Origin of the sequence: Buttiauxella noackiae ATCC 51607, from assembly GCF_001654865.1 — a bacterium.
GTDB lineage: Bacteria > Pseudomonadota > Gammaproteobacteria > Enterobacterales > Enterobacteriaceae > Buttiauxella > Buttiauxella noackiae.
The window spans coordinates 1-57,671 of the sequence record NZ_LXEO01000028.1; the positions used below are offsets into that span (position 1 = coordinate 1).

Here is a 57,671-nt window from a genome sequence, read left to right on the forward strand (position 1 = left end):
GTATATCAGGACTAGTCAGTTTTTTCCTACCCACACAGCGAGTGAAATTCTCATCATTATGTTTTAGCGGGCGCAGATTTACAAAAAATTACATATTCACACTATTTATCCACTTTTATAATATGGATATTGTGAGGGCACTTCTTGCATAAGCAATAATGATTGGGCCTTTAAAAGGGCTATTTCACTATCGTTCACAAAATACAATAATCTCTCCGCTACTATTGATTAAAAATGGATATGACAACAATGAGAAACAGGATCGTCAATAATTATATATTGGCATACCTAACCTATATGATTACACAATTAACATTTTCAGGTTGGTATTCCTTCAAACCGGGCATCGAGAATCCAGAGCTAACATTTATCGCTTTATTTTTTATAATTGGTATTTTTTTGACACTCAAAAACATCCAAAAATTTGCTATCTGGATGTTCACCGACTAATTAAATCAGGAATATACTTTGATGATAATCAAAAGAGAAATAACAAAGATTTGTGTGGTTTGTTCGCCCAGTTTTTCGAGATGTTTTAATCCAATCATGATGCAGAGCAATGCGCTATCGCATGTCATCGTTGATGAAGATGAGTACATCGCTTTATTGCGAACTCGTGTTGAAAGCCTTGGACTACCATGGTTAATCGAAAAAGATACAACCTATTCCGATGCTAAAGAAATCCAGGAGCAAGGATTCGATATCATCCTTGCCATTCCGGGTTTGAAGCTAATGTTCGCCTCTCGGAAGTTTGATAAAAATAAAATCATTCATCTGGATTATTTTAGCTATGCGACAAAAGACGTGAACGTTGCCGTCCACAAATTAAAGAGTGTGATTAATGCAAATAAAATATTTTAGTTTATTGAAGAGTCACATATCGTATTAATCATAATAACTATTTTGATGATTAACTTAATGTCCATTTTTCTACATTTGCATTCACCCCGGAATTTATCTCCGGGGGAATTGCAGAATAAAATCAGAAATAAATCACTCAGCAATTACATGCTGGGATTCATTTTTAGCGTTGCGGGTCATCCACAGCGCCAGTGCTTTTAGAGAGTCCGGCGTAAAGTCGTCACAGCGGGCTGTAATCTCTTCTGGCGACATCCAGCACACTTCGCTGACTTCTTCTTCCTGCAACGCAAACGGGCCATGAGAAACGCAGCTAAACAGGCTTCCCCATACGCGACAGTTAGTATCCTCAAAATAGAACTGACCGTGCTCGGCAAAAGGTACACCGGCAATACCCAACTCCTCTTCTGCCTCGCGACGTGCTGAGTCCAGCAACTGTTCATCTGCCTGAACTACACCGCCTGCAGTGGCATCCAGCATGCCTGGCATAAAATCTTTGGTTTCAGTACGACGCTGCACCAAAATCTTACCCATACCGTCATGCACAACGATATAAGTCGCGCGATGGCGCAAACGCTGAGCGCGCATTTGCTCGCGGCTTGCTTGTGCGATTACTTCATTGTCTTCATTGACAATATCAACCCATTCCATGCCAACAAAATGACTCTGTTCCGCCATTGGGGAAACCTTATATAGGGCGCTCTTTGGCGCGTGATTCGTCTAACAAGCGGTAAGTTACGGGGTAATTCTCACCTGTGCAATAACCCCATCGTTATTCAGTGCGTGAACGCTCAGAACACCATCATTTAGCATGCCGTAACTCGGCTCAAACCCGCCTTTAGGTATGCTTACCGAGCCTGGATTAAAGAGATAGACCGTGTCTTGCTTTTCAGCCAGTGGCAAATGCGTATGACCAAAAACCAGCACGTCATTTTCTAGCAGTGGCGGCAATTTTTCAGGGTTATACAGATGACCATGCGTCACAAATAAACGTTGGTCCGCCATCAGTATTTGTTGCCACGGTGCAGTAATGGGGAAATGGAGCAGCATCTGGTCGACTTCGCTGTCACAATTGCCACGTACCGCAATAATTCTCTCTGCAATACTGTTAAAGCGCTCAGCAACAGCACCTGGATTGTAGCCCACCGGCAGCGCATTTCGCGGCCCGTGATTCAGCACATCACCCAGTAATATCAACCACTTAGCACCACTGCGCTCAAAATGCGCCAGCACCTGCTCAGTTGCGGGTAACGAACCGTGAATATCCGAGGCAAACATCAGCTTCATAAAGTCCTGATCCTGTTAATGGTAAGCAGAATTATCATAGCGAATTATGGGGCTAATCAGCCAGAATGCTTTGCGGAAAGTGCCAGAAAACGCTGCACTGATGCCCTCTGCCACTGGAAGGCGGCATACTCTTCGAGTCGCTCAGGAACTTCATCACCATTGAGAATTAAACGATTAAGCATCAGCGCCAGATCGGTATCGGCAATGGACCATTCGCCGAAAAGATTTTGCTGGCCGACAGGCAGCAAGTTTTCTACCGTCGTTATAAGTTTTTGAGCCGCATATTGCCCTTTGTCTGTCAGCGGTGCTTTCTTCACGCCAGCGAAAACCACATCGGTTGAGCGCTCTTCACGAATCGGCATTAAATCGCTGCGAATCCAGGCCTGGATTTGTCTTGCCCGGGCACGTTTTTCCAGGTCATGCGGATAAATCCGTTCCCAGGTTGGTGGAGCAAAACGCTCTTCAAGATATTCAGTAATGGCAGAGGATTCACTCAGTAGAAAATCATCGACTTCTATAGCGGGAACGCGGCGCGTCAGATCATAGCCTTTCCAGCCAGGTTGCAGGTTTTGCCCACTATTCAGATCAATTGTTTGCAGGTTAAAGTTCAGGCCTTTCTCTTTTAGTGCAACGTAAACAGACATCACGTACGGGCTAAAAAAATTCGCATCGGACCAAAGTGTTATTGTTGGTTGGCTCATAATATCCCCCTTGATTTCGTTTCCAGGCTATTGAACATATAGCGGAACATGGCAACTGTCACCTGAGCAAACCTCATCTACGAAGCACTTTTTTCAAAAAGTCTATACTCCATAGGTTTAAGAAAAATACTGACATCAGGATGGGAATACCATGATTGACCTCTACTACGCACCGACACCAAACGGCCACAAAATCACGCTATTTCTGGAAGAGACGGGCCTGGACTACGCCATTCATCGTATTGATATTGGCAAAGGAGATCAGTTTCAGCCTGCCTTTTTAGCGATTTCCCCGAATAATAAAATCCCAGCGATTATCGACAACCATCCCATTGATGGCGGCGGTCCGCTGAGCTTGTTTGAATCCGGTGAGATCCTGCTGTATTTAGCAGAAAAGACCAACGAACTATTAAGCAAAGATCTGCGCGAACGCGCTCACACATTGCAATGGCTGTTTTGGCAAGTGGGCGGCTTTGGCCCAATGCTCGGACAGAATCATCATTTTAACCACTTCGCACCACAGCCCGTACCCTATGCCATTGAGCGTTACCAGGTTGAGACCCAACGCTTGTACGGCGTTCTGAATAAGCAGCTTGAGAAAACTCCATGGCTGGGCGGTAACGAATACAGCATTGCAGATATTGCGACTTATCCATGGACGGTTTCCCATGAGCGCCAACGTATAAACCTGGCGCACTTCCCTGCCGTTCAAAATTGGTTTGAGCGAATCCGATCTCGCCCGGCAACTGAACGTGCCTATGAGAAAGCGCAGCAAAACTAAACCCTGCGCGCCCGATAAGGCGCGCAATTTTTTTCCTCATCTAATTTGGGTATAGTCTGAGAAGGAAAATAACTAAATGGAGCACACCTGCAATGACCCAACAACCAGACGCAATCATTCGAATCAAAAACTTACGTCTTCGCACCTTCATTGGTATCAAGGAAGAAGAAATTGCCAATCGCCAGGACATTGTCATTAACGTCGTTATTCATTACCCGGCGGACAAAGCCCGCGCCAGCGAAGATATCAACGATGCGCTGAATTACCGCACTATCACTAAACAAATCATTCAGTTGGTAGAGAACCATCGCTTCTCATTATTGGAAAAATTAACTCAGGATGTGCTCGACATCGCATGCGATCATCCGTGGGTATCTTATGCTGAAGTAGAGATCGATAAACTTCACGCGCTTCGCTATGCCGACTCGGTATCAATGACCATGAGTTGGCGCAAGTAAGCGCAAACAACTGGAGACGAGCATGCAGATACTGATCACCGGCGGAACCGGCCTGATTGGCAGCCATCTGGTACCACGCTTGCTGGAATTAGGGCACGATGTCACGGTCGTCACCAGAAACCCCGACAAAGCACGTACGCTTTTTGACCCCAAAGTCGAATTCTGGAAAGGGCTGAACGACCATCGAAATCTTGATGGGTTTGGTGCGGTAATTAATCTTGCGGGTGAACCCATTGCCGATAAACGCTGGAGCGAGTCGCAAAAGCAGCGCTTATGCCAAAGCCGCTGGCAAATCACCGAACGCCTGGTTGAGATGTTTAAAGCAAGCCAGCAACCGCCTGCAGTGTTTATCTCTGGCTCAGCCGCCGGATATTACGGCGACCTCGGAGAAGTGGTCGTCAACGAAGATGAACCGCCACACAATGAATTTACCCATAAGCTATGCGCCCGTTGGGAGCAAATTGCCTGTGGAGCACAGAGCGAGCATACCCGCGTCTGCCTGCTGCGTACCGGTGTGGTGCTGGCACCTAAAGGCGGGATTCTGGCAAAACTGTTGCCGATATTCCGACTAGGCTTGGGCGGGCCGATGGGTGATGGTCGGCAATATCTGGCATGGATTCATATCGACGATATGGTGAATGGCATTCTCTGGCTGCTGGATAACGATCTGCGCGGGCCGTTTAACATGGTTTCGCCCTACCCGGTCCGCAATGAACAGTTCTCCCACGCCCTTGGCCATGTGCTAAATCGCCCGGCGTTTATGCGCGCCCCGGCAATGGTGGTCAGGACGATGATGGGTGAATCTTCGGTGCTGGTGTTAGGGGGGCAACGTGCTTTGCCAAAGCGGCTTGAAGAATCCGGGTTTGGCTTCCGTTGGTATGATCTGGAAGAAGCGCTGGGGGATGTGGTGCGTTAACATTCAAGTCCCGCCGCAATGGCGGGACTTCCAGTATTACTTCAACGAGCCTGACAAGAACTGCTGCAAACGGGCGCTTTTCGGATTACCAAACAACTCTTCCGGCGTCCCTTCTTCTTCGATTAAACCTTGATGCAGGAAAATCACATGGTTTGAAACGTGGCGCGCAAAATCCATCTCATGCGTTACCACTACCATCGTTTTCCCCTCTTCGGCCAGTTTCTGCATGATACGCAGTACTTCGCCTACCAGTTCAGGGTCAAGCGCGGAAGTCGGTTCATCGAACAGTAACACTTCAGGTTCCATCGCCAGTGCACGGGCGATAGAGACACGCTGCTGCTGACCACCAGAAAGATGTACCGGGTATTTAATCTGCTGACGCTCGTCAATGCCGACTTTCGCCAGATACTTAATTGCACGCTCTTTCGCTTCTTGCTTGCTCAAACCAAGCACTTGAATCGGCGCTTCCATAACGTTTTCCAGCACCGTCATGTGGCTCCACAAGTTGAAATGCTGGAACACCATTGTCAGGCGAGTACGTAGCAAGCGAAGCTGATTTTTATCGGCAACTTTCAACTGCCCGTCGGTGTCGCGCACCAGATTAATGTTCTGGTTATTAACGACAATCGTCCCTTCACTCGGTTTTTCGAGGAAGTTAATACAGCGCAAAAAGGTACTTTTGCCTGAGCCCGATGAACCAATGATGCTTATCACATCACCAGCATTAGCCTGTAAAGAGACACCTTTGAGCACTTCATGTTGGCCGTAGCGCTTGTGCAGGTCGGTAACGCTTAATTTTTTATCAGTCATCGTTGAACACTCAATGTGTTGAGCTTGGTTTAATATGCTGCAACCAGCGTTGCTCAGCCTTGCGGAACAATCTAATCAGCACATAAGAAATACACAGGTACAGCACCGCAGCAATCCCAAAAGCAGTAAACGGCTGGTAGGTTGCGGAGTTAATGTCACGGGCGATTTTCAGCAGATCCGGCACCGTGGCGGTAAATGCCAGCGCGGTCGAGTGCAGCATCAAAATCACTTCATTGCTATACGCAGGCAATGCGATGCGCAATGCCGATGGCAAAATAATGCAGCGATACATTTTGAATGGTGAGAAGCCATAAGCGCGCCCGGCTTCAATTTCACCATGCGGCACAGCACGGATCGCACCGGCAAAGATCTCAGTCGTGTATGCGCACGTATTCAACGTTAGCGCCAGCACCGTACAGTTCAGGCCACTGCGGAAAAACTCATTAAGCAGTACCGTACCCTTCACTACTTCCAGCGTGTACATGCCTGAGTAGAACACCAGCAACTGCACATACAGCGGTGTGCCACGGAAAATGTAGGTAAACAGCCAGATTGGGAATGCGATAAATTTGTTGCTCGATACGCGGCCAATGGCCAAAAACAGCGCCAGAATCCCGCCCATCACCACGGATGAAATCAGCAACCACATCGTAATGGCAACGCCGGTAAACCGATAGCCATCGGTCCACAGCAATGCTTTCCAGTATTCCTGAATAATTTCGATCATAGCTCGGCCCTCTTCACGCCAACCGAGTAACGGCGTTCAAGCCAGAGCAGCACTCCATTCGATACCGTAGTAAAGAAGAGGTAAATGATCCCGGCGACAATCGCAAAGTAGAATGGCTGCCAGGTACTTTTCCCAGCAAGTTGCGTTGCCTTCACTACATCTTCCAGACCTAACAAAGACACAAGTGCGGTCGCTTTTAAAATAACCTGCCAGTTATTACCAATCCCAGGTAGCGCATAGCGCATCATGGCTGGGAAGAGAATTCGACGGAACGTTTGTGAGCCGGTGAAACCAAAGGCAGTTGCAGCTTCAATGTGCCCTCTCGGAACAGCCATAAAAGCACCGCGGAAAGTTTCGGTAAAATAGGCACCGTAGATAAAACCAAGCGTAATAATACCGGCAACCATGGGGTCGATATCAAACTGAGCAACCCCAAGCGAGTCGGTTAACGCATTGAGCGCCATTTGCAGGCCATAGAAAATCAGCAGCATCAGCACCAGGTCAGGCACGCCACGAATTAACGTGGTGTAGCCTTCAAACAACATAGCTAACGGGCGATTTTTGGATAACTTAGCACCAGCTCCCGCCAGGCCAATAATAACGGCGAGGATAACGGAGCTTAGCGCCAGTTCCAGCGTGACGACAGCCCCTTTAAAAATGACTTCTGAAAAACCGTACAACATGGTGCGTATCCTGTCGTCAGTGTCTGCACAAACTTAACCTGCCCACATAGGGCAGGTTTAACCACTGGTGACTGTTAACCACCGTAAACATCGAAGTCGAAGTATTTCTTCGCTAACTTCTCATAAGTTCCGTCTTTGCGCATTTCCGCAAATGCTTTGTTCAGTGCTTCACGCAGCTCAGTATCATCTTTGCGCAGCCCCATACCGGTGCCAACGCCAAATAGTTTGTCGTCTTTAACAGACGGGCCACCGAACTGGTAATTAGCGCCAACCGGTTGTTTCAGGAAGCCTTCGCTCGCAGCCACTTCATCCTGGAATGCGGCGTCAATTCGGCCTGCCGTCAGGTCAGCGTAAATAGAATCCTGGCCTTGATAAGAGACAATTTCGATGCCTTTTGGCGCCCAGTGCTCATTACCGTAGGTTTCTTGCGTGGTGCCTTGCAGAACACCGACACGCTTACCTTTCAGAGACTGAAGGGTTGGTTGAATAGGGGAACCTTTCGCGACCACTAAGCGTGAGTCTGCGGCGTACAGTTTGTCAGTGAAGGCGATTTCTTGCTGGCGTTTTTCTGTAATGGAAAGTGACGACATAATCGCGTCAATTTTTTTCGCTTTCAACGAGGGGATCAGCGCATCCAGTGGGTTTTCCACGAAGGTACAGTTAGTTTCGATGCGTTTGCAGAGTTCTTTTGCCAAATCAATATCAAAACCGACTAATTCCCCTTGAGCGTTTTTCGACTCAAACGGCGCATAAGTTGGATCAGTACCAATACGTACATTCTTAGGAATTGCGGCGAAAGCTGTGGAAACACTGGAAAATGCCAGTACCAAAGAAAGAGCGATGATCTGCTTGTTCATAATTATCCTCGAGTAGACCGTATATTTTGCGCGATTGCTTTTTAACCGGATAAAATTGCATGTTTCATGCCAATTTATGCACACCAATATAGTGTTTTTTCAAGCGGATGGCGCGCCCTGTTTCAGGACCACTTTCACTTGAAAAGCACGTCGCACCAATAGGATGCAAGTAAAACATCATTTTGGTGCATCGGCAATAATTTGCACTAATGGAGTGCAAACAACTTCGGGTTAGATTGCAATTCTATTCAGCCCGGCCGTGAAGCCACAACCGGGCTACAGACTACGGGATAAGGTTATTCACCGTAAACATTAAAATCGAAGTACTTCTTAGCAAATTTGTCGTAAGTTCCATCTTTACGCATTTCTGCCAGCGCTTTATCAAAGGCCGCTTTCAGCTCCACGTCATCTTTACGCAAGCCAATACCGGTGCCATCACCAAAGTATTGTTTGTTTTTCACCGATGGGCCAGCAAACTGATAGCCTTTACCCGCAGGCAGTTTCAGGAAGCCTTCGCTGGCAGCGGTTTCATCCTGGAATGCTGCATCAAGGCGACCAGCAGCCAGGTCGGAATAGATCAGATCCTGGTTAGCGTAAGGCACCACATCGATACCTTTACTACGCCATTCAGCATTGGCATATGCTTCTTGGGTAGAGCCTTGCAACACACCAATGTGCTTGCCTTTGAGCGAATCAAGAGTCGGCTGAATTGGGGACCCTTTAACAGCAATCAGGCGTGAATCCGCAGCATAAAGCTTGTCAGAGAAGGCAATCTCTTTCTGGCGCTTTTCGGTGATGGAAAGCGAAGAGATGATGCCGTCGATTTTCTTCGCTTTAAGTGATGGAATTAACGCATCAAAGTCGCTTCCTACCCATGTACATTTAGTATTGATGCGTTTACACAACTCATTGCCGAGATCGATATCGAAACCAACAAAATCCCCTTTCGCGTCTTTAGATGAGAACGGTGCATATGTAGTGTCCGTACCAAGACGAATGCTCTGCGGAATAGCTGCGAAAACACTTGCGGTGGCACTCAGGCCAAGCAGTAATGACAGAGCGAGAACTTGCTTTTTCATACATAACCCTCAAGGTGGCGGATCTTATTATGTGTAACGTCGTGTTGTGTTTTTTTGTGTTGCAGACCAGAGTTGCAGTTCCCATGCCACTTTTTCTTGCGTGAAAGAAAGTGCGCGGTTTTGTGTTAAATAAAAGTTACAACTCTGTCACAAGAATGAAAGATAGCAGGTCTGGTATGAGGGAAAAGCATTAACGGTGGAAAATAGCGGATAAATGTTCTGGAAGTGATCGAGGTTACAAAATCGCCCCATTTTGAGGCGAAGGGTTTTGTGATGCACCACACTGGCGCAATATTTATGCGCCGTTCCAGCGGGTGAACAAGTCCTGTGGCAGCTCAATATCAAACTGGTCGAGTACCCGGTTGACCGTCTGGTCGATGATGTCCTGCACGCTTTGCGGACGATGATAAAAGGCCGGCATTGGCGGCATGATCACCGCACCCAATTCGGCGGCCTGGGTCATTAAACGTAAATGGCCAAGATGCAGCGGTGTTTCGCGCACACAAAGCACCAACGGGCGACGCTCTTTTAGCACCACATCTGCCGCACGCGTCAGCAGGCCATCGGTATAGCTGTGGACAATTCCTGAAAGGGTTTTAATTGAACAAGGCAATATCACCATGCCGTGCGTCTTAAAAGAGCCTGAGGAGAGGCTGGCGGCGATATCACGGGCGTCGTGAACCACATCAGCCAGAGCCTGAACTTCGCGCAGGGAAATATCGGTTTCTAAGGCAAGGGTCTGGCGAGCTGCATTACTCAGAATGAGATGAGTTTCGATATCGGGTAATTGTTGCAGTACCTGAAGCAGTCGCACACCGTAGATTGCACCACTGGCACCTGAAATCCCAACAATTAACCGTTTCATATTTTAGTTCGCCCAAGGAGATTATCTGGGCTGACTTTGCCGCAAGATGGGCAGGGATGCAAGAAATGGTAACCCTCTCCTTCGGGGAGAGGGTTACGGTGAGGATGGCTTTAACCCTCGTTGTGCATCTCTAAGTTTTCCACTTCGTTTTGACGCTGAATAGCTTTCGAATCGTCATTACGCAGTGACTCAAGATACTCAAGGTATTCGTGGTCCACGTCTTTGGTCACGTAGATACCGTTAAACACCGAGCATTCAAACTGTGTAATGTCCGGGTTCTCAACGCGAACAGCTTCAATCAGATCGTCCAGATCCTGGAAAATCAAACCATCAGCACCAATTAACTGGCGGATCTCGTCAACTTCGCGGCCGTGAGCAATCAGTTCGTTTGCGCTTGGCATGTCGATACCGTAAACGTTCGGGAAGCGAATCTCTGGTGCTGCGGAAGCGAGATAGACTTTTTTCGCACCCGCTTCACGTGCCATCTCGATAATCTGCTCAGAAGTTGTGCCACGCACGATAGAGTCATCCACCAGCAGCACGTTCTTATCGCGGAACTCAGCACGGTTAGCATTGAGTTTACGACGCACAGACTTACGACGCAGTTGCTGGCCCGGCATGATAAAGGTACGACCAACGTAGCGGTTCTTAACGAAGCCCTGGCGATATGGCTTGTCGAGAATGCGGGCGATTTCCAGCGCGATATCGCAGGATGTTTCTGGAATAGGGATAACCACATCGATATCCAAATCTTCCCACTCGCGGGCAATTTTCTCACCGAGTTTTTTGCCCATCTCAACGCGTGCGCTGTAAACGGAAATTTTATCGATAAAGGAGTCCGGACGCGCGAAGTAGACGTATTCGAATAGACAAGGATTGCTGGTTGGGTTGTCAGCACACTGGCGGGTAAATAACTGCCCTTTCTCAGTGATGTAAACCGCTTCACCTGGTGCGATATCACGCAGGAATTCGAAGCCCAGGGTATCAAGCGCAACGCTTTCGGAAGCCACCATATATTCAGTGCGACCATCGTTCAAATCACGCTTGCCCATGACGAGTGGGCGGATGCCGTTTGGATCGCGGAACGCAACCATACCGTGGCCGATAATCATTGCCACACATGCATAAGCGCCGCGAATCTGACGGTTAGTTGCAGCAATAGCTGCAAAAATATTGTCAGCTTCTAGCGGATAGTTGCGGAAATTATCCAGCTCGCTGGCAAAAATATTCAGCAGGATTTCAGAATCGGAAGTGGTGTTAATGTGACGACGCTTTTCTTCGAACAGCTTCTGGCGCAGTTCGTGGGCGTTAGTGAGGTTACCGTTGTGTGCAAGGGTAATGCCATATGGAGAGTTAACATAGAAAGGCTGGGCTTCAGAAGCACTGGAACTACCCGCTGTAGGGTATCGCACATGACCAATGCCCATGTTTCCTTGTAAGCGTTGCATGTGAATGGCACCAAATACATCACTCACCAGTCCATTAGCTTTACGCAGACGAAAACAGTTTAAAGCATCAATGGTGACGATGCCTGCGGCATCTTGCCCACGATGCTGAAGCACCGTTAACGCATCATAGATAGACTGGTTTACCGGCATGAAACCGGCGATACCGACAATACCGCACATGTTGTCTTTTCCTCATCGTGAGTCTGTTTTTCTGGCGTTATTTGAAAATAAAACAGCCAGAAAAATCAGACTCTAAGCCATAACCCCCGCCCTAAGGCCGAGGCAAGAAACTTGACGAGCTTTGCAGATAGTCAAAGAACCATCTGATGATGAAACTGAATTGCGGGATAAGCTGCGACTTTTGCCAGTCGTCACTCTTCGAAAAACCAGTAAACGTATCAAGAAAGAACAGAATGGCGGCGACGATCAATGCTCCACGTAAAGCACCGAAACAGATCCCCAACACCCTGTCTGTACCCGACAGGCCGGTTTTCTCAACCAGTGCGCTAATCACATAATTGACTATCGCACCAACAATGAGTGTCGCGATAAATAGTATCGCGATAGCTATTCCATTACGTACCAGTTCGTCTTCAAAGCCTGTGAACCAGACTGACAGGTAAGTGTAGTAATGACTGGCGACAAAGAAAGCACAACCCCAGGTCACCAGCGATAACGCTTCACGCACAAACCCACGAATAACACTAATCAGAGCTGAAAAACCGATGACTGCAATAATGGCGTAATCTATCCAGACCATGAACAAATCTCACGACAAATCGCCCTGACGTCCAGTTCGGGGCGCATTCTAACAGAAAAAGAAAACGTTTGCGTAGGGATTTCCTTCCCTCGCGTAAATAAATAATGGCGTTGAAAAAATGCTCAACGCCATTAAGAATTTGCCCTTGTGCCGGGGCTTCACTGAAGATTTCTTATGAATTTGTAAGGTAGATTTGTACCGCGGCATCCGCCTGCGAGAACCCTCTCTGGCGGATGACACTTCGTTTACCAGCCCTACAGTTCAATCAACTTCAGAAAAATTATCTCGCCGTATAATTCATCACAACACCGTTGAGCCCGGAGATGGTACTCAGCTCGCCCAAAGACGATTTCAATTTGTCTTTTGAAGCATCTGGCCCCACCAGAATACGGGTAACTTTACCCTGCACTGGCGTAGACGGTGAGGTATAAACACGGAACCCGGCACCGCGTAGTTTACCAACAATTTCATTCACTTTGTCGGCATTCTTCAACGCACCGAGCTGTACAACATAAGCTTGCCCGGTTGGTGCTTTCTCCGCTGTTTCCTGCTTCGCGGGTTTTTCAGGCTCTGGCGGTTCTTCGTTCATCATCGCCAGGCGTTCTGCCGTTTGATCAATCTCAGCTTTGCTCTGCGGTTTCTCGACCTGCTTAGGTTTCGGTTTCTCAACGACAGGTTGCGGTTTTGGTTGAGCACGGGCGACTGGAACTTCATCAATACCCGCACCACCATCACTCGGCAGTGAGGCAATATCTAATCCTGGTGCCGCTGCCGTACCCGCTCTCACCTCTTCTGCTGCACCCTCAGGTGGTTGAGAAGGGAGTGCCTGCGTTGCCGCCGGCAACATATCCGGCTCAGCGGTATCCCCTGGTTTTGGAACCAGAGGAATAGCTGCAAATTCATCCTGATAATGCTTTTTCTGACCATCAAGTAGCCCTGGCAGGATAATGACCCCCAGTGCGACCAGAATAATGGTTCCGACTAATCGATTTTGAAACTTACTCGCCACCTTTTTTCTCCGCGTCCAGCGCTTCCATTACGTGGGCTACTGTATGAAATGAACCACACACCAGCACGGTATCATCCTCTGTTGCCGCACTCATCGCAGCATTCCAGGCCTGCATCACTGTGCCGTAGACCTCACCCTGGCCCAGATGCTCAATCAACTGTTCAGCACTCGCACCGCGCGGCCCTTCCAGAGGAGCACAATACCAGCTATCAACTTGAGGCGACAAATTTGCCAGCGTACCGGCGATGTCTTTGTCGTGCAGCATGCCAATAACCGCCAGTACACGCCCACGCTTAGGTAGCTGCGCCAGACGCCCGGCAAGATAGGCTGCCGCATGGGGATTATGCGCCACATCGAGAATAACCAACGGTGCCTGCGAAATAATCTGGAAACGACCCGGTAACGTCGCCTGTTTAATCCCTTGAATAATAGCTTCATTACTGACATTTAGCTGGCTTACACGCAATGCGGCCAGCGCGGTTGCGGCATTCGGCTGCGGGACTAGTGGCAACGGCAAGCCATGGAGTTCACCCAGAGCATCTTTAAAGCTCCAACTGCTCTCACCAACCTCATAAGACCAGTCGACGTCACGGCGCAGCAGACGAGCGCCCTTTTCAGCCGCCACATCAGCAATAGTGTGTGGCATATCTGGCTCGCCCACCACTGCAGGTTTACCACCACGGAAGACTCCTGCTTTTTCACGTCCGATACTTTCACGATCTGGCCCCAGCCAGTCAGTGTGATCAAGGGCGATACTGGTGACGACTGCCACATCGGCATCGACAATATTGGTCGCATCCAGGCGGCCACCCAGGCCGACTTCAAGAATCACCACGTCCACGGCCAGTTGTTTAAACAATAACAACGCTGACAGCGTGCTGTATTCAAAATAGGTTAGTGATGTTTCGCCACGCGCGGTTTCAATTTGTGCAAATGCCGCCGTGTGGTATGCCTCATCCAGCTCTTCACTTTGTATGCGCACGCGCTCGGTGTAACGCACCAGATGCGGTGAACTGTAGACACCAACACTATATCCTGCCGCCATCAACACCTTTTCCAAAGTGCGACAAGTCGTGCCTTTGCCGTTTGTTCCGGCAACAGTAAACACCGTTGGTGCCGGTTTCAGCACCTCAAGCGTAGCAGCAACTTTTTTAACACGGTCAAGGCCAAGCTCAATGGTTTTAGAATGGAGATTTTCCAGATAACAAAGCCACGTGGCCAGAGGCGACGTGGCTTGAGGAGTTTGAATTTTTTCCATGATGCCCGCTCTATCTACGGTTCAATATACGGTTCAAGAAAAAGGGCAGGACCTGTTCGGCCTGCCCTTATTAACAATCAGGCCTGGTGACCTTCTTCCGGTGCGGCCGGAACCACAATGGGTTCACGCGGCGCTTCCGGATTCGGCGCTGGCTGATTTGTCAGTTTTGCCAGAACGCTTGCCAGTTTCAGGCGCATTTCTGGACGGCGGACGATCATGTCGATCGCCCCTTTTTCGATCAGGAACTCACTGCGCTGGAAGCCCGGCGGCAGTTTTTCGCGCACGGTCTGTTCGATAACACGAGGACCCGCAAAGCCGATCAATGCTTTTGGCTCAGCGACGTTGAGATCGCCTAACATAGCGAAGCTTGCAGACACGCCGCCCATAGTTGGGTCAGTCAGAACCGAAATATACGGTAGACCGCGCTCCTGCATTTTTGCCAGCGCCGCACTGGTTTTCGCCATCTGCATAAGCGACATCAGTGCTTCTTGCATACGTGCGCCACCGGAAGCGGAGAAACAGATCAGCGGGCAGTTATCTTCCAGAGCCTGTTCTACTGCACGAACAAAACGTGCACCGACAACAGAACCCATAGAACCGCCCATAAAGGCAAACTCAAACGCGACAGCAACAACAGGCATGTTATAAAGCGTGCCTTTCATCACTACCAGCGCATCTTTCTCACCAGTTTCTTTCTGGGCTGATGCCAGACGGTCTTTGTATTTTTTAGAGTCTTTAAACTTGAGAATATCTTTTGGCTCAAGCTCACTACCCAATTCAAACAGCGAACCTTCATCTAACAGGCTATGCAGACGATCGCGCGCAGACATACGCATGTGGTGATCGCATTTTGGGCAGACTTCAAGATTGCGTTCCAGTTCGGCACGGTACAAAACCTGGCCACAACTGTCGCACTTCGTCCACACCCCTTCAGGGATACTCGCCTTACGGGTAGGGGTGATATTGCTCTTATTGAGAATTCGTTCAATCCAGCTCATTGATGACCTTTCTGCTTGAACCTGGTCGATGCCAGTTTTTCTGTGGCAGTAATACCTGCCCCAGACCATAAATGGTGCTCATTAAAACATAACGGCCCGCGACTTTGGATAAAAAAGTGGTCGAACCGCGCGATGGAGTTACTTTTGCAGGCGTTTGGCCGCACGTTTGTGGCGAATAATTTCAACCACACCAGGCAGGACCGACAACACGATAATCGCCACAATCAGTAATTTCAGGTTTTCCTGCACAATCGGCAAATCGCCGAACAGGTAGCCTGCGTAGGTAAATAACAATACCCACAGCAACGCACCGGCAACGTTATACATCGCAAAATGGCGATAGGACATATGCCCCATCCCGGCGACAAACGGTGCGAAAGTTCGCACAATCGGTACGAAGCGCGCGAGGATAATCGTTTTTCCACCATGACGCTCGTAAAAAGCGTGTGTTTTATCAAGATAACTACGGCGGAAGATTTTTGAATTCGGGTTACTGAACAGCTTTTCACCAAACAGCCGCCCAATAGTGTAGTTCACCGCATCGCCAACAATTGCCGCGATGATCATTAAAATCACCATGGTATGAACGTTAAGATCGTTAGTCGGCAGTGCCGCCAGCGCACCAGCAACAAACAGCAGCGAATCACCCGGCAGGAACGGCGTCACCACCAGACCTGTTTCACAAAACAGAATCAAAAACAGAATGGCATAAACCCAGACGCCATACTGCGCAACCAACTCCGCTAAATGCACATCAATGTGCAAAATAAAATCAATAATAAAGCGGATAAATTCCATAGTTATCTACCTTTCTCGACTGGAGTCAGTCTGCCAAAAAAAGAGGCCCCATCGGGGGTTTAGGTAATGCAAAGTGGTCAGGGTAATCTACTGAAACTAAGTACAAGCCTTCTGCTTTTCCGGTGGCCGCTGCAAGCTTACGGTCTTTCGCAACCAGCAATTGGGCCATCCAGTTCTCTTCTTGATTGCCACAACCAATTTCCATCAGGCTGCCGACAATGTTTCGCACCATGTGATGCACAAACGCATTGGCTTTGATATCCACCACCACGTATGAACCATAACGTGTGACGTTGATGTGCATCAGATTGCGCCAGGGTGTGCGCGACTGGCATTGCACGGCGCGAAACGACGTAAAATCGTTCTCACCCAGCAAACATTGCGCGGCACGGTGCATGCGTTCAGCATCCAGCGGATGATAAAAATGCGTCACCCCCTGCCCCATCACTGCCGGACGTAGCCGCTCGTTATAGATGACATAACGATAACGACGCGCCGTGGCACTGAAGCGCGCGTGAAAATCATCGGGCACAGCTTTAACCCAACGCACCGCAATGTCACCAGGTAAATTCGCATTTGCACCAAGTGTCCATGCCGCATCTTTACGCTGCGCACGCGTTTCAAAATGCACCACCTGGCCGGTGGCATGTACACCTGCGTCGGTACGCCCGGCACAGAATACATTTATTGGCTCATCAGCCACTTTAGAGAGCGCTTTTTCAAGCTTCTCCTGCACACTGCGCACTTCATTCTGGCGCTGCCAGCCGTAATATTTGCTGCCGTCGTATTCAATGCCGAGTGCAATCTTGTTGAGTGGTGTTTGGTGCAACTCGTCGGACATTAGTACATATACTCCTGCACTAATTTCTCAGCCGTTTTCACCGCCATCAATGCACCGCCGAAACGAACGTTATCGGCAACTGACCAGAATTGAATCTGCTCAGGCATACCGTAATCGTTGTGGATACAGCCGATTGAAAGATGTGCACTACCGGAGGCGTCAGCAACCTGAGTCGGGAAATCCCCTTCTTCGGAAAGCTCGATATCTTCAAATTGACCAAATGCATCACGCGCTTCTTCAGCCGCCAACGGACGCATTGCTTCAAAATTGACCATCTGCGCATGCCCGTAAAATACCGGAGCCTGAACCATGTTGGAAGAGATCATGACACCTTCATCTTGCAACACTTTACGTACTTCGTTCACCAGGCGACGCTCTGCAAGAACGCTACCTTCGGCATCCGGCACCAGCGGTAGCATGTTGAACGCCAACTGGCGACCAAATAGATCAGCCTCTTCGATTGGCAAGCCATTAAGCAGACGAGCACTCTGACCGGCCAGTGCGTCTACCGCACTTTTGCCACGCCCGGAGGCTGCCAGTAAATTAGTGACCTGAATACGTGATAAACCACCCTGTTCGATAAGCGGTTTCAGGGCAGTCAGAAGTTGGCTGGTCAAGCTATCAGCAACGGCAACCAGGTTGCGATTGCGGTATTCACCCAACACGAATGGATTCACATCAGGAACAACCAGCGGTACATCGTGTTCCATGGCGAATAGGCCGCTGGAGTCGATAACCAGGCAACCGGCATTCGTGGCTTCTTCAACATAACGTGCAGAAGCTTCAGCACCTGCAACGAAGAACGCCAGCTGAACCTGAGTCCAGTCAAATGATTCAGCATCCTGAACCATCACTGTTTTGCCTTCATAACGAATATTTTCACCGGCGCTTTCATTGCGCGCCAGGGCATACAATTCACCAACCGGGAACTGGCGTTCGGCAAGCAGTTCAATCACAGCTGCGCCTACGGCACCCGTGGCACCTAAAACGGCAATATTCCAGCCTTCAGACATGTTGGTTTACTCCAGACTTAAATAGCAGTATCTCCCAGGCGCAACACCGGGGAGATGAGAAGGATTTTTTAACGTGCTGCGTGATAGATAGCGTTAAAGCCTAGCTTTTGCAGCATTGTTGCTGCCGCTTCATTATCACATTGGATATACAGCGATGACCATTCACGGCGTTCCTGATAATTTTTGCGTAACTTGTCAAACTCACCCGGAATTCCTGCCACTTTACGCAGCGGAGCATCATCGCGGCGCACATCATACACCAGATGAACCAGTCTTTTGAGTGTTGCCTGATCGAGAGGGCCATGAAGGGTAATACGACCAAATTCCGGGGCAGGAAGCAGAGTGTCTAAAGCCACTTGTTGTTTCTGGCCAATAAACTCGCTAAATGCTTCAAACACTTGCGTGGTGCCACGCGCTTTACCTTCCAGCGTATAACCCGCGATGTGGGCAGTACCGATATCAACTTTATTGAGTAGAGCGACATTGAGTTCCGGCTCCGGCTCCCAGACATCAAGTACCACACTCAGATTCTGGCCATTCTCCAGGCATTTAAGCAACGCTACGTTATCCACAACCGGCCCACGGCAGGCGTTAATTAGAATGGAGCCGGGTTTGAGGCTTGAAATCAGTTTCTCGTCAGCAAGATGCAGCGATTTGTACGCACCGTCTTTAAAAAGCGGCGTATGGAACGTCAGAACATCCGCTTCGCGCACCAATTGTTCCAGTGATACAAAATCGCCTTTATCACCGCGATCGGCACGAGGTGGATCGCAAAGCAGCGTACGAACGCCAAAAGCTTCAAGACGCGCCTGCAAACGCGAACCGACATTACCGACACCAACAATACCCACGGTGCGGTCGGTAAGCTGGAAACCGTCGCGTTCGGCAAGCATTAACAGTGAGGAGAAGACATACTCAACAACAGCAATGGCATTACAACCGGGGGCTGCCGAAAATGCGATACCCGCGCGCTGAAGGTAGTTTTCGTCAACGTGGTCAGTGCCAGCCGTTGCCGTACCGACAAATTTTATTCCTTTGTCATCGAGTAAATCAGCATTCACTTTGGTGACTGAACGCACCATTAACGCATCAGCATCAGCCAATTCGGATACGGGAATTGGGCGGCCAGGGACGGCGGTTACGTCGCCAAGGCGACTGAACAATTCACGTGCATAGGGCATGTTTTCGTCAACGAGGATTTTCACGTTAGCTACCTGTTCGGTTAATCGTCGAGAATAAGCCCGATAGTGTGCCATAATCTGGCGTCCTGGCATACTTGAGCCAGGGATCGACAAAGGATTTAAGCCTATGCAACCCATTCAGGGGGCGACAGCACGTCCTCCGGGGGAACCACCCTCCCCAACTTCAGCGGCAGGTGAGTTTCCGCTTTCTACACAGCAACGTACCGTTCTGGAACGTTTGATTACACGTATTGTTGCGCTTAACCAGCAACAAAGTGCCGAAGTGTGGGCGGGATTAAAACATGACCTCGGGCTAAAAGGTGAAACGCCATTGTTATCACGTCACTTCCCCGCGGCTGAACAAAATCTGAATCAGCGTCTCAGTAACGCTCAAACAACCCATGCAACGCGCCAGGTTGTACAACAGCTCAGCGAATTGCTATCGCAAGGCAATAATCGCCAGGCTGTGAGTGATTACATTCGCCAACAGTTTGGGCAGACAGCCCTTAGCCAGCTCACGCCAGAACAATTAAAAAGCGTACTGACATTATTGCAAAATAACCAGTTGGCAATCCCGCAGCCGCAACAGCGCCCGGCGACCGATCGCCCTCTGTTACCTGCTGAACATAATTCATTAAACAATCAGGTGGCCAAACTTACTGCCGCGACAGGCGAGTCTGGAAAGTTAATCTGGCAATCGATGCTTGAGCTAAGCGGTGTAAAAACCGGTGATCTGATTCCGGCAAAGCATTTCGCCTTGCTGACAACATGGTTGCAGGCGCGCCAGACATTGAGCCAGCAGACGACGCCAACGCTGCATACCATCCAGGCCGCGCTAAAGCAGCCTCTGGAACCAGCAGAATGGAAAGAGATTACCGATTATTCCCTGCAGCGTTTTCAGGCGGCGCCGCAGTCGTTACTTACCACTGCACAAGTGCAGGATATTTTGAATCAGATCTTTTTGAAGCGAGCAGAACGTCAGCCGGCCTCGCTTGAAGTGCAAAATATTCAGCCAATCGCCAGCCCAATTTGGGCGCCATTTATTGAACCGATGAAGTTAATAAGTGCTCGCCCTGGGCTGGCACTTATCGCATTGATTGTAGTGATGGTTTTGTTCTGGATAGTGATTTAACCATAAGCCACCCAGCCCTGGGTGGCTTGTCTTACTTGCGAAAGGCGATGAGTGTAACCACAATCCCGACTGACGCGGAAATTGCTCCAGCCAAGAATACTGACGGATAACCCATCGAGGTCGCTAACAATCCCGTCAGCGGCCCTGCGACACCGTACGAAATATCCTGAAACGCCGCATAACCACCCAGTGCCGTACCGCGTACCTGAGCCGGGACGCGCTTCACTACTTCAACCCCCAGTGCCGGGAAGATTAACGAGCAACCACAGCCCGTCAACGCAGCACCAATTAGCGCAACGCCTGCTCCCGGGGCCTGCCAGAGTAGAAGCAACCCGGCGGTTTCAATCGCCAACGAGACCAACGCGACTCTTACACCGCCAAATCTGTCAGGCATCCAGCCAAATAGCACACGCATCAGCACAAAAGCGCCACCAAAGGCGGTCAGCGTAAAGCCTGCCCAGGCCCAGCCGTTGGCAGAGAAATAGAGTGAAACAAAGGTACCAATGACCGCAAAACCCACACCTTGTAGCGCAAGGCCCAGACCTGGTTTCCAGATAAGACCAATCACAGTAAACAGCGATGGGCGCTCGCCTTTATGCGCAGGCACCGCGCGAATACGGCCATTAAACGCCCAGGCAACCAATGGTAGCGCAATGGTTGAAACACCCAGCGCGACAAACCCCCAATGGCTATTGAGCAGCAAACCCAACGGGGCTCCGGCAGCTAACGCGCCATAGATGGCCATCCCGTTCCAGGACATCACTTTGCCAGAACGCGCCGGGCCCACTAAGCCCAGTCCCCAGGTCAGGTTGCCGGTAAGCAGTTGGCTTTCGCCAAAACCGAGAATCAAACGGCCAACGATCAACAGCCCAAATTTCGCCATCGGCTCAACGGGCAATAGCGCCGCCAGCAGATAAGCGACTCCTGCAAATGCGCATGCACACATGCCCTGTAACGTCGAACGTTTCGCGCCCTGCTGATCGGCCAGGCGCCCGGCATAACCGCGGGTTAAAACCGTTGCCAGGAACTGAATGCCTACGGCAATCCCAACCATGGTGTTGCCAAAACCAAGCTCATGGTGAACAAAAAGCGGGATAACAGGCAGCGGTAAGCCAACTGTCATATATGTGAGAAACACCGCGAAGGTAATGCTGAATAAGGACTTATTTTCGGATTTGCTATTTTTAAGCTGAGAATCAATCAATGCAGACATGCTGCTTACTCCATTTATCGCAGAGTAAGGCGAGGTAACCACCCACGCCCTTTCCCTCTGAACGTTCAGATTAAGGGTGCGTTGGTTGACGTTGAACGCTTACGCATTATCAGAACGATAATGTTATGGCGGGAATAGTGCCTTCAGCCATTGATGCTGTCAATAATTGTGAACAGCAAAAAAAACGAGGCGCCAGAGGCACCCCGTTCGTCATTCTCACTGTCAGTGATGAATTAAGCTTTAACTTTACGCATTACCAGCGTGGCGTTAGTCCCACCGAAACCGAAGCTGTTAGACATAACAGTGTTCAGTTGACGCTCGGTAGTTTCAGTCACGATGTTCAGGCCAGCAGCCTGCTCATCGAGCTGTTCAATGTTAATGCTTGGCGCGATGAAACCGTGCTCCAGCATCAGCAGAGAGTAGATAGCTTCCTGAACGCCTGCAGCACCCAGAGAGTGGCCGGTCATCGCTTTGGTCGCAGACATTGCTGGTGAGTTGTTACCGAAGACTTCTTTGATTGCACCCAGTTCTTTCACATCGCCAACCGGCGTAGAAGTCCCGTGAGTGTTCAGGTAGTCAATAGGGGTATCAACACCGTGCATTGCCATCTTCATGCAACGCACTGCACCTTCACCAGATGGAGCAACCATATCTGCGCCGTCTGAAGTTGCGCCGTAGCCAACGATTTCAGCGTAGATGTGTGCGCCACGAGCCAGAGCGTGCTCCAGTTCTTCAACCACAACCATACCGCCGCCGCCTGCGATAACGAAACCGTCACGGCTCGCATCATAGGTACGGGACGCTTTGTCCGGAGTTTCGTTGTATTTGGTAGACAGTGCGCCCATTGCATCGAACTCACAGGCCATTTCCCAGCACAGCTCTTCGCCGCCGCCAGCAAATACGATGTCCTGTTTGCCCAGTTGAATTTGCTCAACAGCATTACCGATACAATGTGCAGAAGTCGCACATGCGGAGCTGATTGAGTAGTTCACACCGTGAATTTTGAACGGAGTAGCGAGACATGCGGAAACCGCAGAACCCATCGCTTTGGTCACAACATAAGGACCAACCGCTTTCAGGCCGCGCGGGCTACGCATTGCGTCTGCACCGAACACCTGAGATTTAGAAGAACCACCGGAACCTGCAATCAGGCCCACGCGAGGGTTGCTTTGATAAACTTCTTCTTTCAAACCAGCATCTTCAATAGCTTGCTGCATTGAAAGGTAAGCATAGACAGAGGCATCGTTCATGAAACGGACGACTTTACGGTCAATCAGGCCGGTGGTGTCCAGTTTAACGTTACCCCACACGTGGCTGCGCATTCCAGAATCTTTGAATTCTTGAGAGAAAGTGATCCCCGGGCGACCTTCACGCAGAGATGCCAGGACTTCCTGCTGGTTGTTACCGATGCTGGAAACAATGCCCAGACCAGTAATCACTGCACGTTTCATTCAATACCTCTTTTACTGCACTATTAGGATTTCGACAGGCACAATAGCGTACACTTGTACGCCGAACAAGTCCGATCAGCCAAATCGGTGTGAAATTTGCGCCGCTTCGCACACATCGTTATGATCGTTACACTGCCTGCCAGACGAGTAACTTACGTGAAACACTCCCCAATACAATCTGCCAACCTGGACTTTAATGAAGAGGGTACACCTGTATCCCGAGAGTTCGACGACGTGTACTTCTCTAATGATAATGGACTGGAGGAAACTCGTTATGTATTTCTGGGAGGAAACCGTCTAAACGAGCGTTTCGCTACCCATGAACGTTCGCTGTTTGTAGTCGGTGAAAGTGGTTTCGGCACCGGACTTAACTTTTTGACTTTATGGCAAGCTTTTGAAGTTTTTTGCAAAAATCAGCCTCAAGCCCCCCTCAAACGCCTGCACTTTATTAGTTTTGAAAAATTCCCTCTGACCGCAAAAGATTTACACGCCGCCCATACTCATTGGCCAGAACTGGCCGATTTCGCACAGCAATTACAGCAACAGTGGCCGCTGCCAATCGCAGGCTGTCACCGCATTGTGCTGGCGGAAGGTCGCATTACTCTCGATCTTTGGTTCGGTGATATTAACGAACTGATACCGCAGTTAGATGACACTTTAAATAATCAGGTAGACGCCTGGTTCCTTGATGGTTTCGCACCATCAAAAAATCCGGACATGTGGACACCACAGTTGTTCAACGCGATGGCCAAATTGGCGCGCACGGACAGCACGCTGGCAACATTCACCTGCGCCGGGTTTGTACGCCGTGGCTTAATTGATGCCGGTTTCACGATGACCAAAACCAAAGGCTTTGGTCGCAAACGGGAAATGCTGGTTGGAGTAATGGAACGTGCGATCGAAACGCCTGCCCGCACGCCCTGGTACGCGCGCCCTTCGTCACCAGCAAAAGAGGTTGCTATTATCGGCGGTGGCGTTGCCAGCGCCCTGCTGTCACTCGCTTTGCTGCGTCGCGGCTGGCAGGTCACGCTCTATTGCGAAGATGTCGCTCCAGCACTTGGTGCTTCCGGCAACCGCCAGGGCGCACTTTACCCATTGCTCAACACTCACAGCGCAACACTGACAAACTTTTTCAGTGCCGCATTTACCTTTGCCCGCCGCGTATATGACTCATTGCCTGTCGAGTTTGATCATGCCTGGTGTGGCGTGACACAACTTGGCTGGGACGAAAAAAGCCAGCATAAAATCGACCAGATGTTGAGCCTGGAATTTCCCGATGACCTCGTTCATGCCGTCGACGCAGAAACAGCGACAAAACTTTGTGGCTTAGAAACCGGGCGCGGTGGCGCAACCTACCCTCTTGGAGGTTGGTTGTGTCCGGCACAATTGACTGCCGGTGCATTAGCACTGGCTGAAAATCAGGGGCTAAAAACGCATTATCAGCATCATGTTGAAGCATTAACTCAAACGCCTGACGGATGGGATTTATCAATTGCCGAGCAGGAAACAAAACGGCATGCGGCGGTGGTCTTAGCCAACGGTTTTAAAATCAGCAAATTCTCGCAAACTGAAAAATTGCCATTCTCAGCCGTGGGCGGTCAGGTCAGCCATATCCCCACCAGCCCGTCACTTTCAAAATTACTTCAAGTATTGTGCTACGACGGCTATCTGACGCCGCAAAACCCGAACAATCAGCAGCATTGCATCGGTGCAAGTTACCATCGTGGTGCGGAAGATATGCACTATAACGAGGAAGATCAGCTGCATAATTGCCAGCGTTTGATTAACTGCCTGCCGGATATGGATTGGCCTCGCGAAGTGGATACTTCGGCTGGTGAAGCTCGCTGCGGCGTGCGCTGTGCGACACGCGACCATATGCCTCTTATTGGTAGTGTCCCTCGCTACGATGCAACGCTTGAAACCTACGCAACACTTGTTGAAAACCATGACCACGCCGAAACCGCACCGGTTTATGAGAATCTTTTTATGTTGGCGGCTCTGGGTTCAAGGGGATTATGCAGTGCGCCACTGGCGGCAGAAATTCTGGCGGCTCAAATGAGCGATGAACCGGTTCCGATGGATGCTGAAACGCTTGCGGCGCTCAATCCAAATCGCTTTTGGGTGCGGAAATTGTTGAAAGGGAAAGAGGTGAAATAATTTTTGATGGTTACGTTTTCGTAGGGTTGATAAGCGAATGAGCCACCCAGCGGAATTGTCGGGTGACGCTTACGCCTACCCGACCTACGATACTACACGCTCTACCTGAGGGAGAGCGTGTATAAGCGCTACTTAAACTTCGCCTGCTGATACAAGTTATCCCACATCCCCAGCACTAAAGACTGGTCGCGTGGTGAAAGCTCACCAGCCTGAATCGCTTTTTCCAGGCTACCTGATACCGCAGTATTAAGCGCTTCCGGGCTGTGGTCTTCACCATGCTCCAGATCAGCTACCGCCAGAGTCAAATGGCCACGCAGATAACCGCTGGCAAACAGCTCGTCATCACTGGCCGTCTCAACCATTTCATCAATTAGCGCCAGTATGCGTGTCTCAAATTCCGCGATCATCGTACTTCCTCTTTTTTGCAGGTAATTAGTTTAAGTCTTCCGGCCACGGGAACAGATCGGCTGTCAACGGCGGCGTTTTGTAATAGTCACGCAGTGCGGCAATCAGGCGAGCCGGGCGCTCAGGAATACCTTTTTCAAGATACTCCATCACCTGCGCGTGAACGCGACGCTGGAATACCACTCTGTCTGGTTCAAAATCACCATTAAGGTTGTCGCAGCTTACGTTAAATGGAAAATCTGCCGCCACACAAAACAGCCAGTCCAGAGCCTGGGGTTTAATTTCTACATCTTCAAACTGGCACTGTGTTTGTGCATCACGCCCGTCCGGGCAATACCAATAGCCAAAATCAACCAGCTTGCGGCGTTCAGCTCCGGCAATACACCAGTGCGAAATCTCGTGAATACCACTGGCGTAAAAACCATGAGCGAAGACGATACGGTTGTACGGCAGCTCTTCGTCTGCTGGAAGATAAATCGGTTCGTCGTCGCCTTTAATCAGACGTGTATTAAATTCGTCTTTAAAGCAGCTATCGAAAATGTCGATAAGTTCCTGATAATGGTGTTCTGTCATTGTTGTCATATTTGCTGTCGTCATCTTAAGCTACCCCCAACCAATGGAGGATCTCCGGTCCATGGCTATCAAATAAGAGTTTGGCGCTCATCACCGCCGACACAATCACAATCATCGGACGGATCAGTTTTTGCCCTTTACTCAACACAAGACGCGATCCCATTCGCGCCCCTAAAAATTGCCCAGCCATCATCACAAAACCGGTACCCCAAATCACTTTCCCGCCGATGATAAACAGCAGCAGGCCGCCGAGGTTTGATGTGGCGTTAAGTACTTTAGCGTGAGCCGTAGATTTGGCGAGGTTAAAACCGCACAGCGTCACAAACGCCAGCGCATAAAAAGAGCCAGCCCCTGGCCCAAAGAAACCGTCGTAGAAACCCACGCAGCCACCCGCAACCAGTGCAAACGGCAGGCCATATAAACGGCGTTGACGATCTTCTTCACCGAGTTTTGGCATCAGTAAAAAGTACAGGCCAATGCAAATCACCAAGAGAGGTAAAATTTGGCGCAGCACGTCTGATTTCACGTACTGAACCAGCAACGCCCCGGTCGTTGAGCCGATAAACGTCATCAGAATATTGAGTTTCTGATCTTTCAGGCTCACCACTTTGCGACGAATAAAATAGATAGAAGAGGATACCGAGCCCCCGCATGCCTGAAGCTTATTGGTTGCTAAAGCATGCGCAGGTGACATTCCTGTGGCTAACAACGCGGGAACGGTAATCAAACCACCGCCACCCGCCAGAGAATCAATAAACCCTGCAAGCATGGCGACAAAAAACAGCACCACCAGCATCAGGGGAGAAACCATAAACCATTCCATGAACTTATCCGTTAGAGAACGTGCTCATCCAGCAAGGCCTGACAAGAGGCCGGTATTGGGGGAGGTGTTTTTTTCTTCGGCGGCGTGCTGCCTGGTGCAGGCGGCGCAAACCAACTTTGCAGTTCTGCACCACAACCGTCGCCTGGCGGCGGTAATGGCTGATCTTCGCACTCAAGACTATCTGCCGGGCAACGCAGGCGCACATGCATATGCGCGCGGTGCGCAAACCATGGACGCACTTTACGCAGCCAGTCGCGGTCAGCACCCGCATCCAGGCACAGCTGTTGTTTAATCGCCGGATTGACGAAGATGCGGGTAACATCGTTATCTTTCGCGGCAAGCTTGATCAAACTGCTGATTTCTGGCTGCCACAAACGCGGCACCACGTGCTGGTTATCACTGGCGACTAAATCCAGCGCTTGCGGTTTGAGAAGCTGAGCTGACGTCCAGCGGGCTTTGGGAAGCTGCAAAAAGATATCAACATCCAGGCCGCTTTGATGGCTGGCATGCCCCGAGCTAAAACGCCCGCCAGCCGCCATTCCCATGTCACCAATCAGTAGCGTGCCAAGACCAAGTTGCGTCGACTGGTTACTGAGACGTTGAATAAACATCACTAAATCGGGATGGCCGAAATAGCGACGTTGGTCCTGTCTCATCACTTGATAGCGAGGGTCGTTGAGCGGCAACTCGTGGGCACCAACGATACAACCGTTAGAGAATGCACCAATAGATTGCGGACTGCCCGCAATAGGATGACTAATTTTCTGCCACGGTGTGGCGGCAAAAGTAGCGGTGCTGGCGAGTAATACCAGTAGTCCCACGAGTCTGTTTTTCATCGCATTACCAGCGCGGCAAAGAGCAATTCACGTCAGCGTTTTGAGCACGCTGACGCAGCATGTGATCCATTAAAACAATGGCGAGCATCGCTTCGGCAATCGGAACTGCACGGATACCCACGCAAGGATCATGACGGCCACGGGTAACCATCTCCACTTCTTCGCCTTCGCGGTTGATGGTGCGTCCTGGGACCATAATGCTTGAGGTCGGTTTCAGCGCCATATTGGCCACAATCTGCTGGCCGCTGCTGATGCCACCAAGAATGCCGCCAGCGTGGTTGCTCTGGAATCCGTCTTTGGTGATTTCGTCACGGTTTTGACTACCACGTAAATTAACCACGCCAAAGCCCTCGCCGATTTCCACACCCTTCACTGCGTTGATGCTCATCAGTGCGTGGGCAATATCCGCGTCTAAACGGTCAAATACCGGCTCACCAAGGCCCGGTGGCACGTTATCCGCCACAACGGTCACTTTCGCACCAATGGAATCGCCCTCTTTTTTCAGCGCGCGCATCAGTTCATCAAGCGTTTCGATTTTGTCCGGATCGGGGCAGAAGAACGGGTTCTGCTCCACTTGATCCCAGTCTTTGATTTCCAGCGGCACGTCGCCCATTTGCGTCAGGCAACCACGAATAATGATGCCGTATTTATGCGCCAGATATTTTTTAGCAATCGCACCCGCAGCAACGCGCATGGCGGTTTCACGCGCCGAAGAACGGCCACCGCCACGATAATCGCGCAGGCCATATTTTTGTTCGTAGGTGTAATCAGCATGCCCCGGACGGAATACGTCTTTGATCGCGCTGTAATCTTGCGAGCGCTGGTCGGTATTTTCGATCAGCAAACCGATGCTTGTTCCCGTCGTCACGCCTTCAAATACGCCGGAAAGGATCTTCACCTGATCGGGTTCACGACGTTGCGTGGTATAGCGAGAAGTACCCGGGCGGCGGCGGTCGAGATCGTTTTGTAAATCAGCTTCGGTAAGCGGGATACCTGGCGGCACACCATCAACGATGCAACCCAGCGCGATACCATGGGATTCACCAAATGTCGTTACGCGAAATACTTGTCCGATAGAGTTTCCTGCCATTTTTCACGGCTCCTTACCGTTGTCATTTTTGTTGTGTTGTAAGCAAAAGAAGACGGGCCGTAAGGCCCGTCTACACGATTAGTCTTTGTAAATGCTGAAATGTTCACGTGCATCGATAAGCTGCGATTTAGTCAGCATAAACACGCCGTCACCGCCGTTATCGAACTCAAGCCAGGTGAACGGAACATCAGGATACTGATCCATCAGATGCACCATGCTGTTCCCAACTTCACAAATCAGGATGCCGCCATCGGCCAGATAGTCCGGCGCACACGCCAGGATACGACGCGCCAGTTTCAGGCCATCTGTACCGGCAGCTAAACCTAATTCAGGCTCGAAGCGGAACTCGCCCGGCAGGTCAGACATATCTTCCGCATCCACATACGGTGGATTAGTGACGATAATGTCGTACTGCACTTTTGGCAGGTCACGGAACAGGTCGGAACGCATTGGCGTTACCTGGCTTTCCAGGCCGTGCTCAGCGATGTTTTGCTCAGCTACTGCCAGCGCATCAAGAGAAATATCGACCGCATCCACTTCCGCATTCTGGAATTCGTAAGCACAGGCGATAGCGATACAGCCGCTGCCAGTACACATATCAAGAATATGGTGTGGTTCCTGGTCGAAAAGGCCAGCAAAACGGTTGGTGATCAGCTCACCAATCGGGGAACGTGGAACCAAAACACGCTCATCTACATAAAACTCATGGCCGCAGAACCAGGCTTTGTTGGTCAGATAGGCCACCGGGATACGCTCATTAACGCGGCGAATAACACGCTCAACGATGCGATGACGCTCGCTAGGCGTCAGACGTGCGGTGCGCATATCTTCAGGAATATCCAGCGGCAGATAGAGGCTTGGCAGCACTAACTGAACGGCTTCGTCCCACGGATTATCCGTGCCGTGGCCATACCAGACATTGGCGGCGCTAAAACGACTGACTGCCCAGCGCAGCATATCCTGAATGGTGTGCAGCTCATTAACTGCCTCATCGACGAAAATTTTATCCACGTTGCCCTCCGCAGGCCGTTCGCGCTAATTCAATAATCGATTAGTTTGCCATGAAGGCCGCGACAAATCAGCATTTCAATCACTGACACTGCGGTGAAAATTGCGTTTTATTTAGCGATGGACGACAAACCAGGTAAACTGGCGCTAATGCAGATGCGAGACGAGAAACAGATGAAGAAGAAAAATCCGCTCAGCGCTGACGATCAGAACCTTTTCCGTGATCTGATGAGCGGCACAAAAAAATTAACTCAGGACACCATTGTTCACCGTCCAATGCGCAAGAAGGTGCAGGAAGTTCCGGTGAAACGGCTGTTGCAAGAGCAGGTTGATGCCAGCCACTATTTTTCTGATGAATTCCAGCCGCGTCTGGCGACGGAAGGCCCTACACGCTATGTACGCGAAGACGTCAGCCATTTTGAGCTGAAAAAAATACGTCGCGGAGATTATTCGCCAGAGTTATTCCTCGATTTGCATGGCCTCACACAGATGCAGGCAAAACAAGAATTAGGCGCGTTGATTGCGGCCTGTCGGCGTGAGCATGTTTTTTGTGCCTGTGTTATGCATGGGCATGGTAAGCATGTGCTGAAGCAGCAAACGCCGCTGTGGCTGGCACAGCACCCACACATCATGGCATTTCACCAGGCACCAAAAGAGTACGGCGGTGATGCGGCTTTGCTGGTGTTGATTGAAATCGAAGAATGGCTTCCGCCGGAGTTGCCTTAAGATTATGTCGGATGACGCTGCGCTTATCCGACCTACGGTTTTGATTTTGTAGGGTGGATAAGCGCAGCGTCATCCACCAAAACCGTATCGTATGATCGTACAAATAATAAGAGCCGCATTGCGCGGCTCTTTTTTCATGCTTACGGCTTTCAGATAGCTTTAGCGACCTTCAAATTACACGGGCTCATCTGCCAGTTGAACACCCCTTTCCCTGTTTCAGGATCAAGAGTGACATTAGCAATGGCCGAGGTACTGAACATCGGTGGTGTTTCCTCTGGGCAAAGCTCAGACACCAAATAACCGACTAGCGGTAGATGAGAAATCACCAGCGCCGACTCAACCCCTTCATTGGCAAGGGCTTGCAAATAGCAGCTCACCAGGCCCACATCGCCGCACGGCGTCAATTCCGGCAGAATGTCTTCTTTACCTGGAAGAACCAGTGCTTCCCGCACTACATCCAGGGTTTGTTCGGCTCGCAGATAAGGGCTCACCAGAACACGTTCGATATCCACAACCTGACCTTTCAACCAGGTCGCCATTACTCGGGATTCATCACAACCACACTGGGTGAGTGGACGTACCGAGTCACTGGCGGCATTGAGTGCTGCGTCGCCGTGACGCATGATAAAAACTTGCATATTGCACCGCTTTTGTTAACCAGGAATGCTTGAATTCCCCTGAAATCTGAGAGGAGAAATTCAGCAGCCGGGCATTGTGCCTTATCCGTACATCGAATGAAACGCTGTTTTTTACCTCAATGGTGCAAGTATAGTCAATCACTGTTTATTAAGTGAGCGACCAGCATCCATTCACCGAATCATATAATCATGATTCTTTGACTACATTTCCTTCACCGGGGTTCACTTTCCCCCAGAAATTTCGTTGCTCTTCCACCATTTGTAAAAGTCTTTCACAAGGAGTAAAACGCTCCCCGTATTGACTGGCCAGGCGTTGCAGTTGTGCGACGACTTCACCCGCCCCCAGGGTATCCATATAGCGGAACGGGCCACCAAGGAACGGTGGAAAACCAATACCAAACACGCCACCGATGTCACCATCGCGGGCACTGCGAACAACACCTTCATCGAGGCATCGAGCCGCTTCATTAAGCATCATCATCACGCAGCGTTGTGCGATCTCTTTTTCTGCTATCTGCCCTTTGGATGAAACGCCGAGAAGAGTGTAGATTGCAGGGTCGACCTGCTTTTTGCTTCTACTCCCTTTCCCCGAATAAAGATAGAAACCCCGCCCGTTTTTTCTACCTTTGCGATCGTCATTCAAGATTGCTGCAATTTCTGACGGCGCTGCAAAACGATCTCCGTAAGCTTGCTGAAGTATAGGACTAATTTTAGTGCCTACATCAATTCCCACCTCATCCAAAAGTTGGATTGGGCCGACAGGAAAACCAAACGCCACCAACGCATTATCAATTTTATCAGCAGGCTCCCCTTCCACGAGGCAACGCATCGCCTCGTTAACGTAAGGTGCCAGAATACGGTTGACGTAAAACCCTGCGCTGTCACCGACAACAATCGGGGTTTTGCCTTGTTTTTTGGCAAGCACAACTGTCGTGGAAATGGTTTCTGCACTGGTTCCTGCATGTGGAATCACTTCCACTAATGGCATTTTATCGACCGGACTGAAGTAATGCAGGCCAATCACTTGCTCTGGACGTGTGGCGTTAGCTGCAATATCTGCGATTGGCAGAGAAGATGTGTTAGAAGCAAAAATGGTATGCGGTGAGGCATTTTGTTCTATCTCCGCGACCATCTTTTGTTTAAGCGCGAGATCTTCAAAAACCGCTTCCACGACGATATCGCGGTTATGGAATCCGTGATAATCGGTACCACCGGAGATACGCGCCATTTCACGCTGGCGCTCAGCCGCTTTCATATGTCGGCGGCGTACTTTTTTATCCAGCAAGTCCCAGCTGTATTTCAACGCATGGTTAATGCCATCGTTATTAATGTCTTTGATGCGTACGGGCAATTTACCTTTAGTCGCAGTGACAAAAGCAATCCCTCCGCCCATTAATCCTCCACCTAACACACCTACTGCATTTATAGCTCGTGGTTGTGCATCTGCTCCATGTTCTTTTTTAAGCTCGGTACTGGCAAAGAATAATCCGCGCAGAGCCACCGATTGCGGGGTCATCGCCAACTCGCCAAAGGCTTTTGCTTCCGCCTCGTATCCGCTAAAGCTCCCCTGCCCGAGGCCAATCTTAATCACGTCGATAATGCGCTGGGTGGCGGGATAATTACCGTGAGTTTTTTGCTCGGTTTTCTTACTCACCATGCTGAACAATAAAGTACGCCCAAGCGGGCCGGCTAAAATACGCTCACGAATCGGCAATGTTCGCGATGCCTGGCGACCTTTGCCCACCAGCTCAACGGCTGCCGCCAGCAGAATTGACTGTGGCACAACTTCATCCACCAGCCCCAATTTCAGCGCCTGGCGTGGACGTAATTGTTTACCGGTCAAAATCATATCAAGAGCGTTACTAACGCCAATCAGACGTGGCAAACGCTGCGTTCCACCAGAACCTGGCAACAACCCAAGCTGTACTTCTGGCAAACCCAATTTTGTTTTTTCATCGTCGGTACAAATACGCGAATGGCAGGCAAGAGCCAATTCCAGGCCGCCGCCAAGACAAGCGCCATGAATCGCCGCAACTACCGGAATCGGCAAGGCAGCAATTTCAGCCATAATTTGCTGCCCCTGATGTGCCAGGGTTTGTGCCTCAAGTGCCGTCTGGCAACTGGCAATCATGTTGATATCAGCGCCCGCAATAAAGTTATCCGGCTTGCCAGAGATAAATATCAGCCCCTGCAATGCCGTGTTATCACGAACCTGTTTAATGATGTTATGCACTTCCGGGCCGAACGACGCTTTCAGCGTGTTCATCTTTTCGCCAGGCACATCAATCGTCACGATGGCGATATTGTCGAGGCGGATATGTAAGTGGAAAGCAGAAGTCTGTTCCATTATTCGGCCTCCAGAACCATTGCAGCACCCAGGCCCCCTGCGGCGCAGGCAGTCACCAGACCAAAACCTCCGCCGCGACGACGCAGCTCATGGAGCGTTTGCGTAATCATTCGCGCACCTGTTGCGGCAAATGGATGCCCGTAAGCAATCGAGCCACCCAGCACGTTAAATTTCGCATCGTCAACTTCCCCCGTGGCATGGGCGCGGCCCAATACATCACGCGCAAAACGCTCGCTGGCCAGCATTTTCAGATTAGCCAGCGTTTGCGCGGCAAAGGCTTCATGCATATCGAAAAGCGTCAGATCATTCAAGGTGATGCCCGCTCGCTCAAGCGCCAGCGGCGTTGCCCACGCAGGGCCCAACAGCATATCTTTCCAGACATCAACCGCGGTAAACGCGTAGCTGCGTAAGTAACCTAATGGCTTCAAACCCAACTCTTTGGCACGGGATTCCGTCATTAAAATAATGGCTGCCGCACCATCGGTTAGCGGTGTGCTATTTGCAGCGGTGACCGTACCGTGTTTGCGATCGAAGGCTGGTCGCAGCTTCGCGTAATCAGCAATTGAGGAGTTTTGGCGGACGTTGTTATCTTCATTGAAAGGCTGGCGATATGGCGGGATAAAGGCTGTCATCACCTCATCAGCCAGTTTACCTTCTCTCCAGGCATTAGCCGCTTTGGTGTGGGAACGATGTGCGAGCGCATCTTGTTGCTCACGTGTAATCCCGTGAGTTTTCGCCATTTGCTCGGCAGTGTCCCCCATCCGTAAACCTGTTGAATATTCAGCAACAGCGGGCGGCACCGGCAATAAATCACGCGGGCGTAAACGAGAAAACAATTTTAAACGCTGGCCCAGGGTACGCGCTTTATTCACATCCACTAATGTGCGGCCTAGCTTCTTACTAACGCCAATCGGCAGTACCGATGATGAGTCGGCACCACCAGCGATACCCGCTCGGATAGTACCCGCCATGAGGCTTTCAGCCACATTCGCTACGGCCTGGAAGCTGGTCGCACACGCACGACTCACGCTATAAGCGTCGGTATGCACGCTCATCCCGGTACCGAGGACAATTTCGCGAGCAATGTTTGGTGCTTCCGGCATCTGGACGACCTGGCCGAAAACTAGCTGTTCGATAATTTCTGGGGGGATTTCGCTACGTGCCAACAATTCGCTGACCACCATATTGCCGAGATCCACAGCAGGTATGCCGTGAAATGCCGTAGCCTGACGGGCAAACGGTGTTCGTAACCCACTAACAATGGCAATGCGATCACCCTGACGGGTCACCAGCGGAAGTGCCTGACTCATAACGCTCCCCTGTTCTACCCGGCATACTTCAAATTGTGTGGGATTGGCTACACTCACAAACCCTAGTCACTTACTTTAGTAAGCTTCTGGTGGAGATTTGCTCCCTCGCCGCCTGGCCACAATCTGAACTATTTGGGTATAAAATTTGTAAATGACCATTAGTGGTCTGACCTGATCACAGTTTTAACCAAAAAGTTACAATCAGCCAACCGGGGGACTAAAAATTTGGGAGGGGGAACACGCTTTAAGAGAGGAAAATGGTGCTCTTACAGATAAGAGCACCAGGAAATATTAACGCAGGCCCAGCTGGAAGATCATGGTTTCAGCCTGGCAGCTGAAAGTGAAATCGATATCCAGACGAATGCCATCAGCTTCTTCGGTATAACGCGGAACAATCTGGCAAGGTTCAGATTCTGCTGCACGAGCTTTTTCACTCAGTGCTGCCAGAGTTTCGTCAGCTTCAGCGCGGGTTGCGAACACACGGCTATATGTCGCTGTGCAGTCGGTGTTATCGATGATCGAGCCGACATCAATACAGCAGCAAACCGGGGTTTCATCAGCAGTGTTCTTACTCATTTTATGATTTCCTCTGTATTTAAAAGCAAAATTTTTTCAACGAATCTTGTCTATTTTACGCTCCCTGTTGAAGCGACTCCAGTCGTTAATCTTGTCAAAATCTACAAGTGACCCAAATCACACTTAAAAATGATCTGAAACAAGATTCACCCGATTTGCTAGTGATGAACGCCTCGATTTTGCCAGGCAGATCTCGTTTCAGTGATCAAGTTTGAAAATTATTGGATACAAACTTGCAACATCCTATCTGGTCAGACCTATACTCTCGCCACTGGTCTGCTTTCTCTGTAACAGATCAGCCCCTACTATTCGCGCTCCTGTTACGGTATGTAACATTGTTTGTATAAAAATAAATCCAATATGAGGTTTTGGTCATGAGCCAGAAAAACCTGTTTACAAAGTCAGCCCTAGCGGTTGCAGTGGCAATTGTCTCATCGCAGGCCTACTCAGCCGGCTTTCAATTAAACGAGTTCTCTTCCTCAGGCCTAGGCCGAGCTTATTCAGGGGAAGGTGCCGTTGCGGATAATGCGGGCTCTGCCAGCCGTAACCCTGCAACCATCATGATGTTTGACCGCCCTTCCTTCTCCGGCGGCGCAGTATTTGTTGATCCAGACGTTAATATTTCTGGCACATCGCCAACAGGCCGTAGTACTGACGCAGATAACATCGCGCCGACAGCCTGGGTTCCAAACCTCCACTTTGTTGCACCTATTAATGAACAATTTGGCTGGGGAGCATCTGTTACCTCTAACTATGGTTTAGCAACAGAATTCAATAACGATTACACCGCAGGCTCAATGGGCGGTAAAACCGACCTGACCACCCTGAACCTAAATCTGAGTGGTGCATACCGTTTAAATAGCAACTGGAGCTTTGGCCTGGGCTTTGATGCTGTTTACGCTAAAGCGAAAATCGAACGTTACGCAGGTGATTTAGGTCAAATCATTGCAGGCTCCGGTGCATTGCCACCTTCACTTGCTCGTCCAGTATCCCAAATCCCTGCTGACACCCAAATCGCACACCTGAAAGGCGACGAGTGGGGTTATGGCTGGAACGCCGGTATTCTCTATGAAATCGACAAGAATAACCGCTACGGCTTCACCTACCGTTCAGAAGTCAAAATCGACTTTGACGGCGATTATAAGAGCAACCTGCCTTCAGCCTATAACCCGCTGTTGTCTAACTTCGGTTTACCGGCTGGCACCAACGGACAAACCGTTCCAGGCTCTCTGACACTGAATCTGCCAGAAATGTGGGAACTGTCCGGCTATAACAAAGTCGACCCACAGTGGGCTATCCACTATAGCGTGACTTACACCAGTTGGAGCCAGTTCCAGGAGCTGAAGGCCACCGGTACCAACGGTCAGACTCTGTTCTATAAAGATGAAAGCTTCAAAGATGCGTACCGTATTGCTTTAGGTACCACCTACTTTATGGATAAAAACTGGACCTTCCGTACCGGTATCGCGTTCGATGACAGCCCAGTTCCGGCAGACAAACGTTCAATCTCTATTCCGGACCAGGATCGCTTCTGGATCAGTGCTGGTACTACCTACGCATTTAACGATGATGCTTCTGTAGACTTGGGCGTTTCCTACATGCATGGTCAGCACGTAGAGATTAAAGAAGGCCCATATACCTTCCAGTCTGAAGGCAAAGCCTGGCTGTACGGTATGAACTTTAACTACGCATTCTGATAGTTAACAGTGACAAAAAAGGCGAAACCTGGGTTTCGCCTTTTTTATGTCTATGACCCACTCAATACTTACTGAGAGTCGATATCTTTTAAGTCATCTTCAATCGCGGCAGCATTCGGATTTGCTGCTGGTGAAAGCTTCCCACCGTTAGCAATAAAATCATGACGCTGGAAATAAGCTTCACGAACTGTAATGTACGGATCCGAAGATTGTTTGAGCAAACCATCAGAATCCAGCAACTGAGCACGCGTTTCGATACCTTCAACCGTCCATTTACCAATAGACATTGGCCACGTCAGCCATGAAAGCAGCGGATAGAGCGTATCGGCATAGTCACCACCTTCATCACGCAACGTAAAGCTGCCATAGAACGGTAGCTGCACATACGGACCATAGCCAACACCATAGTGGCCCAGCGTCGAGCCGAAACGATGAGGTTCTTCGCGCTGCAGTTTCGGGTTCGCCATACCAGCAACGTCAATCAAACCACCCATACCGAGCAACGTGTTCAGGAAGAATCGCGTAAAGTGAACCATCCCTTGATAGGGGTCACCCTGAATAAAATAGTTCACCATCGACGCTGGTTCTTCGAGGTTGCTGGTGAAGTTACTTATCCCATTACGAGCCGGTTGCGGCACATAATCACGCCACACCACAGCCACCGGGCGCACAACATACGGGTCCAACACATTAAAGTTGAAGTTGTACATTGTACGGTTGAACCCTTCAAATGGATCCGATCGCCCTTGCGGTTGTGTATCGGCCGAACTAGCACACCCTACTAAAACCGTAGTCGCCAGTGCCAGCCCGGTCAGGCGGAAATTCATATATTTCTCCCTGTTATTATTACTCTACGCTTTCAGCTTTAATGCCATCTTCACCAGCTTGCGCCGCTTTAGCCTGTTCGATGCTTCTTTGCACCACAGCCCGACGCTGGTCGTTTGCCGGTAAGACTTGTAGCATTATTTGCCATGCACCAATAGCTTCGCGGTAATGCTGTTGTTCAAAAGCGTTGAATGCCAGCAGGCTCAATGCGCGAATATTGGTATGATCCACCTTGAGCAATTCTCGCAAAAGATTTCCACCCAACTGGTTATCCTGCGCATCTCCACTACGGGTCAATACTTCAGCATAGCCCAGCTTTGCATTACTGTTAGTGGGCGACAGATTATACGCATGAGCAAAAGCTTGTGTAGCAGTAGATGCATTATTCAGAACCATACCAATTCGCCCGAGCATCATCCACCCCTCAATATTGTCAGGTTCGTGCTGCAAACGGGTACGCAACCCAAGGCCAAGGTTTGCCATTTCGGGCATATTCAGCGGCTCCGCCTGTGGATCTAAAGCGCGTTGTAACAACTGTGGTGTCTGCCTGGTCACTTTTTGCCAGGCTATCACTTGCTTCCAGTCAGATGTTTTTAGATAAACTCCTACACTCACCACCACCAAAATCACCGCTCCGGGCGCAAAAAACCAGAAATGGGCTTTTCGGGTAATTGCTGGTTGAGTTTCACTTTCAGGCTCATCACTAAAGTGCACCCGCCGTTTACGGCTGCGCATGACAATCACAACCGCGCCGCCGAGAATAAACAGCCCAGGAAGCACCCATAAAATGATAGTGGCAGGTGTTAGCGGTGGTTCGTACGTCACGAAATTACCGTAACGTTGCACCATGTAATCAATAATCTGCTGCTTCGTTTTACCCTGCTGCATCAGTTCATAAACTTTCAGACGCATATCAGAGGCAATCATCGCATTGGAATCCGCAATGCTGTTGTTCTGGCATTTCGGGCAACGCAATTGCTCAGTGAGCTGGCGGAACTGTTGTTCTTGCGCTTCGTCTTTGAACTGGAAAGTATCTATTGCCGCGAGCACATTAAACGAGAACAAGAATGCGATGAGAAATAGCCATACGCTTTTCATGCACCTGCCTCCTTGTTGTATTTATCCCACAGCGGTTTTAATTCTTGCTGCCAGACGCGATCGTTAAGATCCCCCGCGTGGCGATAGCGAATGATCCCTTTACCATCGATCAGGAAAGTTTCTGGTGCGCCATAAACGCCCAGATCTAACCCCAGCATGCCGTTGCCATCAAACAGGCTCAGCGCGTAAGGGTTACCCAATTCATTCAGCCAGGTAATCGCTTTGCGGCGGTCGTCTTTATAATTCATACCGACTACGCGTACGCCTTGTGCCTTGAGCCCATTGAGATACTGATGCTCTGCGCGACAGGTCGGGCACCAGGTTGCCCATACGTTGAGTAATAACGGTTTGCCATCAGTCAGAGCTGACTGGTCATAAATCTTGCCCGGGTTTTCCAAAGACTCCAGTCGGAACACCGGCACCGCTTTACCAACCAATGCAGATTCGAGATTGGTCGGGTCATCGCCCTGCGCATTACGTGCCAGTTGCCACAGTAACATCGCAGCCAACAAGAGAAATAAAACGAGCGGGATAAATAATACTTTGCGCTTCATGCAGCCTCCGGCATGTTTTTACGCTGACGGTAACGTGGGTCAAATAAACAGAACAGGCCGCCGAGCGTCATCAATATTCCGCCCATCCAAATCCAGCGCACAAAAGGTTTGTAATAGAGACGCACCGCCCAACTGCCATCATCTAACTCTTCACCCAGAGCAGCGTAGAGATCGCGCGTCACACCGCCGTCAATTGCCGCTTCAGTCATCATGGCGCGGTTGCTGTTGTAGAAACGTTTTTCAGCATGCAGCGTGGCTTCAGGTTTGCCATTACGCGTCACGTCGATAATACCCACGCCGCCACGGTAATTCGGGCCCGTCAATTCATGAACATCGCGGAACACAAAGTGGTATTGGTGGATGTCGATGCTGTCGCCCGCTTTCATACGCACATCCCGTTCGACACTGTAATTCTGGCTAAAGGCGATACCGACGACAGTTACCGCCAACCCCAGATGCCCAAACACCATGCCCCAATGGCTGCGTGGCAATTTCCATAACCCTTTCAGCAAACCATGGCGATGCGTGGCGCGATCAAAGACTTCGGTTAACGCCAGCACAAATACCCAGACCGCCATAAGTAAACCGATGACCGTCATCGCTTCGATACGGTCTTGCATCAACCAGGGCAAAGTTAACGCCAGCACAACGGTCACCACGACGGCAATCACCAGTCGTTTAATCAGCTTTTGCGGCTCATCACGACGCCAGCGCACCAGCGGGCCAATGCCGAGCAGCAGCGCGAACGGTGCCATCAACGCGGTAAACATCGTGTTGAAGAACGGCTCACCAATAGAAATGCTGCCCAACCCCAGTTGCTTGTGCACCAAAGGCAGCAGCGTTCCTAACAACACCACCAGCATTGCAGCGATTAACAGCACGTTATTGCCGAGCAAAAATGATTCCCGCGACCACAAACTATTGCCGACACGTGAACGCACTTTACTGCCCTGAACCGCATACAGTAGCAGCGAACCGCCAATCACAATCACCAGGAACGCGAGGATAAACATGCCGCGCGCCGGGTCAGAGGCAAATGAGTGCACCGATACCAGCACGCCCGAGCGAACCAGGAACGTGCCGAGCAGGCACAGCGAGAATGCGGTAATCGCCAGCAGCACCGTCCAGGCTTTGAAGCTGCCACGTTTTTCCGTCACTGACAGAGAGTGGATTAACGCAGTACCCGCAAGCCATGGCATAAACGAGGCGTTTTCTACCGGGTCCCAGAACCACCAGCCGCCCCAACCCAGCTCGTAATAAGCCCAGGCCGAACCTAAAACAATGCCGATGGTTAAAAATGACCAGGCCGCTAACGTCCACGGACGCGTCCAGCGCGCCCAGGCAGAATCGAGTTTTCCGGCCATCAGCGCGGCGATAGAGAACGCAAACGCCACCGAGAAACCGACATACCCCATGTACAACAGTGGCGGGTGGAAAATCAGCCCGATATCTTGCAACAGCGGATTCAGGTCGCGACCTTCGATAGGGAAGTCAGGCAACGTACGGGTGAACGGATTAGAGGTGAAAATGATAAACAGCAGAAAGCCGAAATTAATCATCCCCATTACCGCCAGCACACGTGCTACGGCATCTTGTGGCATGCTGCGACTAAACAGCGCCACTGCAAATGTCCAGGCACTCAGCAACAATACCCAAAGCAGCAATGAGCCTTCATGCGCGCCCCATGTGGCGGCAACGCGATACCACACCGGCAGTTCGCTGTTGGAGTTATTTGCGACGTACAGCACGGTAAAATCATTCACCACAAACGCATTTACCAGCACCAGGAAACAGGCGCATAGCGTGATAAACAGCGCCCATGCTAACGGTCGGGCAGAGGCCATCAACCGTGAGTCATTACGCTTCACGCCCCACAGCGGGTAAACACTGAGTAACAATGACCAGCCGAGCGCCAGACAAAGCAAAAAACTGCCAATTTCTGGCATCATGAGGCGTTATCCTTGTAGGCCTGTGGAGCGCGTTGGTGATTTTTTTCCATCGCTTCTTTTACTTCCGGCGGCGTGTAATTTTCATCATGTTTCGCCAACACTTCTTTGGCTTCAATCTTATTACCGGCTTCAAACACGCCTTGTGCGACCACGCCCTGCCCCTCGCGGAATAAGTCAGGCAAAATACCAACGTAGCTGACATCTACCACGCCGCTGACATCATAGAGTTTGAAAGTCACTTTCAGCGTCTGGTTATCACGCTTGACGCTGCCGGGCTGAACCATTCCGCCAACGCGCAAACGCTGCCCCACTTCCGGCAACTGGTGGCTTTCGCCTTTGCCATACAGAATTTCACTCGGGGTATAGAAGAGATCGATATTGCTACGTAACGCATACAGCACCAGCGTGATAGTAAGTCCTAACCCCACCAGCACAGAAAGCGCCAGATATAATCGATTTTTACGACGCGTGTTCATTCAGTTCCCTCTGCCTGGCGTGCTGCCTGAATCCGTTTTTCTCGCGCCTGTTGGCGCGTGACTGAATTTAAAATGGTGCGATGCTGCAAACGGGTATGCACCACCAACATCAGTAATGGGATAAAGGTCAACGTGACGGCAAGCCAGACATAAAACGCATAGCCACCCATGGCAAAAAAATCAGTCCAGCTTACAAATGCGCTGTTCATGCGCTTCTCCCTTTATTCGCCAGCGCCGTCACCCATGAGCGGCGCTGCTCCTGAAGCAAAATAAGATTACGCATACGCATTAACGTCAGCGTGGCAAACAGCATCAGAAAACCGAAGATAGTCAGGCGCAGCGGAGTGCGCATCGAAGGGTCAATACTTTGCTGCATATTGGTGGAACCCTGATGCAGCGTGTTCCACCACTCCACCGAGAAGTGGATAATCGGCAAGTTCACCACGCCCACCAGCACCAGAATACCTGCGGCACGCCCGGCCAGACGGCGGTCGTCAAAGGCGTTATACAACGCAATCACACCGATATAGAGAAACAACAGCACTAGTTCGGAAGTCAGACGTGCATCCCACACCCACCAGGTTCCCCACATCGGTTTGCCCCATGCAGCGCCCGTCACCAGCGCAATAAAGGTAAACACCGCACCCACCGGGGCCATTGCCGCCACAGCAAGGTCAGACATTTTCATCTGCCACACCAGGCCGATAAACGCCGCCACGGCCATCGAGCCATAGATGCCCATCGACCAGATTGCCGCAGGCACATGAAGATACATAATGCGATAGCTTTGTCCTTGTTGATAATCCGCAGGCGCGAAACCAAAACCCCAGACACAACCGACCACTAACAACACCACGCTGATAAGCGCAAACCACGGCACCAAACGCCCACAAAGCTGATAAAGCCGCTCGGGTTTAGCGAGTTGATGTAACCATTTCCACATAATCGTTGCTCACAAAAAAGTTGCTTTGGTAGATGACGCTTCGCTTATCTACCCTACAACATATTGATATATCTTATTTTATTTAGGTCGAGTAAGGCGCAAGCCACCACCCGACATAATTTTATTGCACGCTAATGCGCAGTGCCGCTGCCGTGGCAAACGGGCTTAGTGTAGCGCTTGATGCCAGAAGCGCACCAAGAATGGCCATGTAACCGTCAACAGGAAGATGCATAGAGGCTGCATCCATGGCGGCGGTGGCAAAAATTAACAGCGGGATAGTCAGTGGTAACACCAGCAGACTCAACAACACGCCGCTACGCCGCAAACCTACAGTTAACCCCACGCCAGGTGCACCAAGAAAACTCAGCGTCGGAGTCCCAAGCAGCAACGTAAGTGCCATCACCTTCCAGGCGTAAAAATCTAACCCCAGCAAGAGCGCGGCAAGAGGCGAGAGGATCAGCAGCGGCAAACCCGTCACCACCCAGTGAGCGGTCACTTTCGCTAACACCACCATCGGTAAAGGAATTGGCAGCAACATCAGTTGCTCAAGCGAGCCATCCTGAAAGTCATCGCGAAACAATCTGTCCATCGCCAGCAGTGATGCCAACAATGCAGCCACCCAAATCACGCCAGGCGCTATTCGTGCAAGTAATTGCGGCTCCGGGCCAATGCCTAATGGAAACAGGGTGATAACTATCAGAAAGAACCACAGAGGGTTGGCGATCTCCGCACCTTTTCGGAACACCACGCGCAGTTCATGCAGAAAAACTCTGCGCATCATGCCAGTTTCTCCTGCAAATGGATCTGGCGCAGATTGCTGACTGCCAGCGGCTGATGCGTGGTGAGAATCACCATGCCGCCTTGTTCGGTATGCAGCTTGAGCTGCCGGGTGAGTTTTTCCACACCCGTAACATCAATGGCGGTAAAAGGCTCATCAAGTATCCAGAGCTTTTGCGAACTTAGCCATAATCGGGCCAGCGCCACCCGGCGTTGTTGCCCGGCGGAAAGTTGGTTAACCGGGACATCTTCAAAACCAAGTAAACCAACCTCAGTTAGCGCTTGCCAACGTAGGCTTTCCGCACTGTTTGCATGGTAGAAGCTGAGATTTTCAAAGGCGGTAAGAACGGTTTTGATGCCCGGCTGATGTCCGAGCCACAACAAATCCTGATGATATTGATAGCGCGCACGGGACAACCCTTCCCCTTGCCACTTCACTTCGCCATCCTCAGGCTGTGCAAGGCCCGCCAGAATCCGCAATAACGATGTTTTCCCTGCCCCATTTTTGCCGGCGATTTGCACCATTTCACCCGGGCATACGGTGAACGACAACTCGCTAAATAACACGCGATCGTCACGTATGCAGGTCAGGTTAACGGCATCAAGCATTTGAGGAACACTCCTTGTCTCGGGAAACAAAATCATAACACATCATAGGCTTTGCTCCAGATGGGCTGCCGCATCTGCGGTACTCCAAAAGAGGTAATCCTCACACCTAAGATCAAAATTAAGTCGAATTCACCAGTGTTGCAGGGAATAAAGCCAAAAGCCGCTACGCTTAATGGAATAGTTAACCGGTGAGTGATCTAAAAAATGGATGAATTAAAAGAAGACAAAATCGACAAATCCACCGATGAGATTGAAGTCGAAAGTGACGAAAAAGACCACGGCGAAAAGATAGAAGTCGATGAAGAACAGCTGCCATCGCGAGCTATGGCCATCCACGAACATATTCGCCAGGACGGTGAAAAAGAGCTGGAACGTGACGCGATGGCGCTGTTGTGGTCTGCGATTGCAGCGGGCCTGTCGATGGGGGCATCATTGTTGGCAAAAGGGGTATTTCACGTCAATCTGGATGGCGTGCCCGGCAGCTTTCTGCTGGAAAACCTCGGCTACACTTTCGGGTTTATCATCGTCATTATGGCGCGACAACAGTTGTTCACCGAGAACACCGTTACCGCTGTGCTGCCCGTAATGCACAAACCAACCGGGTCAAACTTCCTGCTGTTACTGCGCTTATGGGGTATGGTTTTGCTTGGCAACATGATTGGCACCGGGCTTGCCGCTTATGCATTTGAATATATGCCGATATTTGATGAGCAAACGCGCGATGCATTCGTGAAAATCGGCATGGATGTGATGAAAAACACCCCAGGGGAGATGTTCGCCAACGCCATTATTTCCGGTTGGATAATCGCCACTATGGTGTGGATGTTCCCGTCGGCGGGTTCGGCAAAAATTGTTGTCATCATCATCATGACCTGGCTGGTCGCGCTGGGTGATTTAACCCATATCGTGGTCGGCTCCGTGGAGATCCTCTACCTGGTCTTTAACGGCACCATTCACTGGAGCGATTTCTTCTGGCCATTCGCCTTGCCAACCCTCGCAGGCAATATTTGCGGCGGCACATTTATCTTCGCACTGATTAGCCACGCGCAAATCCGTAACGATATGAGTACTAAGAAAAAAGCCGAAGCGAAGGCTAAAGCAAAGCGCAAACAGGAAGTTGAAGATGGCAAAAGAGAAAAACAGACGCAACGCACTTAAAACTGGTTACGTTTCAGGCAATCAACCTGCTTGCCCCTTAACGTCGCCCTAAAAGCGGGTATACTACGCCCGCAACACCCGCCCGCGCAGCCCAGCGGGTGTTAAGTCCTCTTAGTTAAATGGATATAACAAGCCCCTCCTAAGGGCTAGTTGCAGGTTCGATTCCTGCAGGGGACACCATCTCGATATCAACAGAAATTTTCCCTTCTTTAGCATCGAAGACACAGTCAGCAATAAATATCACCGAGCTACTGCATGATGCTCATGTTATTGCGTCTCGTCGCAACCGAGCAAATTCCGGGCCATCGTATTAGCGAATTTTGGCAATGTTTGCTGCGTAACGGGAAGCTCTGATCATAGTGTTGATTAATTTATCCGCAATAAAGTACCGAATATTCACTTTCGTTCATTCTGGTCCAAATCAATCATTCCTGATGTTCGAAAAAATAGAATACGCAATAAAAATGAGCGATTTAATTTTAACCACCTCTCAAAGTGCGGGTAAAAACCACCAACTCACTTTTTGATGTGAATTTCATCACATTTTATCAATCAGTTACCCCGCATAACATCCTCTCTGTCAGTCATTATTGAGGTTGATTATGTCATTTGATACCCGTTCCACTCTGATGCAACTGTTGTCCCTGGACGCCATACCCGGCCATGAAACAATTGTTGCAGACGTTATTGAGCCTCTTCTTGCGCAGGGAGCAATCAGTACACACCGGGATGTTCTGGGCAATGTCATTGCACAGTTTGGTAGCCAGGATCCAGACGCGCTGCGGATAATGGTGTTCGCCCATATGGATGAAGTCGGCTTTATGGTTCGCAAAATAGAACAAAACGGTTTTATTCGTTTTGAACGAGTAGGCGGCCCCGCGCAAATTACGATGTCCGGCTCCACGGTAAATTTACAGGGCAGTAAAGGCAGTGTGCCCGGTTGTATCGGGATCAAATCTTATCATTTCAGTAAAGGGGATGAACGAACCCACCAGCCTGCTATCGACCAACTGTGGATCGATATCGGTGCCAGCAGCAAACAGGATGCGCTGGCAATGGGCGTTAATGTCGGTACGCCTATCACCCTGAATAACCCACCGCGTAAGCTGGGCAACAATCTGGTGTGCAGCAAAGCGCTGGATAATCGTCTGGGCTGCACCGCTTTGCTGGGGCTTGCGGATAAAGTCGCTGGAAAATCGCTGGATGTAGCTTTGTTTATCGTTGCCGCAGTGCAAGAAGAATTTAACATTCGCGGCATCCTTCCTGCCGTTAACGCCATCCGTCCGGATCTAACCATTGGCATTGATATCACCCCTTCATGCGACACCCCGGATCTCGCCGACTACGCTGATCTGGTGATAAATCAAGGACCAGGCATCACATGTCTGAACTATCACGGACGTGGAACGCTGGCCGGTCTTATTACCTCTCCCAAAGTGGTTCAATGGCTTGAGACGACTGCTGAGCAGCATCACATCCCGGTTCAGCGTGAAGTCGCCCCCGGCGTGATCACTGAAAGCGGATATATCCAGCTTCAGCAAGACGGCATCCTCTGCGCGGGCCTGTCCATTCCTTGTCGTTACACCCATTCCCCAAGTGAAGTTGCCAGCCTGAGCGACCTGCAACACTGCATCGATCTGCTGGCACACCTGGTAGCGGCTAAAGCTGAAACCTTCCCGTTAACAACCAAAGAAAGGAGATCACCACAATGAAGAAGATACTTGTTGCCTGTGGCACCGGCATGGCGACGTCTACCATGATAGCCCAGAAATTAACCCGTTTTCTGGGCGAAAATGGAATTAATGCCACCACTAACCAGTGCTGCCTGAGCGAAATTCCACTCAATAAACAGGGCGTTGATCTTATCGTCACCTCCATGAAGACCAGCACGGATTACGGTGTCCCGTGTCTGAATGGCGCTGCGTTTCTGACGGGTATTAACGATGAAGCGCTCAAGCAGCAGTTGCTCGATCTGCTGAAATAACGCTGAGGATTCCATCATGATTGATTATATTTTATCCCTCGGGGGCACGGTCTTCGTCCCCATCATCATGTTTATCATCGCGCTTGTTTTCCGTATCCCGTTTTTTCAGGCAGTGAAAGCTGGCGTCACTATCGGCATTGGCTTTGTGGGAATGGGGCTGGTGATTGTCATGGCCATCGACAGCCTGAACCCAGCCATCAAACTCATGATCAACCGGTTCGGATTGCATTTACATCTGCTGGATGTAGGCGCAGGCCCCGCTTCTGGTGTTGGTTATGCAACGGCTGTCGGGGCGGTGGTGATCCCGGTCGTATTCTTGTTCAACATTGTGTTGCTGGTCACGCGCCTGACCAAAACCATGAACGTCGATATTTATAACTACTGGCATTACGCCATCACCGGCGCAATTGCCAATATTCTTACCGGCAGCATGATCTATGGCGTGCTGGCTGCGCTATGCCATGCCGCACTGTCGCTGAAAATGGCCGATCTCACCGCCAGGCGTGTACAAAGCATTGTTGGTCTGGAGGGTATCTCTATTCCTCAGGGATGGGGCACCAGTTCAGTACCTATAGCGCTACTGTTGGAATGGGTCTATCAACGCATTCCGTTTATGAAAAATAACAACATCGACGCCAGCGAAATCCAAAAACGTTTCGGCATGATTGGCGATCCGGTGATTATTGGCGTGATTCTGGGGATTATCTTTGGTCTGGCGGCAGGTTACGGATTCAAGGATCTGGCGAGCCTGGTTATTACCGTAGCAGCCATTATGGTGCTGTTCCCACGCATGATCCGTCTGATTGTTGAAGGTTTGTTGCCCATTTCCGAGGGAGCACGCACCTTCTTGCAAAAACATTTTCATGGCCGCGAGTTTTATATCGGCCTGGACAGCGCCGTCACGCTAGGCCATCCCACCACCATTGCCGTGGGTCTGTTGTTGATCCCGATTATGCTCATCACCGCCGGTTTGCTTCCCGGTAACCAGGTGCTGCCACTGGCCGATCTTCCCGTTGCTCCCTTCTTTGTCTGTATGGCAACGGTAATCCACCGGGGAGATTTCCTGCGCACGCTGATCACCAGCTTCATCACCATGATTTTCGTGCTGCTGATCTCTACTCATTTTGCCCCGTACTTTACCCAAATGGCCGCGCAAGGTGGCTTCAGCCTGGCCAAAGATGGTTCGCAAATTACCGCATTATCTGTCGGTAACCCGTTTGGCTGGTCGATTACCGAACTGGTCGGCATGGGTACGATTGGCGTCATTGTTTGCATTGGTATCACCGCACTGGTGGTCATTGGTCTGCGTAAACGCGAGTTGTCCGCCTGATTTATCCCTTATTGAACAGGAGTAGTGAAATATGAGTTGGTTAAAAACTGTTATCGGTACTGAGAAAGCCGTTATTGCCATGTGCCATCTGCGCGCATTGCCTGGCGATCCGGGTTATGACAGCAAAAAAGGCATGAACTGGGTTATCGACAAAGCCCGCGATGATTTGATGGCGCTGCAAAACGGTGGCGTAGACGCCGTCATGTTCTCTAACGAGTTCAGCCTGCCCTATCTGACGCGCGTAAAAACGGAAACCACTGCCGCCATGGCGCGCGTTATCGGACAACTAATGGGCGAGATTCGGGTGCCTTACGGGGTCAATGTGCTGTGGGATCCGGTTGCGTCGTTTGATCTGGCCATGGCCGTAGACGCTAAGTTTATTCGTGAAATCTTTACCGGTGCCTATGCCAGCGATTTCGGCGTCTGGGACACCAATGTCGGCGAAACTATCCGCCACCAGCACCGTATTGGCGCATCACACGTTAAAACCTTGTTCAACATTGTGCCGGAAGCGGCTGTTTATCTGGGGAATCGGGATATTCGCGCTATCGCTAAGTCGACGGTGTTCAACAACCATCCAGATGCGTTGTGTGTTTCTGGCCTGACCGCTGGCAGCAAGACGGATTCCGCGCTGCTCAAAGTCGTGAAAGAGACGGTGCCAGATACCGTTGTTCTGGCCAATACCGGGGTCTGCCTGGAAAACGTGGAAGAGCAACTGGCGATAGCCGATGGTTGTGTGACCGCAACACATTTCAAAAAAGATGGGATATTTGACAACTTCGTCGATGAATCGCGGGTCGCACGCTTTATGGAGAAAGTGCATCAGCTAAGAGGGTAAAACGAGGCCGTTTTACAACGGCCCCGACCGTCATCGCTAACGGCCCGGTGCCTTCGCCAAAAGTATACCGGGCCTTTATTTATCGCTTTTACATTACAGGTGTCAATATGCTGATACATCATTCCCAACAGGCCCAGGCCCGGAGAAAGGCATCAGGCTGGCAGCAGGCGGTTCAGATTGCACTTCAACCTCTCGAAGCCCTGGATTACATCACCAGCAGCTACTGCCAGGGCGTGATTGAAAATACCCTGCAATGGGGGCCTTACTATGTTATCGCGCCCGGAGTAGCCATGCCCCACGCCCGCCCGGAACAGGGTGCACGTGCGAATAGTATTGCCATTACAACCTTTGAGACGCCGGTCAGTTTCGGCCATGAAGACTGCGACCCGGTATGGTTAGTCATAGCCCTTAGCGCGACGGATGCGAATGCTCATCTGGAAACCATCCAGCGCATCACAACGTTGCTTGAAGACAGCGATCTGCTTGCCCGTCTTCAACAGGTAACTACCGATAATGAGCTTTTCCAGTTGATCAGCAACCCCACACTACAGGAGCACTAAATATGCTCCATCTCCATCCATCCCTGGCTTCCGCCGACCCACTTACGCTTGGAGAAACGCTTTCATCGCTGGCCAGGCTGAAGATCAGTACCCTGCATATCGATATTGAAGACACCAGCTTTATCAGCAACATAACCTTCGGGATGAAGACTATCAACGCCATCGCGCAGGCAACCCAACATCCCTTGTCATTTCACCTGATGCTGGCGAATCCTCGCCCCTGGCTTGCATGGATTGCACCGCTCAACCCGGCATGGATTTTTCTGCACGTTGAAGCGCTGGCAAATCCGTCTGAAGACCTGGACGCTATCCGTCAAACCGGAGCCAAAGCAGGACTGGCATTCAACCCTGCCACACCCGTTGCCCATTACCGCTACCTGAATCAACAGCCTGATGGCCTGTTGATCATGACCAGCGAGCCGGACGGCAAAGGGCAACGCTTTATTCCGGCAGTTATAGATAAAGTGGCCGAAGCGGCGCGGTTATTTCCGCAAACTGAAATCTGGGTGGATGGCGGTGTCGATCTCAGCGTTGCCCCCGCACTGATTCACGCGGGGGCTCACCATCTGGTACTGGGCCGCGCTATATTTGGCCATAGCGATATAACCCACGCACTGCGCCAATTTAAGGAGTAACGCTATGAGCCAACAACGTAGTGAACGTATCGGCAATATCCTGCACTACCTCTGGCTACACCAGCAGCTTAGTATTCAACAGGCACATGAATTATTAAATTATGCCGATGCCACCCTGAGGCGCGATTTTAATTATATTGCGCTTCACTATCCGGGTATGGAGCGTTATCACGGAGGGCTGCGCTTTAACGTCAATAGTGCGGATAAAGAATTTGTCTTCGATATGAAAAAGAATCTTAATATCGAGGCTAAAAAACAGATAGCGCTACTGGCGAGACAGAAAATTCAGCCACATGATTTTATTATTCTCGATTCAGGAACCACCTGCCTCGAGCTGGCCAAAGTGCTGGAAATACCCGCGCGCGTGGTGACTACCGATGTCAACATTGCCCATCAAATGGCGCAAATGAGCCATCTCGAAAGTTATATTATCGGCGGCATGATCCGCCCTGGCTATTTTACCGTGGGAGAAAGCCTTGCCACGGATATGCTGAAAACCTTTACCGTCGACCAGGCTTTTATTTCTTGCGATGCATTATCGCTTGATGCCGGGATAACCAATGCCACACTGTTTGAAGTTGGCATTAAAAAAACCATTATCCAACGCGCTAAAAAAGTATTCTTGCTGGCAGACCACAGTAAATTCGAGCAAACCAACCCTTATAACATCAGTACCCTTTCATGCATTCACTGTGTGATAACCGATGAGCATCTTCCCGATTCGCTGTTTAAACGCTACCGTCAGGCGGGTGTTAATCTCATCCGTTAACAGTCCATGGTAGATGATTGCCGTGCTGGTTTATTATGTCAGCCTGCACACCATGAACATTCACCTGTCGCACTCTGCTGCATTTACAACAATTTTGGTGTTAACCGCTCTATTTCAGATTGGTCATCAAATCATGGAGTATCCCATCTGCAAAAAAACAACAACACTACCTCGAGTATGAAAGGTATAATCCTGGCCACGATTTGATTCTTTTAGACCACGAACATGACAAAACTCACATTGCAAGAGCAGATGCTGAAGGCTGGCTTAGTCAGCAGCAAAAAAATGGCCAAAGTTCAGAGAACGGCCAAAAAATCGCGAGTTCAGGCTCGTGAGGCACGCGAGGCTGTGGAAGAAAATAAAAAGGCGCAAATTGAGCGTGATAAAGAGCTGAGTGAACAACAAAAGCAGGCTGCTTTATCCAGAGAATATAAAGCTCAGATCAAGCAGCTTATTGAAATGAACAGAATTGTTATTTCAAAAGGCGATATTGGCTATAACTTCACAGATAATAATTTAATTAAAAAAATCTATGTGGACAAGGTTACTCAGACTCAATTAACCAATGGCCGCCTCGCTATTGCTCGTTTGATGACAGATAAAAATCCTGATGGTGAATACGCGATTATTCCAGCAAGTGTTGCCGATAAAATTGCACAGCGTGATGCGAGCTATATCGTATTAAACAGTACTCTGAGCCCGGAAGCTCAAGACGAAGAAGACCCATATGCTGACTTTGTCGTGCCTGACGATTTGATGTGGTAGGGAAAGTTTCCAGGCTTTCTTCTGGCTTGGGCAGCTTTCAAATCCCAGCAAAACCAGAGCCCCTTTGAAATACGCTCCTCCGCCAAAGCTGGCTTAGGAGCGTAATATTATGTTTGAAGTTACTGCGCACCAATTCGCAGCAGCCCTTTAATGGCTTGCTCAAGATAGCTACGTGGGCAACCGAGATTCAGACGAATAAAACCGGAGCCTGCTGGACCAAAACCACTCCCCATAGAAGGAGCAATACCGGCTATCTCAGTCATCACGTTCTTTAACTCATCATCGCTCAAGCCCAATGCACGGCAATCTATCCATATCAAATAGGTGCCTTGCGCCGGAATGACACGCAACCAAGGCAAGTTGTTCTCTACCTGCAACACAAACCAGTCACGATTTGCCGCGAGATAATCAAGCAATTCGTCCAGCCATTGTTCGGCACCATTATATGCGGCAGTAGCCGCTTCCATCGATAGCGCATTGAATACGTCCAGACCGTGGGCATTTAAACGCTCGATAAAACACGCCTTTAATTCAGCATCAGGAATAAGGAAGTTTGAGATCCGTAGGGATGAGAGCCCAAAGGTTTTACTTGCTGATGTGGCAGCAATTACCCTTGAATGCCAGCGAGACTCAAGATGCAAAACAGAGGTAAATGTTGAGCCAGGCAGCAGAAGATCAGCCCAAATTTCGTCTGAAAGCACCGTCACATCGTATTTTTCACATAGCGCCAAAAGTTTGGTTAACTCAACTTTGCTCCAGCAACGCCCTGTAGGGTTATGCGGGTTACACAGAATGAACAGTGGTGGGCGGTTTTTGCTAAACAATTCCTCTAACTGCGCAAGATCCATCACGTATCCCATATCGGGATCTTCTTGCAGTGGGTTTTCAACCAGGTTGCGCTGGTTAAGCTTGATAATTTTGGCAAATGATCCGTAGTACGGCCCCTGAACCACAACACAATCACCCACCTGGCTTAGCATTTGTACCAACAGTGAAAGACCCGGCACTACTCCTTCAATACTGCAAACCCATTCAGGGCGAATCAGGAGCTGATGGCGACGCTCAAACCAGCTAGTCAGTGCCGTGTAGTATTTTTCATCACGCTCACTGTAACCAAACACACCATGGTCAACACGCCGATGAAGCGCCTCCAAAACATTTGGCGGGCAGGCAAAATCATAATCAGAAACCCACATTGGGAGTAAGTTGTCGGTTTGCATATTCTGATAACGATCGATGAAATCCCACTTCACTGACCCCGTAGCACAGCGATTAATCACCTGATCAAAGTTGTTTTTCATGATGCCGCCTCCTGCTTTGAATTCTCCATGAGTGTAGTGGCCTTAATCGGTGCTTTAGCGATACCAAACCCGGTAAAACCATAAATCAAAGCAAAGAAAATAGCGGAATAACACTGTACCGCCCAGGGTAAGAAATCCAGAGTGCTTACGCCCAGTGTTGTCGCCATATAGACCCCCGCAGCGGTCCACGGAATAAGAGGCTCGATAACAGTGCCCGCATCTTCGATGGTGCGGGAAAGATTTTTGGTATCTAAACCCATGCGGCGATACGCATCCTGATAGAGTTCAGCCGGAACCAGAAGCGCCAGTTTGCCGTCGCTGGTTGCTGCTGTAACCAGAATAGTGGTGCCGATAGTGGCCGCAATCAGTTGACCCACACTATGAATAACGGTGAGCAAGCGGTTGATAATGATAGTGAGCGCGCCTGTTAGTGTCAGTGCGCCAGCAAAAGAGAAAGCACAGAACACCAGCAAGATTGTACTCATCATTGAGAACAAGCCACCACGATTCAGCAGACGGGGCACATCCGCAATAACCCCATCAGAACCTTGTGTGAACATGCTGATATTAAAACCATCCATAAAGGCATCCAGCCCCTGCTTAACACTCAATCCCTGTAGCCAGACGCCAAGAATAATGGCCAACAGACAGGCAATCAGCATCAACGGAATAACCGGTTTTTTGCTGATGGCTCCCCAAAGGACAATAATCGGCGGCAATATCAGCACGATATGGAAGTGATAGAGACTATCGAGCGTATTAATAATGTCTGTCACTCGCTGTGGAGTGGCAACTTCACCCATCATACTGCTGTGGCCAGCAACCAGATAAACAATGGCTGCCAGAATGAAGCTCGGAATGGTGGTGTACATCAAATGCTGAATATGCTCAAACAACGTGGTATCAGCAACAATAGCGGCAAAATTGGTTGAATCAGACAGCGGAGAGATTTTATCGCCAAAGTAAGCACCGGAAACTACCGCCCCCGCTGCGGCTGCGAGTGGGACATCCAGCCCGGCAGCAACCCCCATCAACGCTACGCCAACCGTACCCGCCGAGCCCCATGAGGTTCCAGTACACACTGACACCACACTGGTCAGGAAAAACGCGGCGATAAGAATGTATTGAGGGCTAATCAGCTTCAACCCCCAGTAAACCATATAAGGAATGGTGCCACTAAACATCCAGGTGCCGATAAGCCCGCCGACACAAATCAAAATCATAATAACCGGCATCGCTTTCGCCAGTTTGGCTACGATGGAGTTCATCACATCGTCCCAGTTATATCCTTGCCAATATGCAAGACCTGCGGCAATTGCTGCAGAGCACAAAAGCAACGGCTCAATACGCAACCCCATCACGCCGTAACCGATGATGAGAAATGCCAGCATCGCGATAATGGGAAGTAAAGCCAGCCCAAAAGAGAGCGTTTTTTTGTCGTTGTGTGATTCATTCGCTTTCATAATTGTGTTCCGATTTATTTTGGTAGGTGCAGAGTAAAGGGAACAGAACAATGCAAATGTGATGGAAAGGATGCTGCCATGTAACCGCATACATGAAGAATACAGTTGCGATATTCGTCACAAAATGCGTTGTTGACGGCACGGCTTCAATTACTTATTTCGCATCACCGAATCTCGTTCGATCAGTTCAGCTGCAAAGCATAATGAGCGCGGCGGTGGCGTTTGATGTTGATGCAGCTCAATGGCGAGCAGAGCGGCACGACGTGCCATGCGTTCAATCGGATAGTGCATAGTCGTTAAGGCCGGGAACAGATAACGAGCGAGTACAACATCATCAAAACCAACCAGTGATAACTGTTCAGGCAGCACTACGCCTTGCTGATGAAGGGCTCGCATCATACCGGCGGCCATAACATCGTTGAAGGTAAATGCTGCTGTAAAAGGAATGTGGCTATCGAGAAGTTTTCTGGCAGCCGTTTCCCCACCCTCTTCGTTAAACGGTACGCTAATTATCCAGCTCTTCTCTGGGGTGATCCCAAATTCAGCCATCGCTAAACGGTAGCCTTCCAGCCGCTGCTGTCGGTCATCAATGGGCAAGTCTGATGTGATACAAGCAATACAGCGATGCCCATTTTCCAATAGGTGTTGTGTGGCCTGACGTGCCGCACTTTGGTTATCCAGCCATACACAGCGAGGCGCTATTGAAGGAATGTAGCGGTTCACAAGGACCATAGCGGGGGTATGGGTGCTATAGCGAATTAAATCCTGGTCGGGCAGGCGTGTCGCATGCACGACAATGGCTTCACAGCCCTGGTTAATCAAAAAATCTAAACCTGATTTTTCCAGCTCAGCCTGATGACCACCACTACAGACCATCAGACGAAACCCTTGCTGGCGTGCAACTTCTTCCACACCACGGGCTAATCGGGCAAAAAACGGATCGGCCAGATTGCCGGTTAACAACCCCAGCATATTGCCACTGCGTTTGGCGAGAGCCAGAGCTGCTGCATTACGCCGATAGTTCAGCTCGCGCATGGCTTTCTCCACACGCTCCTGCGTAACAGGTTCAACGTATGAAGTTTGATTTATTACCCGAGATACCGTTGCTGTCGACACTCCGGCCAACTGGGCAACCTCTTTCATTGTCGCCATAGATTCACTTTGATATGGAGAACGTGAGTTCTTAGAAAAAACCATCGCGAGCATATCACCAAAGCATGTGGCATTAGATCCCGCAAAATAACGACCGAATAATATCTTTGGGGGGGCATGCAGCGATTAACGGTAAGCCCCTAAATTCATAGCAATAAAATTAAGAGATGCTAATAGAAAAAGCCCAGCTAAAAGCTGGGCTAAGACTATCAATCAACCAGTACCCGCTTGTTCGTGGCACCCCAGAGAATCGACATTTCGGTAAATAATGCACCGCTGATATCTTCTACTTCTGTCGCGGTAATCTCCCCTTTCCCCTGCTTACCAAACAGAACCACTTCGTCGCCAGGCGTAACCCCTTTCAGGTCGGTAACATCAACCACCACGGTATTCATCGATGTTTTGCCAAGAATTGGAACGCGCTGTCCACGAATCAACACGTGCCCCGCGTTGCTGAACACACGGCGATAACCATCAGCATAACCCACCGGAATATTGGCCAACACGGAGTTACGTTTCAGCGTGTAGGTGCGGTCATAACCCACGGTATTGCCTTTCGGATAACGGTTCACCGAGGCAATAGATGATTTCAGCGTCATGACGCGTTTGTAGTCATTGCTGGCAATGGTATCGCCATAAAACACACCGCCAACGCGAACCATATCAAGCCAGGATTCAGGCACAGTGAGGGTCGCAAAGCTGTTAGCAACATGCATTGTTACGTCTTCACGTTTCAGACCGGTGATATCCAGAACCTGCTGTGACTGAACTTTAAAGTGCGCGAGATCTTTGCGCACGGCCGCCGCATCTTCTTCAGGGTAATGCGACATGATGCCGACGATTTTCAGGTGACTCAGTTCAGAAATAGCTTTCGCATCATTCAACCCTTCCTGATTACTCACTTCCAGTCCGTTGCGCGACATACCGCCGGAGTTCAACGCCAGGTGAATACGCAGCGTTTTCCCCTGTTGTTGAGCAATCGCATCCAGGCGTTTAGCCATATCCAGATTGCCGATTAACTCTTCGGTGTCATAGTCCGTCGCCTGGCGCATCTCTTCTTCGGTCGCATTTCTCACACGCAGTAAGCGTCCTTTAAAACCGAGATCGCGTACGGTTTTGAGTTCTTCATTGCTGGCAACGCCAATACATTGCACGTTATTTGCCAGCATAACCGG

At 50.1% G+C, this 57,671-nt stretch carries 60 protein-coding genes and 1 tRNA gene (1 of these 61 running past the window's edge); 18 read left to right on the forward strand and 43 right to left on the reverse strand.

Going from position 1 to position 57,671, the window contains the following annotated elements:
• The first annotated feature begins 468 nt into the window (after positions 1-468).
• Positions 469-861 (forward strand): hypothetical protein, encoded by a 393-nt coding sequence (locus tag M979_RS11120; protein ID WP_157093237.1) that lies wholly within the window; start codon positions 469-471, stop codon positions 859-861.
• 132 nt (positions 862-993) lie between these two features.
• Here the strand turns inward: M979_RS11120 and yfcD are convergent, their stop codons facing one another.
• From yfcD to yfcF, 3 genes are read right to left on the reverse strand one after another with little or no spacing between them, the layout of a single operon-like run.
• Positions 994-1,536: an NUDIX hydrolase YfcD gene (gene yfcD, locus M979_RS11125; RefSeq protein WP_034458829.1), complete on the reverse strand. Its 543-nt coding sequence runs from the start codon at positions 1,534-1,536 to the stop codon at positions 994-996.
• Positions 1,537-1,593: 57 nt separating this feature from the next.
• Positions 1,594-2,145, reverse strand: coding sequence for a phosphodiesterase (yfcE, locus tag M979_RS11130; protein ID WP_064554967.1), 552 nt, complete (start codon positions 2,143-2,145; stop codon positions 1,594-1,596).
• 56 nt (positions 2,146-2,201) lie between these two features.
• Complete coding sequence (yfcF, locus tag M979_RS11135; RefSeq protein WP_064554968.1) at positions 2,202-2,846, reverse strand: glutathione transferase; 645 nt, start codon at positions 2,844-2,846, stop codon at positions 2,202-2,204.
• Between the two features lie 151 nt (positions 2,847-2,997).
• Here yfcF and yfcG point away from each other — a divergent pair, with 151 nt between their 5' ends.
• The 3 genes from yfcG (at position 2,998) to M979_RS11150 (ending at position 5,001) form a co-directional block, all read left to right on the forward strand.
• Positions 2,998-3,627 carry a GSH-dependent disulfide bond oxidoreductase gene (gene yfcG, locus M979_RS11140; protein WP_064554969.1) on the forward strand — a complete coding sequence of 210 codons (630 nt, stop codon included), beginning with the start codon at positions 2,998-3,000 and terminating at the stop codon, positions 3,625-3,627.
• Positions 3,628-3,719: 92 nt separating this feature from the next.
• Positions 3,720-4,085 carry a dihydroneopterin triphosphate 2'-epimerase gene (gene folX, locus M979_RS11145; protein ID WP_034458837.1) on the forward strand — a complete coding sequence of 122 codons (366 nt, stop codon included), beginning with the start codon at positions 3,720-3,722 and terminating at the stop codon, positions 4,083-4,085.
• Positions 4,086-4,107: 22 nt separating this feature from the next.
• Positions 4,108-5,001, forward strand: a complete 894-nt coding sequence (locus M979_RS11150; protein WP_034458839.1) for a TIGR01777 family oxidoreductase — start codon at positions 4,108-4,110, stop codon at positions 4,999-5,001.
• 36 nt (positions 5,002-5,037) lie between these two features.
• Here M979_RS11150 and hisP read toward each other — a convergent pair whose 3' ends face one another.
• From hisP to pdxB, 15 genes are all read right to left on the reverse strand, one after another.
• Positions 5,038-5,811 (reverse strand): histidine ABC transporter ATP-binding protein HisP, encoded by a 774-nt coding sequence (gene hisP, locus M979_RS11155; RefSeq protein ID WP_034458841.1) that lies wholly within the window; start codon positions 5,809-5,811, stop codon positions 5,038-5,040.
• 10 nt (positions 5,812-5,821) lie between these two features.
• Positions 5,822-6,538 carry an ABC transporter permease gene (locus M979_RS11160; RefSeq protein WP_064554970.1) on the reverse strand — a complete coding sequence of 239 codons (717 nt, stop codon included), beginning with the start codon at positions 6,536-6,538 and terminating at the stop codon, positions 5,822-5,824.
• Positions 6,535-7,221, reverse strand: a complete 687-nt coding sequence (locus tag M979_RS11165; RefSeq protein WP_034458845.1) for a histidine ABC transporter permease HisQ — start codon at positions 7,219-7,221, stop codon at positions 6,535-6,537. Before M979_RS11165 ends, M979_RS11160 begins: the two co-directional genes overlap by 4 nt.
• Before the next feature lie 74 nt (positions 7,222-7,295).
• Entirely contained in the window at positions 7,296-8,078 is a 783-nt protein-coding gene (gene hisJ / locus M979_RS11170) for a histidine ABC transporter substrate-binding protein HisJ (RefSeq protein WP_034458847.1), read from the reverse strand.
• Positions 8,079-8,374: 296 nt separating this feature from the next.
• Complete coding sequence (gene argT / locus M979_RS11175; protein WP_034458849.1) at positions 8,375-9,157, reverse strand: lysine/arginine/ornithine ABC transporter substrate-binding protein ArgT; 783 nt, start codon at positions 9,155-9,157, stop codon at positions 8,375-8,377.
• A gap of 295 nt (positions 9,158-9,452) precedes the next feature.
• On the reverse strand, positions 9,453-10,022 hold the full coding sequence (locus M979_RS11180; RefSeq protein WP_034458851.1) for a UbiX family flavin prenyltransferase: 570 nt from the start codon (positions 10,020-10,022) through the stop codon (positions 9,453-9,455).
• A 110-nt stretch (positions 10,023-10,132) separates the two neighbouring features.
• Positions 10,133-11,650, reverse strand: coding sequence for an amidophosphoribosyltransferase (purF, locus tag M979_RS11185; RefSeq protein WP_034458853.1), 1,518 nt, complete (start codon positions 11,648-11,650; stop codon positions 10,133-10,135).
• Between the two features lie 91 nt (positions 11,651-11,741).
• Positions 11,742-12,230 carry a colicin V production protein gene (gene cvpA / locus M979_RS11190; protein WP_034458856.1) on the reverse strand — a complete coding sequence of 163 codons (489 nt, stop codon included), beginning with the start codon at positions 12,228-12,230 and terminating at the stop codon, positions 11,742-11,744.
• 280 nt (positions 12,231-12,510) lie between these two features.
• Entirely contained in the window at positions 12,511-13,239 is a 729-nt protein-coding gene (gene dedD, locus M979_RS11195) for a cell division protein DedD (RefSeq protein WP_064554971.1), read from the reverse strand.
• Positions 13,229-14,497, reverse strand: coding sequence for a bifunctional tetrahydrofolate synthase/dihydrofolate synthase (gene folC, locus M979_RS11200; protein ID WP_064554972.1), 1,269 nt, complete (start codon positions 14,495-14,497; stop codon positions 13,229-13,231). Before folC ends, dedD begins: the two co-directional genes overlap by 11 nt.
• Before the next feature lie 77 nt (positions 14,498-14,574).
• Entirely contained in the window at positions 14,575-15,495 is a 921-nt protein-coding gene (gene accD, locus M979_RS11205; protein WP_034458861.1) for an acetyl-CoA carboxylase, carboxyltransferase subunit beta, read from the reverse strand.
• A gap of 138 nt (positions 15,496-15,633) precedes the next feature.
• Positions 15,634-16,293: a DedA family protein gene (locus M979_RS11210; protein ID WP_034458864.1), complete on the reverse strand. Its 660-nt coding sequence runs from the start codon at positions 16,291-16,293 to the stop codon at positions 15,634-15,636.
• A 25-nt stretch (positions 16,294-16,318) separates the two neighbouring features.
• A complete protein-coding gene (gene truA / locus M979_RS11215; protein WP_034458866.1) occupies positions 16,319-17,134 on the reverse strand; it encodes a tRNA pseudouridine(38-40) synthase TruA in 816 nt (271 codons plus the stop codon).
• Entirely contained in the window at positions 17,134-18,147 is a 1,014-nt protein-coding gene (locus tag M979_RS11220; RefSeq protein WP_064554973.1) for an aspartate-semialdehyde dehydrogenase, read from the reverse strand. Before M979_RS11220 ends, truA begins: the two co-directional genes overlap by 1 nt.
• A 68-nt stretch (positions 18,148-18,215) precedes the next feature.
• The gene (pdxB, locus tag M979_RS11225; RefSeq protein WP_064554974.1) at positions 18,216-19,352 is read right to left on the reverse strand and encodes a 4-phosphoerythronate dehydrogenase PdxB; all 1,137 of its coding nucleotides are present in this window, start codon (positions 19,350-19,352) and stop codon (positions 18,216-18,218) included.
• Positions 19,353-19,455: 103 nt separating this feature from the next.
• Here pdxB and flk point away from each other — a divergent pair, with 103 nt between their 5' ends.
• Positions 19,456-20,460, forward strand: coding sequence for a flagella biosynthesis regulator Flk (gene flk, locus M979_RS11230; protein ID WP_064554975.1), 1,005 nt, complete (start codon positions 19,456-19,458; stop codon positions 20,458-20,460).
• Positions 20,461-20,491: 31 nt separating this feature from the next.
• Here flk and M979_RS11235 read toward each other — a convergent pair whose 3' ends face one another.
• Both M979_RS11235 and fabB read right to left on the reverse strand, forming a co-directional pair.
• Entirely contained in the window at positions 20,492-21,673 is a 1,182-nt protein-coding gene (locus tag M979_RS11235; protein WP_034458874.1) for an MFS transporter, read from the reverse strand.
• A 233-nt stretch (positions 21,674-21,906) separates the two neighbouring features.
• Positions 21,907-23,124, reverse strand: a complete 1,218-nt coding sequence (gene fabB / locus M979_RS11240) for a beta-ketoacyl-ACP synthase I (protein WP_034458876.1) — start codon at positions 23,122-23,124, stop codon at positions 21,907-21,909.
• Positions 23,125-23,280: 156 nt separating this feature from the next.
• Here fabB and mnmC point away from each other — a divergent pair, with 156 nt between their 5' ends.
• Complete coding sequence (gene mnmC / locus M979_RS11245) at positions 23,281-25,281, forward strand: bifunctional tRNA (5-methylaminomethyl-2-thiouridine)(34)-methyltransferase MnmC2/FAD-dependent 5-carboxymethylaminomethyl-2-thiouridine(34) oxidoreductase MnmC1 (RefSeq protein WP_064554976.1); 2,001 nt, start codon at positions 23,281-23,283, stop codon at positions 25,279-25,281.
• A gap of 128 nt (positions 25,282-25,409) precedes the next feature.
• Here mnmC and M979_RS11250 read toward each other — a convergent pair whose 3' ends face one another.
• From M979_RS11250 to prmB, 6 genes are all read right to left on the reverse strand, one after another.
• Positions 25,410-25,688: a YfcL family protein gene (locus M979_RS11250; RefSeq protein ID WP_034458879.1), complete on the reverse strand. Its 279-nt coding sequence runs from the start codon at positions 25,686-25,688 to the stop codon at positions 25,410-25,412.
• Positions 25,689-25,713: 25 nt separating this feature from the next.
• On the reverse strand, positions 25,714-26,259 hold the full coding sequence (locus M979_RS11255; RefSeq protein ID WP_034460087.1) for an elongation factor P hydroxylase: 546 nt from the start codon (positions 26,257-26,259) through the stop codon (positions 25,714-25,716).
• A gap of 25 nt (positions 26,260-26,284) precedes the next feature.
• Positions 26,285-27,082 (reverse strand): sulfite exporter TauE/SafE family protein, encoded by a 798-nt coding sequence (locus M979_RS11260; protein ID WP_034458881.1) that lies wholly within the window; start codon positions 27,080-27,082, stop codon positions 26,285-26,287.
• A gap of 11 nt (positions 27,083-27,093) precedes the next feature.
• Entirely contained in the window at positions 27,094-27,918 is an 825-nt protein-coding gene (gene mepA, locus M979_RS11265) for a penicillin-insensitive murein endopeptidase (RefSeq protein WP_064554977.1), read from the reverse strand.
• Between the two features lie 4 nt (positions 27,919-27,922).
• On the reverse strand, positions 27,923-29,008 hold the full coding sequence (gene aroC, locus M979_RS11270; protein ID WP_064554978.1) for a chorismate synthase: 1,086 nt from the start codon (positions 29,006-29,008) through the stop codon (positions 27,923-27,925).
• 78 nt (positions 29,009-29,086) lie between these two features.
• Complete coding sequence (gene prmB / locus M979_RS11275) at positions 29,087-30,019, reverse strand: 50S ribosomal protein L3 N(5)-glutamine methyltransferase (protein ID WP_034458887.1); 933 nt, start codon at positions 30,017-30,019, stop codon at positions 29,087-29,089.
• A 171-nt stretch (positions 30,020-30,190) separates the two neighbouring features.
• Between prmB and smrB the strand changes: the two genes are divergently transcribed.
• A complete protein-coding gene (gene smrB, locus M979_RS11280) occupies positions 30,191-30,742 on the forward strand; it encodes an endonuclease SmrB (protein WP_064555001.1) in 552 nt (183 codons plus the stop codon).
• Positions 30,743-30,891: 149 nt separating this feature from the next.
• Here the strand turns inward: smrB and sixA are convergent, their stop codons facing one another.
• From sixA to M979_RS11300, 4 genes are all read right to left on the reverse strand, one after another.
• Positions 30,892-31,380, reverse strand: a complete 489-nt coding sequence (gene sixA / locus M979_RS11285) for a phosphohistidine phosphatase SixA (protein WP_034458889.1) — start codon at positions 31,378-31,380, stop codon at positions 30,892-30,894.
• A 187-nt stretch (positions 31,381-31,567) separates the two neighbouring features.
• On the reverse strand, positions 31,568-33,727 hold the full coding sequence (fadJ, locus tag M979_RS11290) for a fatty acid oxidation complex subunit alpha FadJ (protein WP_064554979.1): 2,160 nt from the start codon (positions 33,725-33,727) through the stop codon (positions 31,568-31,570).
• A complete protein-coding gene (fadI, locus tag M979_RS11295) occupies positions 33,727-35,037 on the reverse strand; it encodes an acetyl-CoA C-acyltransferase FadI (RefSeq protein ID WP_064554980.1) in 1,311 nt (436 codons plus the stop codon). The genes fadJ and fadI overlap by 1 nt, the downstream gene beginning before the upstream one ends.
• 291 nt (positions 35,038-35,328) lie before the next feature.
• Positions 35,329-35,613: a YfcZ/YiiS family protein gene (locus tag M979_RS11300; RefSeq protein ID WP_034458894.1), complete on the reverse strand. Its 285-nt coding sequence runs from the start codon at positions 35,611-35,613 to the stop codon at positions 35,329-35,331.
• Between the two features lie 374 nt (positions 35,614-35,987).
• Between M979_RS11300 and fadL the strand changes: the two genes are divergently transcribed.
• Positions 35,988-37,310, forward strand: coding sequence for a long-chain fatty acid transporter FadL (gene fadL / locus M979_RS11305; RefSeq protein WP_034458896.1), 1,323 nt, complete (start codon positions 35,988-35,990; stop codon positions 37,308-37,310).
• Between the two features lie 68 nt (positions 37,311-37,378).
• On the opposite strand, the gene mlaA is transcribed toward fadL, so the two are convergent.
• The 9 genes from mlaA to ccmA form a co-directional block, all read right to left on the reverse strand.
• Entirely contained in the window at positions 37,379-38,137 is a 759-nt protein-coding gene (gene mlaA / locus M979_RS11310; RefSeq protein WP_034458898.1) for a phospholipid-binding lipoprotein MlaA, read from the reverse strand.
• 19 nt (positions 38,138-38,156) lie between these two features.
• Positions 38,157-39,233, reverse strand: a complete 1,077-nt coding sequence (locus M979_RS11315; RefSeq protein ID WP_064554981.1) for a cytochrome c-type biogenesis protein CcmH — start codon at positions 39,231-39,233, stop codon at positions 38,157-38,159.
• Positions 39,230-39,787, reverse strand: a complete 558-nt coding sequence (gene dsbE / locus M979_RS11320) for a thiol:disulfide interchange protein DsbE (RefSeq protein WP_064554982.1) — start codon at positions 39,785-39,787, stop codon at positions 39,230-39,232. The genes M979_RS11315 and dsbE overlap by 4 nt, the downstream gene beginning before the upstream one ends.
• The gene (locus M979_RS11325; RefSeq protein WP_064554983.1) at positions 39,784-41,736 is read right to left on the reverse strand and encodes a heme lyase CcmF/NrfE family subunit; all 1,953 of its coding nucleotides are present in this window, start codon (positions 41,734-41,736) and stop codon (positions 39,784-39,786) included. The genes dsbE and M979_RS11325 overlap by 4 nt, the downstream gene beginning before the upstream one ends.
• Positions 41,733-42,212, reverse strand: coding sequence for a cytochrome c maturation protein CcmE (gene ccmE, locus M979_RS11330; protein WP_064554984.1), 480 nt, complete (start codon positions 42,210-42,212; stop codon positions 41,733-41,735). Before ccmE ends, M979_RS11325 begins: the two co-directional genes overlap by 4 nt.
• The gene (ccmD, locus tag M979_RS11335; RefSeq protein ID WP_064554985.1) at positions 42,209-42,421 is read right to left on the reverse strand and encodes a heme exporter protein CcmD; all 213 of its coding nucleotides are present in this window, start codon (positions 42,419-42,421) and stop codon (positions 42,209-42,211) included. Before ccmD ends, ccmE begins: the two co-directional genes overlap by 4 nt.
• Complete coding sequence (locus M979_RS11340; RefSeq protein ID WP_064554986.1) at positions 42,418-43,155, reverse strand: heme ABC transporter permease; 738 nt, start codon at positions 43,153-43,155, stop codon at positions 42,418-42,420. The genes ccmD and M979_RS11340 overlap by 4 nt, the downstream gene beginning before the upstream one ends.
• Before the next feature lie 121 nt (positions 43,156-43,276).
• Positions 43,277-43,936: a heme exporter protein CcmB gene (gene ccmB, locus M979_RS11345; protein WP_064554987.1), complete on the reverse strand. Its 660-nt coding sequence runs from the start codon at positions 43,934-43,936 to the stop codon at positions 43,277-43,279.
• Positions 43,933-44,541, reverse strand: coding sequence for a cytochrome c biogenesis heme-transporting ATPase CcmA (gene ccmA, locus M979_RS11350; RefSeq protein WP_064554988.1), 609 nt, complete (start codon positions 44,539-44,541; stop codon positions 43,933-43,935). Before ccmA ends, ccmB begins: the two co-directional genes overlap by 4 nt.
• Positions 44,542-44,745: 204 nt before the next feature.
• Here ccmA and M979_RS11355 point away from each other — a divergent pair, with 204 nt between their 5' ends.
• From M979_RS11355 to M979_RS11400, 10 genes are all read left to right on the forward strand, one after another.
• On the forward strand, positions 44,746-45,699 hold the full coding sequence (locus M979_RS11355) for a formate/nitrite transporter family protein (protein WP_064554989.1): 954 nt from the start codon (positions 44,746-44,748) through the stop codon (positions 45,697-45,699).
• 105 nt (positions 45,700-45,804) lie between these two features.
• Positions 45,805-45,879: transfer RNA gene (locus M979_RS11360), tRNA-Arg, on the forward strand.
• Positions 45,880-46,301: 422 nt separating this feature from the next.
• A complete protein-coding gene (locus M979_RS11365; RefSeq protein ID WP_064554990.1) occupies positions 46,302-47,411 on the forward strand; it encodes a M42 family metallopeptidase in 1,110 nt (369 codons plus the stop codon).
• Positions 47,408-47,683: a PTS sugar transporter subunit IIB SgcB gene (sgcB, locus tag M979_RS11370; protein WP_064554991.1), complete on the forward strand. Its 276-nt coding sequence runs from the start codon at positions 47,408-47,410 to the stop codon at positions 47,681-47,683. Before M979_RS11365 ends, sgcB begins: the two co-directional genes overlap by 4 nt.
• 16 nt (positions 47,684-47,699) lie before the next feature.
• Entirely contained in the window at positions 47,700-49,013 is a 1,314-nt protein-coding gene (locus M979_RS11375; protein ID WP_034458944.1) for a galactitol-specific PTS transporter subunit IIC, read from the forward strand.
• A 31-nt stretch (positions 49,014-49,044) separates the two neighbouring features.
• Positions 49,045-49,851, forward strand: a complete 807-nt coding sequence (locus M979_RS11380; protein WP_064554992.1) for a BtpA/SgcQ family protein — start codon at positions 49,045-49,047, stop codon at positions 49,849-49,851.
• Positions 49,852-49,961: 110 nt separating this feature from the next.
• Entirely contained in the window at positions 49,962-50,411 is a 450-nt protein-coding gene (locus M979_RS11385; protein WP_064555002.1) for a PTS sugar transporter subunit IIA, read from the forward strand.
• Positions 50,412-50,413: 2 nt separating this feature from the next.
• A complete protein-coding gene (locus tag M979_RS11390; RefSeq protein WP_064554993.1) occupies positions 50,414-51,046 on the forward strand; it encodes a beta/alpha barrel domain-containing protein in 633 nt (210 codons plus the stop codon).
• A 4-nt stretch (positions 51,047-51,050) separates the two neighbouring features.
• A complete protein-coding gene (locus M979_RS11395; RefSeq protein WP_064554994.1) occupies positions 51,051-51,815 on the forward strand; it encodes a DeoR/GlpR family DNA-binding transcription regulator in 765 nt (254 codons plus the stop codon).
• Between the two features lie 225 nt (positions 51,816-52,040).
• A complete protein-coding gene (locus M979_RS11400; protein ID WP_064554995.1) occupies positions 52,041-52,580 on the forward strand; it encodes a DUF2058 domain-containing protein in 540 nt (179 codons plus the stop codon).
• Positions 52,581-52,699: 119 nt separating this feature from the next.
• Here M979_RS11400 and M979_RS11405 read toward each other — a convergent pair whose 3' ends face one another.
• The 4 genes from M979_RS11405 to alr form a co-directional block, all read right to left on the reverse strand.
• Entirely contained in the window at positions 52,700-53,881 is a 1,182-nt protein-coding gene (locus tag M979_RS11405) for a MalY/PatB family protein (protein ID WP_064554996.1), read from the reverse strand.
• Positions 53,878-55,344, reverse strand: coding sequence for a Na+/H+ antiporter NhaC (gene nhaC / locus M979_RS11410; RefSeq protein WP_064554997.1), 1,467 nt, complete (start codon positions 55,342-55,344; stop codon positions 53,878-53,880). Before nhaC ends, M979_RS11405 begins: the two co-directional genes overlap by 4 nt.
• 150 nt (positions 55,345-55,494) lie before the next feature.
• Complete coding sequence (locus M979_RS11415; RefSeq protein ID WP_064554998.1) at positions 55,495-56,496, reverse strand: LacI family DNA-binding transcriptional regulator; 1,002 nt, start codon at positions 56,494-56,496, stop codon at positions 55,495-55,497.
• Between the two features lie 209 nt (positions 56,497-56,705).
• Positions 56,706-57,671, reverse strand: partial view of an alanine racemase gene (gene alr, locus M979_RS11420; RefSeq protein WP_064554999.1) — the 3' portion only. It continues 273 nt past the right edge of the window; 966 of the gene's 1,239 nt are visible here — the last part of the coding sequence; the start codon falls outside the window, past its right edge — the gene reads right to left on this strand; its stop codon occupies positions 56,706-56,708.

Excerpts from the sequence above, each read along its gene's own strand:
- yfcD (WP_034458829.1), bottom strand. The coding sequence starts at position 1,536 with ATGGCGGAACAGAGTCATTTTGTTGGCATGGAATGGGTTGATATTGTC.
- yfcE (WP_064554967.1), bottom strand. The coding sequence starts at position 2,145 with ATGAAGCTGATGTTTGCCTCGGATATTCACGGTTCGTTACCCGCAACT.
- yfcF (WP_064554968.1), bottom strand. The coding sequence starts at position 2,846 with ATGAGCCAACCAACAATAACACTTTGGTCCGATGCGAATTTTTTTAGC.
- yfcG (WP_064554969.1), top strand. The coding sequence starts at position 2,998 with ATGATTGACCTCTACTACGCACCGACACCAAACGGCCACAAAATCACG.
- folX (WP_034458837.1), top strand. The coding sequence starts at position 3,720 with ATGACCCAACAACCAGACGCAATCATTCGAATCAAAAACTTACGTCTT.
- M979_RS11150 (WP_034458839.1), top strand. The coding sequence starts at position 4,108 with ATGCAGATACTGATCACCGGCGGAACCGGCCTGATTGGCAGCCATCTG.
- hisP (WP_034458841.1), bottom strand. The coding sequence starts at position 5,811 with ATGACTGATAAAAAATTAAGCGTTACCGACCTGCACAAGCGCTACGGC.
- M979_RS11160 (WP_064554970.1), bottom strand. The coding sequence starts at position 6,538 with ATGATCGAAATTATTCAGGAATACTGGAAAGCATTGCTGTGGACCGAT.
- M979_RS11165 (WP_034458845.1), bottom strand. The coding sequence starts at position 7,221 with ATGTTGTACGGTTTTTCAGAAGTCATTTTTAAAGGGGCTGTCGTCACG.
- hisJ (WP_034458847.1), bottom strand. The coding sequence starts at position 8,078 with ATGAACAAGCAGATCATCGCTCTTTCTTTGGTACTGGCATTTTCCAGT.
- argT (WP_034458849.1), bottom strand. The coding sequence starts at position 9,157 with ATGAAAAAGCAAGTTCTCGCTCTGTCATTACTGCTTGGCCTGAGTGCC.
- M979_RS11180 (WP_034458851.1), bottom strand. The coding sequence starts at position 10,022 with ATGAAACGGTTAATTGTTGGGATTTCAGGTGCCAGTGGTGCAATCTAC.
- purF (WP_034458853.1), bottom strand. The coding sequence starts at position 11,650 with ATGTGCGGTATTGTCGGTATCGCCGGTTTCATGCCGGTAAACCAGTCT.
- cvpA (WP_034458856.1), bottom strand. The coding sequence starts at position 12,230 with ATGGTCTGGATAGATTACGCCATTATTGCAGTCATCGGTTTTTCAGCT.
- folC (WP_064554972.1), bottom strand. The coding sequence starts at position 14,497 with ATGGAAAAAATTCAAACTCCTCAAGCCACGTCGCCTCTGGCCACGTGG.
- accD (WP_034458861.1), bottom strand. The coding sequence starts at position 15,495 with ATGAGCTGGATTGAACGAATTCTCAATAAGAGCAATATCACCCCTACC.
- M979_RS11210 (WP_034458864.1), bottom strand. The coding sequence starts at position 16,293 with ATGGAATTTATCCGCTTTATTATTGATTTTATTTTGCACATTGATGTG.
- truA (WP_034458866.1), bottom strand. The coding sequence starts at position 17,134 with ATGTCCGACGAGTTGCACCAAACACCACTCAACAAGATTGCACTCGGC.
- M979_RS11220 (WP_064554973.1), bottom strand. The coding sequence starts at position 18,147 with ATGTCTGAAGGCTGGAATATTGCCGTTTTAGGTGCCACGGGTGCCGTA.
- flk (WP_064554975.1), top strand. The coding sequence starts at position 19,456 with ATGCAACCCATTCAGGGGGCGACAGCACGTCCTCCGGGGGAACCACCC.
- M979_RS11235 (WP_034458874.1), bottom strand. The coding sequence starts at position 21,673 with ATGTCTGCATTGATTGATTCTCAGCTTAAAAATAGCAAATCCGAAAAT.
- fabB (WP_034458876.1), bottom strand. The coding sequence starts at position 23,124 with ATGAAACGTGCAGTGATTACTGGTCTGGGCATTGTTTCCAGCATCGGT.
- M979_RS11250 (WP_034458879.1), bottom strand. The coding sequence starts at position 25,688 with ATGATCGCGGAATTTGAGACACGCATACTGGCGCTAATTGATGAAATG.
- M979_RS11255 (WP_034460087.1), bottom strand. The coding sequence starts at position 26,259 with ATGACAGAACACCATTATCAGGAACTTATCGACATTTTCGATAGCTGC.
- M979_RS11260 (WP_034458881.1), bottom strand. The coding sequence starts at position 27,082 with ATGGAATGGTTTATGGTTTCTCCCCTGATGCTGGTGGTGCTGTTTTTT.
- mepA (WP_064554977.1), bottom strand. The coding sequence starts at position 27,918 with ATGAAAAACAGACTCGTGGGACTACTGGTATTACTCGCCAGCACCGCT.
- aroC (WP_064554978.1), bottom strand. The coding sequence starts at position 29,008 with ATGGCAGGAAACTCTATCGGACAAGTATTTCGCGTAACGACATTTGGT.
- smrB (WP_064555001.1), top strand. The coding sequence starts at position 30,191 with ATGAAGAAGAAAAATCCGCTCAGCGCTGACGATCAGAACCTTTTCCGT.
- sixA (WP_034458889.1), bottom strand. The coding sequence starts at position 31,380 with ATGCAAGTTTTTATCATGCGTCACGGCGACGCAGCACTCAATGCCGCC.
- fadJ (WP_064554979.1), bottom strand. The coding sequence starts at position 33,727 with ATGGAACAGACTTCTGCTTTCCACTTACATATCCGCCTCGACAATATC.
- fadI (WP_064554980.1), bottom strand. The coding sequence starts at position 35,037 with ATGAGTCAGGCACTTCCGCTGGTGACCCGTCAGGGTGATCGCATTGCC.
- M979_RS11300 (WP_034458894.1), bottom strand. The coding sequence starts at position 35,613 with ATGAGTAAGAACACTGCTGATGAAACCCCGGTTTGCTGCTGTATTGAT.
- fadL (WP_034458896.1), top strand. The coding sequence starts at position 35,988 with ATGAGCCAGAAAAACCTGTTTACAAAGTCAGCCCTAGCGGTTGCAGTG.
- mlaA (WP_034458898.1), bottom strand. The coding sequence starts at position 38,137 with ATGAATTTCCGCCTGACCGGGCTGGCACTGGCGACTACGGTTTTAGTA.
- M979_RS11315 (WP_064554981.1), bottom strand. The coding sequence starts at position 39,233 with ATGAAAAGCGTATGGCTATTTCTCATCGCATTCTTGTTCTCGTTTAAT.
- dsbE (WP_064554982.1), bottom strand. The coding sequence starts at position 39,787 with ATGAAGCGCAAAGTATTATTTATCCCGCTCGTTTTATTTCTCTTGTTG.
- M979_RS11325 (WP_064554983.1), bottom strand. The coding sequence starts at position 41,736 with ATGATGCCAGAAATTGGCAGTTTTTTGCTTTGTCTGGCGCTCGGCTGG.
- ccmE (WP_064554984.1), bottom strand. The coding sequence starts at position 42,212 with ATGAACACGCGTCGTAAAAATCGATTATATCTGGCGCTTTCTGTGCTG.
- ccmD (WP_064554985.1), bottom strand. The coding sequence starts at position 42,421 with ATGAACAGCGCATTTGTAAGCTGGACTGATTTTTTTGCCATGGGTGGC.
- M979_RS11340 (WP_064554986.1), bottom strand. The coding sequence starts at position 43,155 with ATGTGGAAATGGTTACATCAACTCGCTAAACCCGAGCGGCTTTATCAG.
- ccmB (WP_064554987.1), bottom strand. The coding sequence starts at position 43,936 with ATGATGCGCAGAGTTTTTCTGCATGAACTGCGCGTGGTGTTCCGAAAA.
- ccmA (WP_064554988.1), bottom strand. The coding sequence starts at position 44,541 with ATGCTTGATGCCGTTAACCTGACCTGCATACGTGACGATCGCGTGTTA.
- M979_RS11355 (WP_064554989.1), top strand. The coding sequence starts at position 44,746 with ATGGATGAATTAAAAGAAGACAAAATCGACAAATCCACCGATGAGATT.
- M979_RS11365 (WP_064554990.1), top strand. The coding sequence starts at position 46,302 with ATGTCATTTGATACCCGTTCCACTCTGATGCAACTGTTGTCCCTGGAC.
- sgcB (WP_064554991.1), top strand. The coding sequence starts at position 47,408 with ATGAAGAAGATACTTGTTGCCTGTGGCACCGGCATGGCGACGTCTACC.
- M979_RS11375 (WP_034458944.1), top strand. The coding sequence starts at position 47,700 with ATGATTGATTATATTTTATCCCTCGGGGGCACGGTCTTCGTCCCCATC.
- M979_RS11380 (WP_064554992.1), top strand. The coding sequence starts at position 49,045 with ATGAGTTGGTTAAAAACTGTTATCGGTACTGAGAAAGCCGTTATTGCC.
- M979_RS11390 (WP_064554993.1), top strand. The coding sequence starts at position 50,414 with ATGCTCCATCTCCATCCATCCCTGGCTTCCGCCGACCCACTTACGCTT.
- M979_RS11395 (WP_064554994.1), top strand. The coding sequence starts at position 51,051 with ATGAGCCAACAACGTAGTGAACGTATCGGCAATATCCTGCACTACCTC.
- M979_RS11400 (WP_064554995.1), top strand. The coding sequence starts at position 52,041 with ATGACAAAACTCACATTGCAAGAGCAGATGCTGAAGGCTGGCTTAGTC.
- M979_RS11405 (WP_064554996.1), bottom strand. The coding sequence starts at position 53,881 with ATGAAAAACAACTTTGATCAGGTGATTAATCGCTGTGCTACGGGGTCA.
- nhaC (WP_064554997.1), bottom strand. The coding sequence starts at position 55,344 with ATGAAAGCGAATGAATCACACAACGACAAAAAAACGCTCTCTTTTGGG.
- M979_RS11415 (WP_064554998.1), bottom strand. The coding sequence starts at position 56,496 with ATGGCGACAATGAAAGAGGTTGCCCAGTTGGCCGGAGTGTCGACAGCA.